Source organism: Mesorhizobium sp. M0159, assembly GCF_040322295.1.
Taxonomy (GTDB): domain Bacteria; phylum Pseudomonadota; class Alphaproteobacteria; order Rhizobiales; family Rhizobiaceae; genus Mesorhizobium.
Map to the genome: position 1 here is coordinate 1 of NZ_JAMYTF010000014.1, position 53,931 is coordinate 53,931.

Below are 53,931 nucleotides of genomic sequence, written 5' to 3' on the forward strand. Positions count from 1 at the left end.
GCGGGTTCCTTCCCTGGAGGCTTCCGGACGCCGGCCTCGAGCCACGCCATCTCAGTAGACGGCCGGCATCCGAAACCCATCACAACAGCGGACGTTGTTGGATTGCGATCCGCAGCACCAAGGTGACGAAGGCCGTCAATATTCTTCGCGTTGACAGCGGTTCTGTGGGAAGCGAAAGCTGCGTCCAATAGGAAGCTCGCGCTACCTCTTCTCCAGGCCTTTGAGATGTTCGATGAAGGCCCGCAGTTTGGGGTGAACTTGAGACCGCTGCGGGTAGTAGAGGTACACACCCGAGCTTGTCCCGGTGAAGTGGTCCAGAACGACTTCGAGCTTGCCGCTCGTCAACTTGTCGCTGATCGCTTCTTCAGGGCTGTAAACGACCCCTAAGCCGTCGACGGCCGCATCGATCGCCAGCAGAACATCATTGAGGATCAGCGGCCCCTTTACCTGAACCTCAAATTCCTTGCCGTCGCTCTCGAACTCCCACCGATCGTACACACGATTGCCAGCTCCCGCGCAGATGCAAGGATGGGCCAACAGGTCTTTTGGATGTTCAGGGTGCCCATGCTTGTCAAGGTAGGCCGGTGCAGCAGCCACAACCCATCGGACGGGACCGAAGAGTTTGAGCGCCACGACATCTTTGGCAAGGATGTCTGACACCCGTATTCCTGCATCAAACCCGCGCTCGAATATGTTGGTGGCCGCGTTCTCGAAGAAGATCTCAACCGTCACATCCGGGTACTTTTCGATAAAGGTCGCGATCAGCGGCCTAAGGAAGTTCGGATAGACTGTCTGCGGGACATTCAAGCGCAGACGACCGGCAGGCTTGTCCGCTGCGCTTCCCGCGTCCTTCATAGCGGAAAGGATCGCATCCAGCGCCGGTCCCGCCTGTTGCAGGAATTTCTCCCCGGCTTCGGTCAAGCTCGTAGCTCGTGTCGTTCTTGTAAGCAGGGTGACGCCCAGGCGAGTTTCGAGGTGTCTGATCATCTTGCTTATCGCAGGTGGCGAAACCCTGAGTGCTTCTGCCGCCGCCGTGAAGTTCCGCTTCTCGGCGACAAGCGCAAACGCCACAAGCCCATCAAGCTGATCCTTGTCCATTATGAACCTCTGGTTAATGTCGCATCAACTCGAATGCCATTTTTTGAAAGGAACGGCCATCGTATTCTGCGCTCACTCACGAAGACACAGCCGCAAACGCTGATGTGTTTCGGAGGTTGATCAAACCCAGTGGAGGTGCAGCACCATGAAGAACTATGCAGACGATTTCGAAACAGGCGCTCCCGAGATGCCAAGCCGCCGTAAATTGTTCGCCGCTGGGCTAGGCATCGCCGCAGCGTCGCTGCTGCCTCTTTCCGAGTCGAGAGCTCAAACGGCAACATCGGGTGCCGCAGCCACAGGTGCAAGGTCATCGAACCTTCAGCGTCGCATGCTCGGCTCGCTGGAAGTCTCTGCCATGGGGATGGGCTGCCAAAACTTTGCCGGGATGTACAGCCCGCCCACGAACAGGCAGGAGGCGGTGCGGATCATCCGGGCGGCGCATGACCGGGGCGTGACCTTTTTCGACGTCGCTGAAGTCTATGGACCCTTCCTGGGCGAGGATATTGTTGGCGAAGCGCTTTCGCCGATCCGCGACCAGGTGATCATCGCGACCAAGTTCGGCTTCGACATCACGCCCGAAGGCCGGGTCACAGGCGTCAACAGCCGCCCTGACAATATCAAGCGGGTGACCGAGCAACAGCTCCGCCGCTTGAAGACGGACTACATTGATCTTCAATACCAACACCGTGTCGATCCGACCGTGCCCGTCGAAGACGTGGCCGGAGCGGTGCAGGAATTGATCCGTGAAGGCAAGGTCCGCCACTTCGGCCTGTCCGCTGCAGGCGAAGCGACCATCCGCCGCGCCCACAAAGTGCAGCCAGTCACGGCGGTGCGGAATGAATACTCTGTCTGGACCCGCGATCCGGAGGTGGAGGTTCTGGCGACCTGCGAGGAGCTTGGCATCGGGTTCGTGCCATGGAGCCCGCTCGGCATGGGATACCTGACCGGTACAGTCACCCCCATGTTCGTGCATGGCCCTGCCGACCTACGGGCCAACCTGCCGCGCTTCACGCCTGAAGCCCGCCGCGCCAACTGGCCGGTGGTCGAACTGCTACAGCGTTACGCGCACGTCGTCAGGCTGCGCCCGGCCAGGTCGCCCTTGCCTGGTTGCTCGCCCGCAAGCCGTGGATCGTGCCCATTCCCGGCCCGATAACGGAGGACCAGATGGACCAGAACATGGACGCGCTGCAGGTCCAGTTGAGTGCGGCCGATGTCAAGGAGATCGATGACGGCTTTGCCCGGATCACGGTCCAGGGCGCGCGTCTGAGCCCACCAATGCTCGCGATGATCGATACCGGCGCAAAACTTGGAACGAGTTCCAAGGGCGGAACCGGCATGTCACCGGTCAGGTGACCAACCCACAAGAACCGACGGGCTGAAGTCTAGCCGGGTACCTGCGGCGCTTCTTGTCCGAGGCGCTGCCACCTCTGTGGTCCTCGCTCCGGTCTTTCCGGATCGGTAGGGCCAGCCAGAGAGCACAACGAAGGAGACTACCATGAATAACAACAATCGGGTCGCTGTAATCACTGGTGCATCCTCCGGAATCGGTGAGGCGCTGGCACGTGAGCTTCTTTCAGAAGGATATCGCGTAGCCCTTCTAGGGCGGCGCCTCGAGCGTGTCGCGGCACTCGCAGACGAACTCGGCGAAGGCGCTATCGCGATCCAGGCTGACGTGACCGACCGGGACTCCATCGCTGGAGCCGCCGCGCGCGTCCAGGAGTTCGGCGGCGCCGATGTTCTAGTCAATAACGCAGGCGTGATGCTCACAGCGCCGTTTGGATCGGACAAGCGATCCGAGCATCGGCAGATGGTCGAAACCAATCTCCTGGGTGCCATGACTGTGACTGAGGTTTTCCTTGACCAACTCCGCGCCAAGAAGGGAGATCTGGTGAACATCTCTTCTGTGGCAGGTCGCGTAGCTCCAGCCGGGTTCGCTGCCTATTCGGCAACCAAATGGGGGATCAACGGCTGGTCCGAGGCGCTTCGCGTCGAACTCCAGCCAGACATCCGCGTGATAGTCATCGAGCCTGGTGCGGTGGCGACAGAATTATCCGACCACATCACCCACGAGGAAAGCAAAAAGTCTGCTCAGGACTACCGCGACAACGTTGCAATTCCGGCTCAGGACATCGCCGAAATCATAGCCTTTGCTCTCAGCCGGCCGAAGCGGACGTCCCTCAACGAGATCCTGGTCCGCCCGACCGTGCAGGCGATGTGAACAACTGTCTTACAGCCCGCCGCAAGATCGGTGAAGGGCTGACAACATGAAAGGACACATGAGATGAGTAACAAAGTGTGGTTCATCACCGGGGCAGGACGTGGCCTCGGCCTGGACATTGCCAAGGCGGCCCTGGCAGCCGGCCACAAGGTGGTCGCGACTGGCCGTAATCCAGACAAGGTGGCGAACGCTCTAGGTGCTTCCGACGACCTTCTTGTCGTGAAACTCGATGTCACCAGGGCCGCTGACGCCGACGCCGCCGCGCAGGCGACCCTTGAGCGGTTCGGACGGATCGACGTGCTGGTCAACAACGCGGCCAGCTTCTACGCCGGGTATTTCGAGGAACTGTCTCCCAAGCAGATGCAGTTGCAGCTAAGCACGAGCCTTGACGGTCCGATGATCGTGACGCGGGCGTTCCTTCCGGTCATGCGCAAGCAGCGCTCCGGCCAGATCGTCTCGATCTCCTCGACGGCAGGTCTGATGGGCTTTGAATTCTGCACAGCCTACTCTGCTTCGAAGTTTGGCCTCGATGGCTGGATGGAAGCGCTGCAGACTGAAGTCGGTCCGTTCGGCATCGAGACGATGATCGTCAACCCAGGCTTTTTCCGCACGGAGCTTCTGACGGAGGAGTCCACCAGTTACGCGGAAATCGCGATCGAAGATTATCACGAGCGACGCACGGCACAGATTGCCTTCTGGAAGTCCCAGAACGGCAAGCAGGGCGGTGACCCCGCTAAGCTGGCACGCGCTCTAATCACGCTCGCTGAGCAGGACGAACTGCCACGGCGCTTCCTCGCTGGCTCTGACGCTATCCAGGTGGCGGAGCAGAAGATTGCTCTCTTGCAGCAGCAGATCGAAGCGTACCGAGAACTGTCGAGTTCTCTCGCCATAGACTGAGGACGCTGGAACGCCCTGAGTCCACACCCTGCGTGCGGGCTTTGGGGCATTCGCCGATCCTCTATCTGCGTACCTTCCGAAGTCCGCTTTGGGCCGACTGTAGTCTTCGGGGCCACATTACTTCCCTTGTAAGCCCAAGGCAGCAGCTCATCGATCCGGCTCTGCTTGTGACCGTTGACGATGGCGGTGAGCGTATTGGTCAGGTAGGCCTGCGGATCGACGGCGTTGAGTTTGCAGGTCTCGATGAGCGATGCGATGGTGGCCCAGTTCTCGGCTCCAGCGTCGTGCCCCGCAAAGAGTGCATTCTTGGGATGGTTCGCTCGACGCTGTTGTTGTCGATCTCGATGCGGCCGTCGGTCAGGAAGAGCTTCAAACCATCCCAATATTTGGCGATGTACGCCAAGGCCTCGCCGAGTGGAGACTTGGTCGCGACACGGGCGCGGTGATGGACGAGCCAGGTCTGCATGTCGGTGACCAGTGGCGTTGATCGTTCCTGTCGTCCGGCGAGGCGAGCCTCCGGATCAAGGCCACGCAGTTCGGCCTCGATCCGACCCAGTTCGCTGATCCGCTTGACGCCCTCTTCGGCGATAGGTGCTGCTCCGTTGCGGGTTATCTCCACCAGCTTGCGGCGAGCGTGTGCCCAACAATAGGCAAGCCGGATGTCCGAGCCGACACGGTCAGGTGCGATCAGTCTGTTGTATCCGGCATAGCCATCGACCTGCAGGATGCCGGAGAAGCCCTGCAATATCCGTTCGGCATGAATGCCCCGAGCGTAGGTGAAGGCCACACCAGGCGGAGCACCGCCGCAACTGGATGTTCTCAACCGAACAGGCGCGCCTCAAATTGGCCAAGGCCTATCCAAAGCCAACCGCCAAAGAGTGATAATCCCTGTGCAGAGGTAATAGTTGCCGGCGGGCATGGTCAGTGCAGCAGGTTTGCTCCGCGTGCCTTGACAATGTTTCGCATGATGCCGTTAAGCCAGTCCTCGGTGGAGGAACCGGATCGTCTCCTGTCGATCTCGCCGATCGCCTGCTCGAGCGTCCGCTCGACCAGCCGGTCGGAAGCGTCAACGTCTCCCAGCAGCAGACGCGCTGCGAGCCTGAGCTTAGGCAGCAGGGAAAATACGTCGTCTGACGGCTCGGTCGCCAGATTTCCGCTTGATGCTTTGGGCTCGGAGGGGAAGAGAGCATCGAAAACAGCCTGGCCGTCCGAGGATTTTCTGAGGCTGCTGGCATACCGAAGGCGCTCAGGAATAACGATGTCTTCGTCGCCGCTGAAAAACACGAACGGCACGCCGCGGCGCATCAGTTCGTCCGCGATCGGGAATACCCGTCTTCCGTTGAGATTGACGTCCAGGATTGCGGCTTCCGCCTCATCGGTATGCTTCGACGCCTGTTCGACTGTCGCCACGGGGCCAAGCACGACGGCGCCCATCTTGCTGAAATAACGTGCAAGATCGCCCGCCAGCATCCATTCGTCCTCGACGATCAGGATATGCAAGCCTTGCAGGTCGCGCACCTCATTGTTCCTTCTTTCTGCGGGAGTCACGGCTGTCGGCGCGGACTTGTACAAAATGACGGGACAAAGCCTCTTGCAACCGTTCCGCGCGCGCGAGCAGACGAGGCGGGATTTCTTCGGATACCGGGACCTTGGCCAGATCCGGCGAACGTAACGAGATTTGTTTTGCCGGCTTTATCTCAGGTGGTCGTTTTGCCATTGGAACCGCCTCGAAAACCGGATGTTAATGCCCACCGGCGGTGCTTTGTTCCGTTCGAGGACTATTTACTGGCCTGAGGCTCGGTCCGGTCCTAAAGCACGTCGCGTTTTGCCGGCCTCATGCGACGCGCTTTAGGCTGTTGTTTTTATTCATCTCGTTATCGCAAAACCGCTGCACACTTTTGCGCGACATGCATTAGTCTGAGGTCCGATTTGGCGGTTTCGCAGCCGCGGCTGTTACCGAGGCGTGGCATGGTATTCCAGAACGGAAGATTTCCCATTGTCGGCGTCGGCGCATCGGCCGGCGGCATTCCCGCGATGGAGGGCCTGTTCAAAGGACTGACCGGCGGCACCGGCATGGCGTTCGTCGTCGTCACTAATCTGAGCCCAGAACGCGAAAGCCTGCTGCATGACGTTATCGCACGTTACACCGGAATGCCGGTCATCGTCGCCGAGGAGGGCATGGCGGTCCAACCCGACCAGGTCTATGTGATGCCGCAAAACGTCGTCCTCACCATCCGTAAGGGCGCGCTTTCGCTACGCCGGCCGAACACGCTTAACCGCGAGCGCAAACCGATCGACATCTTCTTCCGTGCACTGGCCGAGGACCAAGGGGAGTACGCCGTAGGCATCATCTTGTCGGGGGGCGATTCGGACGGCACGCTGGGCGCCCGGGCGATCAAGGAACATGGCGGACTGACGATTGCCCAAGCCTCCAACGGTTCCGGCCCGCGCAACCCGGACATGCCGCAAAGCGCGATTTCGAGCGGCCTGATCGATATCGCAGCGCCCGCCGAGGAGATCGGCGCAAAGCTTCAGGCGTTTGGCCGCGGCTTCAATGTGCTGAACGGGCTGGCCGAGGGGGGTGGCGAGCACAAAGCTGACGTGGATCGGGCCGCCGATGAAATCGACCCCACTCTGCGCGGCCATTCCGGTCACGACTTTTCCAGCTATAAGACGAAGACGTTCTCCGCCAATGAAGAGGCGCAGTCGACTAATGAGGAGCTTGAGGCCTCGAAGGAGGAGAAGCAGTCGCTCAACGAAGAGCTCAGCACCATCAACGCAGAGCTGACCAGCAAGATTGAGGAGCTCGACCGCGCCAACAGCGATCTCAGAAACCTGTTCGAAAGCACAGAGATCGCAACCATATTCCTCGACCGCAACCTTGTGGTGCGGACCTTTACCCCCGCTGCATCGGCCTTCTTCAATCTGCGCCCATCCGATGTCGGACGGCCGCTGACCGACCTTTCAAGCCAGCTCGACTATCCCGAGCTGAGGCCTCACATCGAGGCAGTGCTCGAGACGGGAGAGATCCTGAACCATCACCTTGCGCGCGACGACAAGGGCCGGTTCTACCTGGTTCGCATCAACCCGTACCGGGACAAGAGCGGCAGCATCCAGGGCGTCGTCGTGACCCTGATCGACGTGACGACGCTGGCGCAGGCGGAAGAGCGTCAGCAGGTGCTCATCTCCGAGCTGAACCATCGCGTCAAGAACATGCTGGCGGTCGTGGCCAGCATCACCAACCGGACCCGTGAAAACTCGGCATCGAAAGAGGAGTTCGCCGAAGCCTTGATCGGGCGCCTGCATGCCATGTCACGAGCCTATAGTCTGCTCTCGCGCGAGAGCTGGACGGAAGCCTCCGTCGAGGAACTGCTGCGTCAGGAACTCGATCCCTTCGGCCCCGAACGGTTTGAGCTCGATGGCAAGAGGGTAAATCTCAAGCCGGCACAAGGGCTTTCCTTCGGCATGGCCATCCATGAACTGGCGACGAATGCCGCCAAGTATGGCGCACTGTCGAGGCCTGCCGGGCGGATAGTTGTCAAATGGTCGGTGGCCGACGGAACCTTCAAGCTCGTCTGGCGCGAGAAGGGCGGCCCCCGCATCAAGGAGCCAACCGACAGCGGCTTCGGCCTTACCCTTCTGCGCGGAGAAATCGGCTATAGGCTGGGCGGAAAAGTTGAAACAAGTTTCCGCTCAAATGGTTTGGAGGCGGAAATCGCATTTCCTCTGACCCGCGAGGGCTCGTCGTGACCGGAAAGGTGCGTGTGCTGATCGTCGAGGATGAATGGCTGATCGCCGACGATGCGGCGGCTTACCTGCGCAAAGCCGGCCATCAGGTGGTTGGACCTGTTTCGTCGGTGACGGCGGCACTCCGGCTCGTTGGCGAAGGCGGCGTCGACGCGGCGTTACTGGATATCCAGTTGAACGACGAAACCAGCTATCCGATTGCGGAAGCGTTGCGGACGCGTGGTGTTCCGTTCGCCTTCCTCTCAGGCTTTGGTGAACGCGAAATTCCGGCCGGGTTCCGCGCTTGCAGGATCGTGCAGAAGCCGGCGAGCCAGAGTGCGATCCTGAATGCCGTGGATGAACTCGCGCGAGCCGGCTGAGGTCGCGATTTGAAAGTCGCGCCAGGTCACATCGGCGTGGTGCGTGCCTGCCGCGAACGACGAACGCCTATGGCAATATCCGCACCGGTACCGATTTGACCGCCGGAACATGAGCCTTCTCGGCTCTGTGCCACAAAGGAACCAGCGGGTTGAGCTCGGGGTAGTAACCGGCGCAATTTCCCTCCGGCACCGAGTAAGGCGTGATGCGCAGTCCGTGCACGCGGCGCTCCACACCGTGCCGCGCGTTGGCTTCGAGATCGACCTCCTGTCCGGCGCTCAAACCGAGGCGCTGGATATCCTTTTCATTCATCAACAGCACCATGCGTGTGCCGCTGATGCCGCGCAGCCGGTCGTTGTAGCCGTAGACGGTCGTGTTGAACTGGTCGTTGGAGCGCACCGTGATCAGTGTCAGCACATCACGGCCGGCGACATCGATGTCAGGATCGGTTTCAAGGCCAGTTGGCAGCTTGAAATTGGCCTTCTTGTTCGGCGTCTCCCACACCCGCTTGCTCGCCTTGATGTCGCGATGGAAGCCACCGGGCGTCAGGAAACGCTTGTTGAAGTCGCGGAAATGTTGGGGGTAGCAGCGCTCGATTTCGTCGCGGATACGGGAATAGTCGCCAACCCACTCATCCCACGGGATCGAACTCCTGCCCGGCACCGTCGCCTTGGCGAGTTCGGCGACGATCCTGGGCTCTGAAAGCAGATGCGGCGAAGCCGGAGGTCGCGATCCGAACGAGCCGTGGATACAGGCGGTGGAATCCTCTACCGACACCCTTTGGTCGCCGCTTGCCTGATGATCTCTTTCCAGCCGTGACAGGCAAGGCAGCAAATAGGTTGTCCGCCCGGCGATCAGGTGGCTGCGGTTGAGCTTGGTCGCGATCTCGACATGCAGGTCGAGCCCACGCCAGGCTTTCTCGACCAGGCCGGTTTCCGGAACGGCCCGCACGAAATTGCCGCCCAGCCCGACGAAGCCCTTGACCGATCCGTCGATGACGCCTTCGCAGGTCTCGACCGTATCGCGACCTTTCTCGCGCGGCGGTTCAAAGGCGTAGAATTCGGCGAACTTGTCGAGCGGGACGAGCTCGGGCTTTTCCGATATGCCGACGGTGCGCTGCCCCTGGACATTGGAATGGCCGCGCAGCGGCGAAATGCCCGGCGCCGGCTTTTCCGATATTGCCGCGCATCATCAAAAGGTTGCACAGCATCTGGACGTTCTCGGTGCCGTGCCGATGCTGGGTCAGGCCCATGCCGTAATTGCCGATCACCGCGTTGGCATGGCTGTAGACTTCGGCGACATGTTCCAGGTCGGTCTGCGCAATGCCGGATCGCGCGACGATATCGCTCCACTGGGTTTTGCGCAGGAAGGCCTCGAATTCGGCGAAGCCATGCGTGTGTTCGGCGATGAAAGCCGTGTCGAGGACACGCCTCCTGCCGCTTTCGCGGGCGGCATCGTCGAGCGCCAGCAACGCTTTGGCGATACCCGTCATCGCGGCAATGTCGCCGCCGGAACGAACCTGGAAGTAGTCGCTGGACATTTTGGTGCCAGGCCCGGGCGACAGCATGTCGACAGGGTTTTGCGGGTTCTTGAAGCGCTTCAGTCCCCGCTCGGGCAAGGGATTGAAGGTGAAGACGGGCACGTTGCGTTGACGTGCCTCTTGCAGCGGATGCAGCAGGCGCGGCGCCGTCACCCCGGTGTTGTGCCCGAAGAAGAACATCATGTCGCATTTCGCAAAGTCTTCGAGCTGCACGGTCCCGACCGGCGAGCCGATCGATTCCGGCAAGCCGACCGAGGTCGATTCATGACACATGTTGGACGAATCGGGCAGGTTCGAAGACCCATAGATTCGCGCAAAAAGCTGGTACATGAACGAGGCCTCGAGCGAGGCCCGGCCGGACGTGTAGAACACCACCGATTTGGGATCGAGCCGCCCCAGTTCGGCAGCTATGTCGCGGAACGCATCGTCCCAGGAAACCGGCTCGTAACGGTCGGTGGCGGCACTGTAGCGCATGGGCTCTGTTAGCCTGCCCTGTTTCTCCAGATCGTGATCCGGCCAATCGAGCAGTTCCGTCACCGAATGCTCGGCGAAGAAAGCGGGTTCGCAGCGCAGCTTGGTCTGATCCCACATCGTCGCCTTGGCGCCGTTTTCACAGAATTCGAAAGGCCTCGGCTGGGCTGGCTTTGCCCATGAGCAAGACACGCACATATAGCCGTCGGCCTTGTTCTGCTTGAGCAGCGTGCTCCATATCCCGGACAACAGCAGGCCTTCGCCTCGCGCCTTGCGGACCAGTGATTTGAGCGATCCCCAGCCGCCTGTCGGGTGGTCGTATTTCTTGGTTTCGATGCGATCGGTTACGGCGGGTCTCATGCAAGCCACTCCCTGTAAGAAGAGCACTCATACGAACCCGCGGTGAGGCTGAATGTTCCGGGCTGGGTCCGTACCGTCACGCCGTCCGTCTAACCGGAACCATTTCCGCCATCGTTTGTTCGGCTCGAAGAAAGGAGCCGCGCAAAATGGAGCGACGTAATGCATTAATTGCGATGGTGATTTCGGCCATCATCATCGTCGGCCTTCTCATAGGCTTTTTGTACGGCGATATGGGCTGGCAGACTTCGCCGCTCAAAAGAGCCCCTGAACAGAACCAGGGTGGCAATGCTCCGGCCGATACCTCGCCTGCCGCCGGCATCAAGAAGAACCCCAAGGAAAATACCGAAATGCCAGGCCAGCAATGACGTAGGGCCAGCAATGAAATTCAGCAGCAAGGCAATGCCACGAACTGAAACGGGTTCCTGTTTTTGCGGCGCCATAACGGCGGAGATGCGCGGCGAGCCTTTCTGGATTTGCTCCGATCACGATGACGACTGCCGCAAGGCGATAGGAAGCCCTCTGTCGGTGTGGGTCGGTTATCGGCCTTCCGAATTCTCGTTGCTCACCGGCACACCGAAGACCTTTTCGAAAACCCCCGGCGTGCTTCGGTCCTTCTGTGCGGATTGCGGAACATCGATCGGCTATGTCGACCAGGGCCTGCCCGACGAACTCTATCTGGCGATCGGCTTCCTCGATCATCCCGAACGGTTTCCGCCGCAGGCCCACGCATATTGGGACATGAGGCTTCCCTGGGTCGACTTTCCAGACGAGCTGCCGCGGGTGGGAACGTATTCGAGGCGGCGCGATCCGGCCTTCGGAAATCCGGCGGAACGCTAGCCTGCTGCCCGCCTGCAGGTGGAAACGTACCGTTCGCAGCCTCGTACGAAAACGACAATTGGCGCGCGGCCGAAAACGCGCGATCATGTGCCCAATGGGCCGCCGTTTGGATGACAAGCTCGATTGCAAGGCGTGCGGGACGATCCTGATGGAGATTCCCGACAATCCGAAGGATTCGACGCCGATCCATTGCAGCAATTGCGGCGCCTATCTCGGCGAATGGGGCGATCTGCAGGAGGATTTCTTCAGGCAGGCGTTCGGTGCCCAGGCCTTCGATCTGAACAACGGAAACATCATCAAGAAATAATCCTGGATCCCGCCGGCCCCAAGCCACGGCCTGCGGGCCCGGCTGTTCGCGGCAATTGCTGTTCGGACCGGGCCATCGGGAACTTTTCTCCCGACCCGCTTGTTTGGATGGCGGAAGGAGAAACGCCATGAGCACAAAACCTCCGCCTGTGCCGCCGAAGAATCTGAGCCCAAAAGGCGCCGGTGACAAAAAATCGGTAGCAGCCGACCAGGCGCCGCAATCGACCGTGCCGGATCCCGACAAGCAGGGCCAGCAAGGCAATACGAAGGTCAACACCACCCATCAAGGCAACGTCCAGGATCGCTAGGTCATGTCCACGTCGAAGAAGACACCTGCCAGCATCCGCCAGGGCGGTCCCGGCGCCGCGCACGAAAACGCCAAGAAGCCGCTGAGCGTCGAAAAGCCGCCGGCCGACTCCGACCGTCGCAGCCACAGCAAGGTCTCTGGCGGCGGCGGCGAACGCGACAGCCACCATACCCACGACCCCGAAAAGAAAGGCGACACTCGGCCCGCGCATCAGGGCAAGTAAAATCGGGCGGCGACGTGACGATCGGTGGGGTTCGAGCGAAGTGTCAGCGGGGACGCCGCGCCGAGGCGAACGGCACGACATTGTCGACATTTGCCACCGGCAAATCGAACAACATCGGAAGCCCCCGCGTCGCGGCCATCTCAACGATCAGCTCTTCGATGGAGTGATTGGTCAGACGGGTCTCGACGCCCAGCCGGATCATCGCCGCCAGCTTGTGCACCGGCACTGGCACGGACTTCGCCCGGTCGTCGAGCAGCTTGCTGATTTCGATCACGACGTCGGCGTCGATATTCCTGGGCAAGTCTCGCATAAGCGCCTCCCCGCCAAACGAAACGAAAAGCCCGCCGCACCTTTCGATACGGCGGGCGATCCAGTAATGCGTACCGGCGAGGGGATCGGGGTGGGCGTGCCGGCGCGCGCAGATCGCAAGTAATTTTAGTTAAATCCGTCAACTTCGATGTGTCACGGAAAAACGTCTGTACGTTTTTTACTGAACGCGCGGATCGTTAGCTGTCCCCGCCGTCGCGCGACGCGGCAGCACGGATGGCGCGATCCATTGCCCTCCGGACAGTGAACTCAAACAGTATACATTATAAACTTAAAACATCTTGCCCGGTGATCCAGCCTATGCTCCACTTGAGCCGGGAACATGGCTGACAGGTCGATTTCTGCCAACACGTGGCTGAATTTCAAACGGCACGACCGCGAGAACACAGCCTCAAACGATATACGAAATCTTCGCATGGGAAGGCGTGGATGACGGAAACGATAGAGCTCAAACGGGTTGGCGATGGCAATCTGCGTGCCCAGGTCTATCAACAAATCCGGCTGACGATACAGCATGGCGAATTGGCGCCTGGCCAGAAGCTCGTCGACGTCGATATTGCCGCCCAGCTCGGTATTTCCAGAATGCCTGTTCGCGACGCCTTGATGCAGTTGGTGCATGAGGGCTATCTCGTCGGCACCACACGCGGCTTCACCCTGCCCACGCTTACCGCGACGGATGTCGCCGACATCTTCGAGGTCCGCCGCTTGCTCGAGCCGCGTGCCGCCGCGCACGCTGCTCGGACACTTGACGCCGCTGGCCTCAAGACCCTGGCAGCCGCGCTTCGGGAGGCCGAGGCTGCGGCCGCCGCCGGCGATGCCGACCGCTTTTTCCAGGCCAATTCGGCATTCAGAAATTGTTGGCTCGGCGCCGTCGAGAACGAGCGCCTTTCACAAACCATTGCAAGGTTCGCCGACCACGTGCTCGTCGTCCGCTTAAGGACGCTGTCGCACCAGCCGACGCAGGCCGTTATCGTTGCCGGCATGCGCGCAATCTATGAGGCATTCGTCAAGCGCGACGCCGTCGCCGCTTACGACCGCATGACCCACTTCATTCAGAACGCCGAGGAGCGTTTCATGAAGCTTAGCCCACCGTTTCAAAACTCCAACGGTGAAGGTGAGGGCATGTCGCGGCGGGGGAAAGCATGATCAGGAAGCAGCACCCGCTGAAAGGGCCGAACAGGTTCAAGCTCGGCGTCTTTTCAATGAATGCCGATGGCGGCCTGGCAATGACCACCGTTCCCGAGCGCTGGCGTGCCCGCTGGGAAGACAACCTCAACTCCGCCTGTATCGCCGATCGCGCCGGCCTCGAGTTTCTGCTGCCGATCGCCCGCTGGCGCGGCTTCGGCGGTCTGACGCATGTACGGGAATGGTCGTTCGAGACTTTCACCTGGGCGGCGGGCCTTGCTGTCGCCACCGAGAACATCGGCCTGTTCATGACGGTGCATGTGCCGCTGGTTCATCCGCTGCAGGCTGCAAAAGCGCTGGCGACGGTCGACCACATCTCCAACGGGCGGGCCGGCTTGAACATCGTCTGCGGCTGGAACCCGGACGAGTTCGCCATGTTCGGGCAGACGGTCGGCGAGCGGACCTACGATCAGGCCGAGGAATGGATCAACATCATCGTGCGTGCCTATCAATCGAGGGAGCCGTTCGACTTCAGCGGCGAGTTCTATGATCTGAAGGGTGTCGTCAGCCGGCCGCCTAGCCTGCAGGCGCCGCGACCGGTGACCATGAACGCCGCCTTCGGCGCGCCGGGGCGCAACTACGCAGCGCGCCACTGTGACTATTTGTTTTCGACTTTTTCCGAAATCGCCGACGGCCGTGCGCATGTGGTCGACATTACCAACCGCGCGGCCGAAGTCGGGCGCGAAGTCGGCGTCTATACGGTCTGTCACGTCGTCTGCCGGGAGACCCAGCAGGAAGCCGAGGACTACTACCGGCACTACGCGCTGGAATGCGCGGACGAGGGTGCGGTCGACGAGCACATGCGCAAGAAGAAGGAATTCGCGAACTCGCACGATGCGAAGGCTTTCACCGAATATCGACAAAGGTTCGCCGGCGGTGCCGGAACGTTCCCGCTCATCGGCACGCCGGAAAAGATCGTCGACGATCTCACTGAGATCATGGACCAGGGCTATTCCGGCGCCGCCCTTACATTCGTCAACTACACCTACGAATTGCCCTTCTTCTGCGACCGCGTGCTGCCGCTGATGCGCCAGGCCGGGCTTCGAGTCAATTGATGCCGGCGGCCGCCATTCCGACCCCGTGGGTGCATGGGCACGACGCCATCAATCCGCGCGCCTTCAAGCAGGCGATGCGGGCCGTGGCGGGCTCGGTCGCCATCCTCGCGTCGGAACATGACGAGATCGGTTTTTGCGGCATCACGGCGACGGCCCTCTGCTCGTTCAGCGCCGAGCCGCCGTCGCTGCTGGCCTGCGTCAACCGCGGCAGCACCTTTGCCTCGGCCATTCGCGAAGACTTGCCGTTTTCGGTCAATCTTCCCGCCGGCGACCAGGAGAACGTTGTGCGTGCCTTTGGCGGCATGACCAAAGCCAAGGGCGCCGCGCGGTTCTCGTCCGGATCATGGGTGCGTGGCGAAACCGGCGCGCCCTTGCTTGTCGGCGCGCGGGCAATGTTCGAATGCCGGGTGGCCGAAATCATTGTGCGGGCGTCGCACATGATCGTCATCGGCATCGTCTCGGGCGTTGCGCTGGATCGCGCTGACCGATCGCCGGTCTTCTACGCGCATGGGCGGTTCCTGACAGTAGGAGATGATGTCAACTAACCGCCGTTCGCGTGGCGGCGCAGCGATCGCAATTTCAGATCGGCCCGATCATGGGCCGGTTCATGGACGAACTATCAAAGGGAGTATGGCAATGCGCATTTGGAAATCCCTTGTTCTGGCTGCACTCATGTCGGGTGTGGCGGGTATCGCCGCGGCCGAAGAGGTCGTCCTCAACGCCGTGCATTTTACACCGACGCAGAACGGCTACGCCCAGAGCTTCCTGAAGTTCGTTCAGGAAGTGAACGAAAAGGGCAAGGGCGTGGTCCAGATCAACGTCCGTGGCGGGCCGGAGGTCATTCCGCCGATCCAGCAGGGCGCGGCGCTCAGGAGCGGCCTGATCGACGTGATCGACACACCGGCAGGGCAGTTCCTCGAACTCGTGCCCGAAGGCGAGGTTTTCTCCGCATCGACGAAGACGCCCTGGGAGGTTCGCGACAATGGCGGCTGGGATTTCATCAACGGAATTTTCGAGAAGAAGGCCAATGCCCATCTGCTGGCGCATGTCGACGCGGGCTCGGGCTTCAACGTCTTCACCGTCGACGAACCCAAGCTCAACAGCGAAGGCAGCATCGACTGGGGCGGCCTGAAAATCCGTTCCTCGCCGCTCTATCGCGATTTCCTCGAATCGCTAGGCGCGACGGTGATCGTGCAGGCGCCGGGGGATGTCTACACCTCGCTCGAGCGCGGCGTCGTCAATGCCAACGCGTATACCGTATTTGGCTATGCGTCGTTCGGCTGGGACAAATTCACCAAATACCGTGTCGACCCGCAATTCTTCAAAACCGATGTGCTGATCTCGATCAACAAGGCCAAATGGGACACGCTGTCGCCCGAGGCGCAGAAGCTGCTTGCCGACACGGCCGTCGAATACGAGCGCGTGAGCTATGACGCCAATCTCGCCGAGTCCGAAAAGCAGGCACAGGCAATGATCGGCGGCGGGCAGAAGGTGATCAGCTTGACCGGCGCCGGCCGCGACAAATTCCTGGCGGCTGCCACGCAGGCGAGCTGGGCGAGAATGACCAAACGCGATCCCACCAACATCGATCAGTTGAAGAAATTCTTCCAGTAGCCCGAGCCGAGGGCGCTGGTGCGCCCTTCATCAAGGTGGACATGAGGGTCGTCGGGAATGGACAGATTGTTTGCAGCGATCGGGAAGCTGAGCCTTGCGTTGGCCGCGGCGGCAAAAGCGGTGCTTGGCCTCATCATCGTCGCGGTGGTTGCTGATGTGTGCGTCCGCAATCTCGGCCTGAGGCCGCTTGCCTGGGCGGTGTCCGCGACGGAATACGGCCTGCTCTATGCGGCATTTCTGCCGATGCCCTGGCTGGTCCACAGCAAGGGCCATGTCTTCGTCGAGTTCCTGCGCCAGGCGCTGCCGGTGCGGGCACGGGCGGTGCTTGAAAAGCTGGTCTACCTCGCCTGCATTGCCGTCAGCCTCTACCTCGGCAGCGTCGCTCTGTCTTCGCTGACAAGTGCCGTTGCGGGCGGCGAATACGAAACGCGCAGTTTCGATATGCCGAAATGGCTGGTCTTTCTGCCCATCATGCTCGCCTTCTATCTCTCGGCGCTGGAATGGCTCAGATATCTGCTCGGCCGTGACACGCTGTACACGCTCGATCCGCTGGAAATGGAAGGGCTCTGAGTAGTGGCCTGGCTGTTTCCATTCGCTGTGCTCGTTGGCACCATCCTTGTCTTGATGGGCCTTGGGCTGCCGGTCGCCTTCGCATTCTTCGTCACCAATGTGATCGGGCTGTACATGTTCTTCGGCGGTTCGATCGGCGTGACGCAGATGGTCGCCAACTTCTCCGACGCTGTCTCGACCTATGCGCTTGCCCCGCTGCCGATGTTTCTCGTCATGGGCAGCCTGTTCTTCCGCTCCGGCCTCGGCGAGAAAGTCATCTATGCGCTCGACCTGTGCATCGGCAATCTGCGCGGACGCCTCGCCTATGTCGTCCTCGCCGCCGGCACGATCTTTTCCGCGCTGTCAGGTTCCAGCCTCGCCAATACCGGCATGATGGGCTCGCTGATGGTGCCCGAGATGCTGAAGCGAGGCTACAAGCCGCATATGGCCTACGGCCCGGTGCTTGGCGCCGGAAGCCTTGCCGTCATCATCCCGCCATCCTCGCTGGCCGTCTTGCTCGGCTCGCTTGCCCAGATCGACGTCGGCGCGCTGCTCATAGCGGGGGCTCTGCCTGGACTGCTGCTCGTTGTCATGTACGCGGCCCTGATCTTCGCGCAGACGAAGATCGATCCGGACGCCGCTCCGCACTATCCGGTACCCGCCGTTCCCGCGGCCGAGAAGGTGAGGGCGGTCGCCGTCAACATCATTCCGATGAGCGTCATCGTGTTCATGGTGGTCGGCACGATCATCCTTGGGATAGCGACGCCGACGGAATCGGCCGGACTCGGCTGTGCCGCCGTCTTCGCCTTGTTGTTTGTCTACCGACGGTTCAGCTGGTCGGTTGTCTGGAAGTCGCTGGACGATGCGATGAAGGTCACCGGCATGACCTTCCTGATCATCTCGGCTTCGACGACGTTCTCGCAGATATTCGCCTTCTCCGGCGCCTCCAACGGCTTTATCCAGTTCATCGTGGGCTACGATCTTGGACCGTATCCCATGCTGCTCATGATGGTGCTCGTCATCCTGCTGCTCGGCATGTTCATGGATCAGGTCTCGATGATGCTGATCACGCTGCCGATCTTCCTGCCGATCGCCCAGCAATTCGGCTACGAGCCGGTATGGTTCGGGCTGATCCTGCTGCTCGCCTACGAGGTCGGCTTCACCACGCCGCCGTTTGGTCTGCTGCTGTTCATCATGATCGGCGTTGCGCCGAAAGGCACATCGCTCAAGACGGTTGCCATGGCTGCGGCGCCGTACATCGCGCTGACGCTTCTGCTGATCCTGCTGATTGTCCTCTTTCCGCAGATCGCTCTCTTTCTTCCGAATTTGATCTAGTCGAACTCGATCCAGCAGGTGTCCACATGCGCTTTGCCTATCTTGCTTTCTTTCATGATGACCGCGAGGCAAATTTGGCCATCGCCGGCGAAGATGTTGACGCCGTGCGGCGTGTGATTGCTTCAACGCCGGGTCTTGCGCTTGCAAACATCTATCTACCCGAAGTGGCGACGGACATGTTCAACAACGATGGTCCACCGCCGGTCTTTGGCTTCCAGCTCTATTTCGACGAACTGGCGGACATGGAGGCGGCGCTGGCGCCGTCCGGCCATCTGCAGGCGCTTGCCGCACCTGGTATGCTGTCGAGCATCGCCGGTTCGAGGCCGACGCAACAGGCAATGTGCGTGCGTCCGTTTCCCGTCGACGACGCTGGCGTCAAGACGTCCGGGCTCCCCTGCAGCTATCTTGTCCACTATCCCGGGCCGGCCGAAGACATGAATGCCTGGCTCTACCACTATGTGACGCATCATCCGCAATTGATGCGGGGCTTTCCCGGCATTCGCCACATCGAGGTTCTGTCGCGACTGGATTGGTGCGGTTCGCTGCCCTGGCCGCGGGTCGACCATATGCAGCGCAATCGCGTCATGTTCGACAGCCCAGCGGCGTTGACGCACGCACTGCAATCGCCGGCGCGGCTGGAGATGCGCGCCGACTACAAGACCTTCCCGCCGTTTTCAGGCGGCAGCCGGCATTTCCCGATGTCGACGGAAGCCATGCCTCCTTTGTCGCGGACCACCGCAACCTAGCGCGAACAGTTTTCGCCGACGCCGAAAATTTCTGGAGATTTCATGTACGACTTTCGCAAGAAATGTGTCTCTCTCGATCGCCTCATCGGTACCTTCTGTGCCATCCCGCACCCTGTGGCGGTCGAAGTGGCCGCCGCCAGCGGGGTCGATTTCCTGTGCATCGACTGGGAGCATTCGCAGATCGGCCGCGAACGGCTCGAGGATCTGATCCGCGCCGCCGATGTCCACAGGATTCCCGCGATGGTGCGCGTTCCCGGCCACACGCCGGAGTGGATGGCGGCCGCGCTCGACGCCGGCGCGTCGGGTGTCCTGGTACCCCGCGTCTCCACGGCCGAGCAAGCGCGCATGGCGGTCATGGCCTGCCGGTACCCGCCGGTCGGCGCCCGCGGTGTCGGCCCGGGCCGCGCCGCCGGTTATGGCTACAGGATTCCGGACTACCTCAAATCGGCCAACGAGGTCCTGACGGTCGCCATCCAGGTCGAGACGGCCGAAGGGCTCGCCAACATCGACGACATCGTCCAGGTCGACGGCGTCGACGTGGTCTTCATTGGCCCCGGCGACCTGTCGGTCTCGATCGACGCGATGGGGCCGGCCGGCCAGGACAAGCTCAATGCCGCGATTATGAGGATCGCGGCCGCGGCGCGCACGGCGCGCAAGGCCGTCGGCATCTTTCGCCCTTCGGCGGATGATGTCGGCAAATGGTCGCGGCACGGCATCAGCTTCTACATGCTGGCCAGCGATACGATGTTTCTCGGGGCCGGCCTTGCCGCCGGCGTCGCCTCGGCGCGCAGCGCCTCATAGCAAGAGTTTGCCATGAAGATCATCAAGACCGACGGCGTGTTGTCAGTCGAGGAAGAGCAGCTGCGCTACCTCGACGGCTTGAGCGCCGAGTTTGTCGAAAAGACGCTGCTCACGGAAGATGCCCTGATCGAACACTGCCGCGACGCCGACGCATTGATGGTATTGCGGGAGCCGATCACGGCTCGCGTTTTGGCGGAACTGAAGAGGCTCAAGGTCATCGGGCGGTTCGGCGTAGGGCTCGATTCGATCGACGTCGAGGCCGCCAGCCGTGCCGGTGTTCAGGTAACCTACGTGCCGGACGCCAATCTGGTTGAAGTCAGCACCCACGCCATAGCCCTGATCCTGGCCTTGACGCGCAGGCTGAAACAGTTCGACAGCGCGGTGCGCGCCGGCCGCTGGGCTGCAATGACCGACGGCGCCGGCATCACGCGGCCCGACAGGCAGATCCTCGGCCTGATCGGCTTCGGCCAGATCGGGCGGCTGACTGCCGAGCGGGCGCGGGTCTTCGGCTACCACATCATCGCCTACGACCCGCATATGCCGGCCGAGCGCATCGCGGCCAGTGGTGCCGAACCGGTCGGCTTCGACGATCTGCTGGCCAGGGCCGATATCGTCTCGCTGCACGTTCCAGCGACACCGGAGACCAGAAACATCATGTCGGCGCAAGCCCTGTCGCGGATGAAGGAAGGGGCGATACTCATCAACGTGGCCCGCGGCGGCCTGGTCGACGAGGTCGCATTGGCGGACGCGATCCGGCGCAGCCATCTGGCAGGCGCCGGCATCGACACGTTCGAGCGGGAGCCGCCTTCGCCCGACAATCCGCTGCTGGCGCTGGACACCGTCCTGGTCAGTCCACACGCGGCGCACTACTCGACCCAGTCTTACGCGGAGGTTCGCAACAAGGTGTTTGCCGATGTCGCATCGGTCCTGCGCGGCGGCAAGCCGGTATATCCGGTCAACCGGATATGACCAATTCCCGATGTCTGCACCACCTCTATCCGCCTGCTCCGCGGAACCCAAGTCCTGCAAGTCGGCGTTCGCAGGGCGATAAGGGGCAGCGCAACCTGTCGCGGTTGTCCGGTTTGCCACATTTTGTTCTTGCTTTGTGCCGGCAGCTATGCTACTAATTTGCGTATGGTGCTGATTCGCACCGAGGACCCGCCGCAAGGCGGTTTTTTTGTCTTTAGGTTTCAGCGCCATCCGTCGAGGCTCTGCTCGGCTTGTCGCGACGCTCGACGATGTAGATGTGATCGGCGACCAGCACCACGTCGCCATGCTGGTTGATCACCTCGCAGCGCTCGACGACCCGGCCTGAATCGGGTCGCTTCGGGTCGTCTTCCCTAGCCGAGATGGTGGTGCGGGTCCTGATCGTATCGCCGATGAACACCGGCTTGATGAAGCGCAGCCGGTCGTAGCCATAGGAGAAGGCAACCGGGTTGACGACGCTGGCCGTCAGCCCGACGCCGACCGAAAACACCAGCGTGCCGTGGGCGATGCGCTGGCCGAACGGCGTCGTCTTCATGAACTCGGCGTCCATGTGGTGGGGAAAGAAATCGCCGGTATGGCCGGCATGGACGACGAAATCGGTCTCGGTGATGGTGCGCCCGCTGGTCATGCGCGACGAGCCGATCCGGTAGTCCTCGAAATAGACAGTCTGCTCCATGTCAGGGCCTCGCCGCGATCGGTGTTGCCGGCGCCGCGCTCGATCGGTAGGCGGCTTCGACCAGCGCCATCGTGTTCCAGCCGTCTTCGACGGAACTGACAAGCTCGGCGTCCTCGCCCGACGCGTAGCGCTGGACATTGGCCATGCGGCCGGCAAAGGCGTCCGGAAACCATGCGCCGACGAGTGGAACCGCAACCCAGTCCGTGCCGCCTTTGGGGTAGATTTCGAGAATGTCCGGCTCGCCGCGCGGATAGTCGAGGTTGACGCCCAGTTTGAGGTAAGCGGCGCCTTCGGTGCCGCAGATGCGGAATTCGCAGGCCTGATGTTTTCGACCGAATTTGTGATCGTGATTGATCGACAGTGCACAGCGCACGGTGTCGCCATAGTCGAGGATCGCGCTGGTGCGCGTTTGCGCAACCTTATGGCCGGGGTGGCCGAGTGTCTTGGCATGAACCCCCTTGGGGTCGCCGAGCAATTGCCGGATCAGGTCGAGATAATGGATGGAATGCATGGTGATCTCGACGCGCGGCGCCTGCAACAGGAATTCCCAGAGCTGCCAGGGTGTCGCCAGCGCCAGCCATGCGTCGAAATCGACCACGTCGCCGAGCCAGCCCTTGGCGATCGCATCCCTGAGCGCCAGCATCATCGGCGCGAAGCGCAGCTGGAAATTCACCGCCGCCTTCAGGCCTTTGGAGCGGCAGATTTCGAGGATGTCGGTCGCCTCGATGAGATTGCTGCCCATCGGCTTCTGGATCAGCGCCACCGCACCATCGGGCAGCGCCCTGAGCACCCCGGCATGATAGGCCGGCGGCGTCGCCAGATCGAAGACGGCGTCCTTGATTGACGCAGCTTCCTCGACCGACCGGTAAGCGGTGACGCCCCATTTCTGCGCCAGTCCTTCCGCCTTGGCCAGGTCGGGGTCGAAAAGCCCGGCAACCGGGAAACCGGCTTTCCCATAGGCCGGGAAATGCGCATCGCCGACGATCGAGCCGGCGCCGAAGATCACGATCGGCCTAGGCTTTGACGGCTGTGCCCAGGCCTGGGAGAGCGAGGCAGGATCGAAAATGTCATCAGTCATAATGGAAGACTTCGTCCATCGACGCCCACCACTCGCCCTCCTTGCGGGTCGGCAGCGGCTCCTGGCACGGCATGCAGAGCGCCCACCATTCCTGCGTCGTGGGATCGGCGGCCATCTTCGCCATGTCGGCGGCATAGTCGGTGCCGTGGTACTCGAAGGTGCTGAACAAAAGGTGCTCCGGCTCCCTCAGATAAATCGAATAATTCTTGATGTTGCAGGCGGAAATCATCTTGAGGACGTCCGGCCACACAGCAGCGTGAAGCCGCACATACTCGGCGACTTTCTCCGGCTTGAGGCCGAGCACCATTCCCATTCGCTGCATGTCCGCCTCCTATTTTTCTATCGCCATGGTGAATTCCGCGATGCTCTTCGCCTTGATCGCATCCCAGTCCCAGTCGATGCCGATGCCGGGTTCGTCCGGTGCCAATGCGTGCCCGTCCTCGATACGCATTTTCTTGCCGGTCAGCTGGTCGAGCTGGGGAATATACTCGACATATCTGCCGTTCTGAACGGCGCATGTCAGGCTGACATGCAGTTCCATCAGGAAATGCGGGCAGACCGGTATGTCGAACGCCTCGGCTGCATGCGCCACCTTCAGCCACGGCGTGATGCCGCCGATGCGGCCGACATCGACCTGCACGATCGAGCACGCGCCCTTCTGCATATATTCGCGGAAATGCCGGATCGAGTAGAGCGACTCGCCGACGGCGATCGGCGTCGACGTCGCATTCGACAGGCGGATATGGCCGTCTATGTCGTCGGCCGGCAACGGTTCCTCGATCCAGGCGAGATCGAGTTCACGCAAGCGCTCGGCCCGGCGGACTGCCTCGTCGACCGAGAAGCCCTGGTTGCAGTCGGTCATGATTTCGTAGGAGTCTCCAACCGCCCGGCGCACCGCCGTCAGCCGGACAAGATCCTCGGAGCCGTGCGGCTTGCCGATCTTGACCTTCGAGCCGCGAAAGCCCTTGCCCTTGGCGGCCAGCGCATCCGCGACCAGCGCCTCGGTTTCGATATGCAGCCAACCGCCTTCGGTCGTGTAGAGCGGGCAGCGGTCCTTGGCGCCGCCGGCCAGCTTCCACAGCGGCAGCCTCTGTTTCTTGGCCCGCAGGTCCCAAAGGGCAGTGTCGATGGCCGCCAGCGCGATTGCCGTGATCGCGCCGATCGTCGTGGCATGGGTGGCGAACTCCAGCTCGTGCCAGATCGCCTCGATCATGTCGGCATCGCGGCCGATCAGCCGCGGCGCAAGGTGGTCGGCCAGCAGCCGCATCACCGAAGAGCCGCCCGTGCCGATCGTATAGCTGTAGCCGGTGCCGACCGCGCCGTCGGCGTCGGTGATGGTGACGATCGGTGTTTCCTGGCTGACAAAACTCTGGATGGCATCGGTGCGCTTGACCTTCGGCACCAGGTCGACCATCCGCAGTTCGATTTTCTCGATCTTTGCCATGATTTTAACCTCGCAATGTCCTGCCTGTTTCGGCGGAAAACAGATGGGCCTGCGACAGGTCCAGGCTCATCTTGACCCGGTCGCCGGCTTTCAGCGGCTTTGGATTGAGCATCCGCGATACCCAGTCGCTGCCGTTGAATTCGGCGAACACCAGCGTCTCGTTGCCGAGCGGCTCGGTGACGGTCACCGGCAACTCCACCTGGTGGACGTCGACGTCTTCGCCGGAGCTGATGCCATGCCCGGTCGGATAGATGTCGTCGGGCCTGAGGCCGAACACGACTTTGTCGCCGGTTCCGACATTGGCCTTGAACTGGCTGGGCAGAGGCAATCTCTCGCCGCTGGCGAACAGCAACTGTCCGTCGTCGACAACCGCCTCATGCAGGTTCATCGGCGGCGAGCCGATGAAGCCGGCGACGAAGCGTGTCTGCGGCCGGCGGAAGACCTCGTCGGGTGTGCCGACCTGCTCGATGAAACCGTCACGCATGATGACGATACGGTCCGCCAATGTCATCGCTTCGACCTGGTCATGGGTGACGTAGATCACCGTCGACCGGACCTTGGCATGCAGTTTCTTGATCTCGGTGCGCATCTGCGTCCGAAGCTTGGCGTCGAGATTGGAAAGCGGCTCGTCGAACAGGAAGACGTCGGGATCGCGCACGATGGCGCGGCCCATGGCGACGCGCTGGCGCTGTCCGCCGGACAGCTGCGACGGCCGGCGGTCGAGCAATTGGTCGAGGCCGAGAATGCCGGACGCTTCGGCGACGCGACGGTCCATTTCTTCCTTCGCGGCGCCGGCTATCTTGAGCGAGAAGCCGAGGTTTTCGCGCACGGTCATATGCGGATAGAGCGCATAGGACTGGAACACCATCGAGATGTTGCGCGAGCGCGGCGGCAGGTCGTTGACCATGCGGCCGCCGATCTCGATGATCCCGTCGCTGATCGCCTCGAGGCCGGCGATCATGCGCAGGGTTGTCGACTTGCCGCAACCGGACGGCCCGACCAGCGCGATGAACTCGCGGTCGGCGACCTCGAGGTCGATGCCGTGCACCACCGCCACCGGGCCGTAGCTTTTGGTGAGGTTCTTGAGCGATACGGTTGCCATGTCAGCCTTTCACCGCGCCGGAAGTGAGGCCGCCGACGAGGTGTTTCTGGACGATGAAGGTAAGCGTGAGCGCCGGTATGACCATGACCACGGCGAGCGCGCACATGCCGCGCCAGTCGATGGTGAATTCGGCCGTATAGTCGAGCAGGCCGACCGGCAGGGTCTTGGAGTTGATCGAGCGCGTCAGCTGCGAGGCGAGCGCGAACTCGTTCCAGGAGGTGAGGAAGGCAAAGATGCCGGCCGAGGCGATGCCGGGCCCGGCGAGTGGAAACTCGACCTGCCAGAAGGCCTGCCAGCGCGTGCAGCCGTCGATCTGCGCGGCTTCGGCGAGATCTTTCGGCACCTGGCGGAAAAAGCCGTCGATCAGCCAGACGGTGAACGGCACGTTGAGCGCGACATAGACCAGGATCAGCCCGAAATGCGTGTCGATGATGCCGAGCCGCGCAAAGACAAAGAACAGCGGCAGCGACAGCGCGATGCCGGGCACCGTGCGCGTCAGCATCAGGCCGAGGAACATCGCCGACTTGGCGCGAAAGCGGTAGCGCGCAAAGGCGTAGCCGCCGGCCATGCCGATGACGATGGCGATCACCGTCGAGGTCACCGAGATGATCAGCGAATTGCGGAAGTAATCGAGCACCGGAATGCCGCCCTGGCCGACGCCGCTGAACATGGCGACGTAGGCGTCGAGCGAGAGTTGCTGCGGGATCCACACCGGCGGCTTGGCCATGATTTCGACGGTCGGCCGCAGCGAAGACAGCACGATCCAGATGCCGGGCAGGCAGATGACCAGCATGGCCAGGAACAGTCCGATGCCGTGAACGATTCCGAGCGCTTTGTTGCCGACGCGATGCAGGCTGTTCTGGTCCATCCTCACCACTCCGCCGCGATCTGCGTGCGCGCTGCGGCGAGCTTGCGGTAGAAATAGACGGTGAACAGGATCGACAGCAGGATCGAGAAATAGGCCATGGCATTGGCCATTCCCATCCTGGCGTCGCTGTAGGCGGTGCGGGCGACCAGCGTCCAGACCAGTTCGGTGCGGCCGGCGGGGCCGCCGTCGGTCATGATCTTTACGATGTCATAGGCGCGCGCGACGTCGAGTGAGCGGATGGTCATGGCGATAAAGGCAAACGGCATGATGAACGGCCAGGTGACATAGCGGAATGTCTGCCACGGCGTGCAGCCGTCGACGCGGGCCGCCTCGACCGGTTCGCGCGGCATCGCCAGCAGCCCGGCCAGGATCAGGATCGCGAACACCGAGGTCGACGACCAGATCTCGGCGATCAGGATGGCGATGAAGGCGAGATTGCCGTCGATCAGCCACGGGATGGCGCGATCGGTCAGGCCGAGCCCCTGCAGGGCATTGTTCACCAGGCCGATATTGTCATTGAACATGAATTTGAACTGGAAGCCGACGAGGATCGGCGAAAACATCATCGGAAACATCATGATGGTGCGCAGGATCCGCTGGCCGCGCGATGCCTTCTCCACCAGCAGGGCCAGCCCGAGCCCGATCAGCATTTCCAGGTTGAGCGCCACCGTCAGCAGCACCACGGTGCGGGCAAAGGCGACCCAGAAAGCGCGGCTGGTCAGGATGGTGACGTAGTTGCGCGCGCCGATGAAGACCCAGAACGTCTCCGGCCTGGTCAGCCGGAACGGCGTGAAGCTGGAATAGAGCGAAAGCAGCAGCGGCACCACCACCACCGCCGCCAGAACGATCACCGCCGGCAGCAGGAGCAGCAATGGCGGCGAAGGTCTCCAGCCTTTCATGGCGATCCGGTTCTGGTTGGTGCCCGGACACCGAAGGCCGCCATCGGCGAGCTGGGATCAAGACAAAGCGTGTTGCGCATGGTTCGTAAAAAGTTCGGGGACGCCGCTCTTCGATGAGCGCGGCGCCCCCTTGGGAGAATGGTCAAAGCTTGCCGGCGTCCTCGAGGATTTGCGTGGCCTTGGCGGCAGCGTCGTCCAGCGCCTGCTTGGAGGTCTTGTCGCCAAGGATGGCGGCCTGCAATTCGGGATAGACGGCGTTGGAGATTTCGATCCATTCAGGTATCTGCGGCACGGCAAAAGCGTGCTTTGCCTCTTCCTGGAAAGCCGCCAGCACTTCCTTCTTGTAAGGATCGTTGGCCGCCTGCTGGATGTCCCAGTCCCACACCGCCGTGCGGGTCGGCAGTGGGCCGCTTGCCGCCTCGAGCTTCTGGCTGTCCTCATTGGTCAGGAACCAGACCAGCGATGCCGCGGCTTCCTTGCTGGCGCAGTTTTCGGTGACCGAAAATCCGTGGTGCCCCGACCAGCCGGTGCGAATGCCGGCCGATCCCTTCGGCGCCACCTTCACGCCGACATTGCCGGCGACCTTCGACGACTTCGGATCGTTGAAGAAGCCTGCCCAGCCCGGCCAGTCGAGGTTGATTGCGACGGTGCCCGAGGCAAAGCCTTGGCCGAGATCGTCCCACAGATAGTTGGTGGTGCCGGCCGGCACCGCCTTGGCCTTGTAGAGATTGGCGAACCAGTCGAGCGCGTGCACGCCGGCTTCCGAGTTGAAGGCCGGCTTGTCATCCTTGTCGAGGTATTCGCCGCCGTCGGCGATGAGCATCTCGTAAAAGCGGCCGTTGATCGCCTCTTCCTTGCCGGCGAACTGGGTACCATAGAAATCGGGCGGGCTGGCGAAGAATTCCGCCTGCTGGGCGACCTCGTCCCAGGTGTCGGGCGGTGTCAGTTCCTTGCCGTACTTGGCCTTGTAGGCGGCCTTCTTGGCTTCATCCTGGTAGAGGCTCTTCTGGTAGTAGAGCGCCGAGACGTCGAACTGCGCGCGCGGCAGCATGACCAGCTTGCCCTCGAGCGTCGAGGCCTTGATCGTCGACGGCACGAAGGCGTCGATCTCCTCCTTCGGCAGCAGCTTGTTGAGATCGGTGTAGATATCAGGATATTGCGGCGCGAAGGACGAGTGGTTCGACCCGACGCACCAGTTGATGCTGCCGGAGGCGATGTCCGACTTGATCTCCTTGTCGAGCTCGAAGTGGTTTTTCTTCGAGATCACGTTGACCTTGGCGCCGGTCAGTTTTTCCCATTCGCCGATGCGCGCGTACAGCCCTTCATATTGCTGGCCGCCGATCAGCTTGGCGTCGATGGTGACGCCGTCGAATTTACCGGGCAGGTCGGCAGCAAGGGCAGCACTCGCACCAAGTGCGAGCAGCGTTACGCCGGCCGACAGGCCGCAAAACAGTTTCGTCATTGGTATCCTCCCAAGAGTCTGCGTCGATCGCGTAGTGAGGTCGATCGGCAGGTTCATTCATATACAAACAAAATATTTATAAGATCGTCAAGCCGAAAGTTCTTCCGGAAGCAACCGTTATGCGTATATGAAATATGAAATTCACTGGAGAAGCCCAATGGCAGAGGACGAGGAAGACGAGCGCTATCGAGCCCCGGCGTTGGACAAGGGGCTCGACATTCTCGAGCTGCTGGCCGGCGTCGACGGCGGCCTGACGCAGGCGGAAATCGCCAAGAAACTCGACCGCAGCCCGAACGAGTTCTATCGCATGCTGGATCGGCTGGTGCGGCGCGGCTATGTCACGCGGCCGGATGGCGACCGTTACTCGCTGACGCTCAAGCTGTTTGGCCTGGCGCAGCTGCACGCGCCGGTGCGCCGGCTGGCTTCCTACGCGACGCCGCTGATGCGCGAACTGGCCGAAACCACACAGCAGGCAAATCAGCTGGTCGTCTTCGACCGCGGTTCCGCGGTGGTGATCGCACAGCAGGAGGCGCCGGATTACTGGGGCATCTCCATCCGCGTCGGCTCGCATATCAGCCTGTTCGACACCGGGTCCGGCCATGTATTGCTGGCGTTCCGCCCGCCGGAAGAGCGGCAGATGATGATCTCAGAACATCTGCGCAGTACCGACAAGCCGCCGCAATCGCCGGAATTCTTCGCCCGCCTCGACCAGATCAGGGAACGCGGCTACGAGATGATGGCGTCGATGCAGACGGCCGGCGTGTTCAATCTGTCGACGCCCGTTCTCGGCTCGGATGGCAAGGCCATCGCCGCACTGTCGATCCCCTACATAACCCTGGTCAACGCACCCAAGGCGCCCGACATCACCAGGACGATAGAGCTGCTGCTGGCAGCGACCGAAAAGCTGTCGCAACTGGCGGGATCGACCGTCAAGCAATCGCGATGAATTCTTATTTGAATGAAGAATTTCTCCGTGAGATGATCTCGAAGTCGCCAGGGAGGAGCGCCGCCATGATCTTCGACACCCATCTGCACCTGATCGACCAGTCCGCGCTGCGCTATCCCTGGCTGGCCGGCGTGCCGGCGCTCAACCGCGATTTCTCCTACGTCGAATATGCAGTCCAGGCCCGCCGTGCCGGCATCGAGGGCGCATTGCATATGGAGGTCGATGTCGATCCTGCCGACATCGAGGCTGAAACCAGCCGTGTCAAAGCGCTGTCGCGGGAAAAGGCCAGCTTGCTGCGGGGGGCAATTGCCTCCTGCCGTCCGGAAGAGCCCGGCTTTGCCGCCTATCTCGAGCGCCAGCGCGCCGATCCTTTCGTCAAAGGCTTTCGCCGCGTGCTGCACGTCATGCCGGACGAGCTTTCGGAGGGCGCGCTGTTTCGCGAAAACATCAAGCGGCTTGCCGGCAGCGGCCTGACCTTCGACCTTGTCGTTCTGCCGCACCAGATCCCCAAGGCGATTGCACTCGCCGACGTCGCGCCGGATGTGCAGTTCGTGCTCGACCATTGTGGCGTGCCCGACATCAAGGGTGGTGCCGAGCACCCCTGGCGCGAGCACATGGCGGAGATCGCGCGGCGCCCGAACGTCGTCGGCAAAATTTCCGGTGTGGTCGCCTATGCGGATGCCGGATCCTGGACTGTCGAAACGCTGCGTTCCTATGTCGAGCACACCATCGAATGCTTCGGCTGGGACCGCGTTGTGTGGGGCAGCGACTGGCCGGTCTGCACGCTTGGCGGCGGGCTTGCGACCTGGGTGGCGGCAACGCACGCGCTGCTCGCCGGCACCAGCGCCGATGAAAGGCAGCAACTGCTGTCCGGCAACGCCAAGCGGCTGTGGAGTTTGTAGAGCATTTTGCAGCCAAGTGATGGAATCACATGGCGTCGCACAAATGCGGCTAAAACGAATAGGTGGCCTCAGATCGTCGCCGACACGTGCCGCTCGCGACCGTAGAGCGAAACCAGGAGCACGATGACCAGGCCAAGTGCCGCCTGCACGGTCGAGGGCCGGAAGCCGAGGCCGATCAGCAGCGTGTTGATCTCCGTCAGCACCAGCACGCCGGCAATGGTGCCGAAATAGCTGCCGCGGCCGCCGACAAGGGCGGCGCCGCCGACCACCACTGCCGCGATCGTCTGGAACAGATAGGGCTGGCCGACATCGCCATAGGCAGAGCCGGTGAAGCCGAGCAGCAGCACGCCGGCCGCGGCGGCGAAGAAGGCGCTCGCGGCATAGGTCACGGTCCACATGCGGACCGGATCGATCAGCGCCAGCGGCGCAGCACCTGGATTGCTGCCTAGGGCGTAGAGACGGCGGCCGTATGGCGTGCGCGCCAGCACCAGCGCCACCAGCAAGGTCAGCACCGCGACGCATGGCACCAGCCCCGGCACCGGCAGCGGTCCGACCGAACCGCCGATCGAAACGAAGGCGGAAACCGCGGCAGGCGCCGATCCGGATGGAAAGCCACCGGTCCACAACAGGACGGCACCTTGCACGATCATGCCAGTGCCGAGCGTGACGATCAGCGGGTGGATATCGAGCCCACGTGAGATCAGGCCGTTCAGCGCCCCGATCAGTATGGCGAGCGCGACGACGACTGCGCAGACAAGGGCAAAATTCCAGCCGACGCCGTAGAGCTGTGCGGCAACGACATTGGCAAAGCCGATGATGAAGGGGATCGACAGATCGATACCGCCCAGGATTACGACGAGGGTCTGGCCGATCGATGCCACCGCCAGCAGCGAGGCGATCACCAGCAGCGCCCGGATGGCGAACGGCTGGGAGTAGCCCGGGATGAGCAAGGTGCCAAGGAGATGCAAGGCGACAGCGACGGCAAAGGCACCGGCGACACGCGCATTGGTGGATTGGAACCAGGTCTGGCGCATGCTTCTCAGCCTTTCCCTCCCGAGAGCCGCTCCTGCAGCGCCGTCATGATGACGGCCACAACCAGGATCGCGCCATAGGCGATCTGCAGCACATAGGTGGAGACGTTGAAGGCGGTCAGCACGCTCTGCAGCAGGAAGATGTCGACAGCGCCGATGGCGGCGCCGGCGAGCCCGCCGCGCCCGCCGGCAAGGCTGACGCCGCCGAGCGCCACCGCGGCAATCGCGATCAGCGTGTAGGTTGGCCCGATATTAGGGTCGGCCGAACCGATCAGCGCGGTCAGCATCAGGCCGGCACAGGCGGCAAGTATGCCGGTCATGACATAGGCGATGAAACGCACTTTCGTCACCGGAATGCCGGCCGTGTAGGCGGCGCGGTCATCGCTGCCCACCGCCATCAGCTGGTCGTAATAAGGCGTCTGTCGCACCAGCCACCAGAACAGCAAGATCAGCGCCAGCGGCAGCGCCGACCAGGGTCCGGCCATTGCCTTCAGCCAGCCCGGCGCCGGCCCGACCGGCGCCGGCAGGACGGTCAGCGTCATGCCGGTGAGGATCAGATAGGTGCCGAGCGTCGCAACGATCGGCTGGATGCGGACGATGGTCGCCAGAAAGCCGTTGGCAGCGCCGACGATCGCGCCGATCAGAAGCGCCGCCGGCACGATGACCAGCGGCGAAGATATGCCAAGCCTGAGGAACAGCAGCTGGATCACCATCGCATTGACGAAGCCCATCAATGGCCCGACGGAAATGTCGATGCCGCCGCGCCCGGCGAGGATCACTGGAGCCGAGGCGAGCGCTGCGCCGATCAGCGGCGCGGCGAGCCCGATCAGCGCGCCCCAGGCGGCAGGATGGAAGCGCGCCGGATTGAGCAGCAGATTGACCGCGATCAGGATCACCAACAGCACTGCCGCAAAGCCGGCGCCGCGCCATCGCGCCGCCATGCGCCGCAACCCGCTCATGCCGCGCGCCCGAACATGGCGGCGATCACCGTATCGCTTTTCATCTCGTCTCCGGTGATTTCAGCCGCCACCTGCCGTTCGCGGAACACCAGCACGCGATGGCAAAGCAGCAGGATCTCCTCGATCTCGCTCGATAGGATGACCAGCGCCATGCCGTCCGCCGCAAGCCTGCGGAACACGTCATAAAGGACGTGGCGCGTTGCCACGTCGACGCCGCGGGTAGGGTCGTTGAGGAGCAGGATCGCCGGTTCCAGCGCCAATGCGCGGGCCAGCAGCACCTTCTGCTGATTGCCGCCGGAAAGCGTGGTGATCGGGGCGTCCGGCCGTGGCGCGATGATCGACAGTCTGTCCCGGTAGCTCTCATAGCGCTGCCGCCGCGCGGCGAAGCTGAGCAGGCCGAAACGCATATCGCGCGACAGCGTCGAGACGGCAAAATTGTCGAGCACCGATTGGGTCGGAAAAATGCCGGTGGTGCGCCGGTCGCGCGGCAAATAGGCGATGCCGCCGGCGACCGCCTTGCGGAAATTGGTGATCGCGCGCGCTCCGGTTGGCGCCTCGACGGTCACCTCGCCGCCGGCCGGGCGTTCCAGGCCGGCCAGCACTTTCAGGAACCGCTCCTGTCCGTGGCCGTCGAGGCCGGCAAGGCCGACGATCTCGCCCGGCGCAATGGTTTGCGTCATGGGGCTTGCGCCCGGCGCGATCACCAGGCCACGCACCGAAAGGCTGGCGCGATCAGCCATGCGCCAGCTCCGCCGCCGTGCGTGGCGCCATCGCTCTGAGAAGTTCGGATGCGGTGGACGTGCCGCGTTCCTCAGTCGTCACCACGCTGCCGCCGCGCAGCACGGAAATCCGGTCCGAAAGCGACATCACCTCGTCCATGCGATGGGTGATGAACAGGATCAGGCAGCCTTCGGAGGCAAGCTTGCGCATCATGGCAAAGACCGCCTCGCGATCGGCAAAGTCGAGCGCCGCTGTAACCTCGTCAAGGATGAGAATGCGCGGGTTGCGCACCACGGCGCGGGCGAGCACTACCAATTGCTGAACCGCAAGCGGCAATTGCCCCGCCAACTGGTCGAGCGGGATCTCGGTCACCGCGAAGCGCTTCAGCACCGCTTGTGCGCGCTGCCGCCGCTCGGCGCGCGGCACGGTGCGCGTCAGCAAGCCGTCGAGGCCGAGCAGGATGTTGTCGGTCACCGAACGGTCAGGCGCGATCAGCACTTCCTGGAACACGGTGGCCAACCCGGCGGTCTGGAACGCCGCCGGCGAGAGGCCGGTAAAGGGCGCTCCGTCGAGCAGGATCGCGCCGCTGTCCGGCTGGACGATCCCCGACAGCAGCTTGACCAGGGTGCTCTTGCCCGAACCGTTCTCGCCCAGGATGGTGTGGATCGTGCCGGCGCGGAATGCGATGGAGGCATTGGCCAGCGCAATCGTTTCGCCGTAGCGTTTCGAGATGGCCTGGACTTCCAGCATGAGCAATCCTGATCGAGAAAGCCGGCACCGCTGGTGCGGAGCCGGCCCGCATAAATGCTACTTGGCGCAGGCGTCCGGCACCTTCGAATAATCCCAGCCCTTGGTCGGTGCCGGATTGGCGAAGTAGGCATCGAGCCATTCCTCCGGCATCGGATCCTTCGGCGGGACCGGGAAGATCGAGACGGCGTCCGGCGTCATGCAGTCCTTGTACCAGGCGCCGAGGTCGGCATTGTGCACCGGCGGAATCGGGATCAGCAGCGTGTTGAGCTTCGGCTTCTGCCCATCCAGCATGCGCGCCCCGACACGAAACAGCGTCTCGGCCGTCCAGTGCGGCAGAACCGCATGGCCTTCGAACCGGTATTTGTCGGGATTGGCCTTCCAGTAGCCGAGCGCATCGCCGGTGATCGAGCCGGTGATCAGCGGGGCAGGGCGGCCGGCCTCGGCAAAGGCCTCGGCGACGACGCGGCTTTCGCTGCCCGTCGTCCACACTGCATCGATCGGCGCCGGATTGGTGGCGATTGCCTGCAGCACCGCTGTCTTGGTGACGTTGGCCGTCCAGTTGCCGTTGACGCTGCGCGAGACCTTGAGCTTTGAATTTTCGGCCAGCGCCTTGTCGCCGCCCTGGCGCTCCTGCACGACGATCGGGTGACCGGCAATGCCTTCGACCAGAAGCACGCTGCCGCCGTCCGGCATTGCTTTGCCGATCGCGGTCATCATGTCGTAGCCCCAGCGCGCATAATTGGAATCGACGTTGATCGCATTCGGGCTGGTCACCGACCCAGCTGCCGTGATGAAGGGGATGCCGGCTTTGGCTGCGGCATCGATGGCATCGTCCAGCGCCGTCGCCGAGCCGGGGATCGAGGTGATGATCGAGCATTTCTTGTCGATGAAGGCGCGGATCTGGTTGATCTGCTGACTGGCGTCGTTGTTGGAATCCGATACCTCGAAGCTCGCCACGGTGCCGTCGGCGATCAGGCCGTCGACCAGCCGCTTCAACTCCTTGGTGACGGTGACGCGCCACGGATTGCCCTGGTAGGACTCGGAGTGGCACCATTTCCACGGCTTTGGCGCCGGCGTGAAATTATCCCAGGCCGACGGCAGCACCTTTTGCGGCGCGCCGTCATATTGTGCCTTCAGTTCGGTCGGCAATCCAGCAATCACGCCCGAAACGTCTTGAGCGCAGGCTATGGTCGTGACCGATGCAAGTGCGGTTGCGGCCATAAGGCCGCGGATCAGGCTGTTCATGTTCTCCTCCGTTCGGTTGTTCAGGCTCCTCCGCCGGCAACGCCGGACACCTGCGTCGAAAGGCTCTCCCGAAACAGGCGATTGAGATCGGCAACGACGCGAGCGGCATTGTGCCTTTCGCTCAGGCCGAGATTTATGCGATCGGACGCCGCCTGCTGGAACGCCATGTAGCCGTCGTGCCGCGGCCTCACCCAGGCACCTTCGAGCGTAGCCCGCGTGTCCTTGTAGAAATTGCCGGCGGCGGCGTTGACGGCGGCATCCGCCCAGGCTGCCGCATGGCCGGGCTGGCCGCCGGCCGAGGCGTAAGGGCCGCGCTGCACGTCACCGCTGGCGATCCAGTAGGCGAAGTCGATTGCTTCCTGTCCGGCCTTCGAGAAGGCCGACACGGCGATGCCGGTCCCGCCGAGCGCCGAGCCTTTGGGGCCGGCATCGCCAGCGGCCGGGATATCCGCGAAAGCCAGGCGGTTGGGTCGAAACCCGGCGATGGCATAGGAGACATAGCCATAGATCAGCGGCGCGCAGGCGATCCGCGAGCCGGATCCGGCCATTTGCTCCAGAACCGCGATCGGATCCATGCCAAGACAGGCCGGGTCGACGAGGGCTGCGATCTCGCGCATCATCTCGAAGACCTGCTTGCCCGCTGTCGGATCCACATGGCCGCCAGGGCCTTCACCGGCGGGCCGGCCGAGATTGCCGGCAAGCGTGTAGAACACCATCAGCGCATGCGGCGGCCTGAGCGGCAACAGCACGTGGCCTTGCCGGGCCAGATCGAGGGCATCGGCCCAGCTCGCCGGCGCTGCCGAAAGCATGTCGGGCCGCCATGCCTGCACCTGGCTGGCCGCGTCGATCGGAAACGCCCACTGCCGGCCTTGCCAGTTGTAGCTCGGAAAGGACCGGCCGACACTGCCCGCCGCAAGTGCTGCACGTTCGGCTTCCCGGCCGGCGACATCGAGCGGCGCCAGGCAATTCTCGGCGGTGATCTGGCCGACATGCGGATGGTCGACGACGATCAGGTCGTAGGCACGGGCCAGTTCTTCGACCGGGAAGGATTCGAAATCCTGCAGCGAGCGCTTGTCCCATTCAACGGCGATGCCAGTTTGTTGCTTCCACAGTCTCGAACAGGCGACCATCGGGTCATAGCCGCGCGGATGGCTCCAGGTCATGCCTTTGAGCGTGACGTCGCTCACAGCCCGAACTCCGCGCGGATTTTTGCGCTGTGCTCGCCGATGCGTGGCGCGGCCCGCTCGACCTTCGCGCGGATGCCGTCTACCCTGAGCGGCGAGCGCGTGGTGAGGATCGAAACGTCATCCTCGCGCGTCACCGTCTGCAGCATGTCGAGGACCTGGAAGCCTTCGCTGGCCATCATTTCCGGCCAGCTCAAAACCTTGGCGCACCAGATGTCGGCAGGCTCGAGAATGGCAAGCCATTCGTCGACCGTCTTCGTTGCGATCTTTTGCGCGATGATCGCCTTGATCTCGTCGCGGGCGGTGAACCAGGTCGACGGCTGGTCGCGATAGGGCGCAAGCTCCTCGAGCCCGAGGAGATCGGCGAGTTTCGAGATCGGCGTCATAGCGATCGCCAGATAGCCGTCCTTGGCCGGATAGACGCCGTAGGGCGCCGAGAGATAGGCGTGCGCGCTGCGGAAGCTCGACCGCCGCGGCAGCCGGCGCCCGTCATTGAGATGCGTGGTCAGCACCTCGAACTGGAAGTCGACCAGCGCTTCGAGCAGGCTGGTCTCGACATGGCTGCCCTTGCCGGTCACGCCGCGCCGCACCAGTGCGGCGAGGATGCCTTGCGCGGCGGCGGAACCCGCCAGCATGTCGGCGATCGCCAGGCCGAAGGGCACCGGCCCTTGGTCCTCGTCGCCGTTCAGCCACATCACGCCGGAGCGGGCCTGCGCCAGCAGATCCTGCCCGGGCCGCTTGACCCACGGGCCTTCCTCGCCATAGCCGCTGATCGAGGCATAGACCAGGCGCGGATTGATCTTGCGCACCGCCTCGTAATCGAAGCCCAGGCGTTCGATGACGCCGGGCCTGAAATTCTGGATCAGCACGTCGGCCTTGGCCAGCAGGCCGCGCAGCGCCGCAAGGTCGGCCTCGTCCTTCAAGTCGATGGCAAGGCTTTCCTTGGCGCGGTTGATCGCATGGAAAATGGTGGAATCGCCGCCGATCTCGGTGTCGCTGAGATAGAGCCGGCGCGACAGGTCGCCGCCGTCCGGCCGTTCGATCTTGATGACGCGAGCGCCGAGGTCGAGCAGTCTGAGCGAGCAGTAGGGCCCGGACAAGAATTGGCTCATATCGACAACGATGAGCCCGGTCAGCGGCAGTTCGGCAATGGCAGCCATTGCCTATTTCTCCGTCTTGCCGGCGAAATCGGCCGGATTGCGGTACTTCACCGTCTGCAGGTGCTCGCAATAAAGCACGAGCTCGCCTTCACCCTTGAAGACTTCATAGCTGGCGCGGATCAGCCCCATTTCCTTGTATTTTGGCTTCTTGTCGAGGTTGGAGCGGATCGAATAGATCGTGTCGCCTATGAACACCGGCTTGATGAAGCGCAATTTGTCGTAGCCATACGAAAAGGCGTTAATGCAATTGGTGGCGACGAGACCGAGCCCGGCAGAGAACACGAAGGCCCCTGCCACCAGCCGCTTGCCGAAAATGCCTTGCGTTTCGGCGAACATCTGGTCCTGCACGTATGGATGGATGTCGAGCACCAGCGTGTTGAAGAGATGGCTGTCGCCCTCGGCAATGGTCCGGCGCAGCGAGCGGATCTTCTGGCCGACCGGCCAGTCTTCGTAGAACCAGTTCTCCGCGTTCCAGACGGGAAGGTCGGCGTGATCCCTAGGCATGTTGGCGGGGTGTGTCGATGCCACGCCCACGGTTGGCGCGAAACCGCTCATGACGACTTCCTCTGGGAGCGGGAATCGTCCATCAGGGCGCGCCGCAGACCAGCGAAATGCATGATCGATCCTCCCGTCAATCTTCTTTTGTGAATAGTATTTTCACATATGGGGTTGTGTTGCAAGCGTGAACAGGCGAAATTTTGCCGCTCCGTCGGGGCCAATGCCGGCGGAACAAGGGAGGAAGTGATGCAGAATGCCTGTCTGGTTTTCGTCGGCAGCCTCAATCGCGACGCCCCGTATTTTCAGGGCGCGCGCGGCATCGGGCTGGGTGTCTACAGTTTCGACGAAGGGACGCTGCAGACGAAGAAACTGGCCGAGACGGGAGACATCGACAATCCCACCTTCCTGTCGGTGACGCCGGCCGGCTCCCACGTCTATGCCAACTCAGAAGTGTTCACCTGGCGCGAAGGGGTGGTCTCGGCCTACCGTTTCGACAGGCAGACCGCCACGCTGTCCTACATCAACAAGCAGCCGACGCTGGGCAGCATCACGGCGCACAACACCATCACGCGCGACCGGACCAAGCTGCTGGTCGCCAATTACGGCATGGGCGAGGGCGGCCCCGATCGCTCGGTCGTGGTCTATGGGTTGGGTGAGAATGGCGGCCTGACAGCGCCGTTGTCGAGCGTTGCCCATAGCGGGACCGGACCAGATCCTGCCCGCCAGGAGCGGCCGCATGCCCATAGCGTAACCGAGACGGTTGCCGGCGGCATGGCGATCGTCGCTGACCTCGGCATCGACCGGCTGGTGTCCTATCGCATCGGCTCAGACGGCAGCCTGACGAAGCTCGCCGAGTCGGCGCTTGCGCCAGGCGCGGGTCCGCGCCATCTCGCACTGCATCCGGGCGGTCGCTTCGTGTTCGTCATGAACGAGCTGGATTCGACGGTTGTCTCGCTGGCGCTGGACGAAGCATCAGGCAAGCTTACGGTGATCGACAGCAAGCCGGCCGTGCCGCCCGAGGCGCGCGACGGCAATCACTGCGCCGACATCCAGATCTCGCCTGACGGCCGCTTTCTCTACGGCTCCAACCGCGGCCATGACAGCATCGCCGTGTTTTCGATCGACCAGCAAACCGGCAGGCTTGCCCTTGTGGGCTATACGCCTTGCGGCGGCGCCACGCCGCGCAATCTGGCACTGACGCCCTCGGGCGGCCATCTGTTCTCGGCCAACCAGAATGCCGACCGCATCTCGATTTTCGCCCGTGATGCCGCAACCGGCCGGCTGACCGACACCGGCCGATCCATCGAAATTGGCACGCCGATGTGTGTGAGGATCGTGCGTTGACGCGATCTCAGAACTCGAGCGCCTGCCTGAGTGCCGGGCCGCTCCTGACGCGCAGATCGAGGTCGGCCTCGATATGGTCGATGTGGTGCAGCATCAGCGCGCTGGCGCGTTCGGCATTGCCATTTTCCAGCGCCTCGAGGATCTGCGTGTGTTCGTTGTGGCCGCAGCTCGAGATGCCCGAGCGGCCATAGAGTGCGATCACCAGCGATGAACGAGCGACCAATTCCTCCATGAAGCGCTGCAGGATGACGTTTCCCGCGACCGACGCCAGAAGCAGGCGAAAATCCCCCGACGCCTTGATCTCCGATCGCCTTGCGTTGGGTCCGCGTTCGGCGATGAAACGGCCTTCTTCGTCGAGCTGGGCCTTGAACGCGGCGACATGCGCCGGCGTCATCCGTCCGGCGGCGGCAATCGCGATGCCTGGTTCGATGAGCCGGCGCGAAGCAAAAACCTGCCGCGCTTCCTCCGGCGACGGATTGGCGACGAAGGCGCCGCGATTGCGCTCGGTGCGCACCAATCCTTCGAAGGAAAGCATCTGCAGTGCCGCACGCGCCACGGTGCGGCTGACATCGAACAGCGTGCCGACTTCGCCTTCGGAAAGCTTTGTTCCCGGCGCCAGCCGGCGATCGACGATCGCGTCGCGCAACTGGTCGCGGATCGCCTGCGCGCGATCCTCGTTGGCGGCCTCGATAGCAGGGAAGGTCTGGTCGGCAATGTTCATGGCAGTGGTCCTGCGTTCTTCTACCCTGAATCGCATCGCTTGGACGAGAGACAAAGTGAATACAGAAATGAAAAAGATTGCATACGATCTTTGCGAAGATCGGCGGCAATCGCCTATAATTTGTGCATTGCACAAGGGCGACGTATCGGCAGCTATATAGAGGCGGCCCTGATTTCTTCGAGGATTCAGTCGGTTGGTGTGGCGGCGCGCAACTGGCACGCATGATGCTTTGGCTAATCCGACCAAAGGGGAAGCTGGATGTCCAAAGCCGCCGAAATCGACATTGTGTCCGTTTCGAAAGTCTATGGCGCGACGACTGCCGTCGAAGGCATCAGCCTGAAAATCCCTGCGGGAACCTATTGCTGCCTGCTCGGTCCGTCCGGCTGTGGCAAGACCTCGACACTGCGCATGATCGCCGGGCACGAGAGCATATCGCGTGGCGACGTGCGTCTCGGCAACACAGTGGTCACCGACCTGCCGCCGGCCAGGCGCGGCACTGCCATGATGTTCCAGTCCTACGCACTGTTTCCGCATCTCGACCTGATCGACAATGTCGCCTTCAGCCTGAAGATGAAAGGCGTCGGCAAGGAGGAGCGCCGCGCCAAGGCACTCGACATGCTGAAGCTGATGCAGATGGAGGCCTATGCCAGCCGCCGCCCGGCGCAGCTTTCCGGCGGGCAGCAGCAGCGCGTTGCTCTTGCGCGCGCATTGATCACCGATCCCGAGGCGCTGTTGCTCGACGAACCGCTTTCGGCGCTCGATCCTTTCCTGAAGATCCGCATGCGAGCCGAACTGAAGAAGCTGCAGACGTCGCTCGGCATCACTTTCGTCCACGTCACCCACAGCCAGGAAGAGGCGATGGCGCTGGCCGACCTGATCGTGGTCATGAACGACGGCCGTATCGAGCAGGCGGCGCACCCTCGCATGGTGTTCGAGCGGCCGGCCACGGCCTTCGTCGCTCGTTTCATGGGCGACCACAATGTCATCTCCGGGCGCGTCGCCGGCAGTCGCGACGGCATGGTCGTTTTCGATGTGCCCGGCGGCGTCACGCTCGCCGCCAGCGGGCAGGGCAGGGAGACCGGGGAACCCATCGACATCGCCATTCGCACCGACCACGTGCGCATCGGCGAGCCGCCGGCAGCCGGGCTCGGCTTCACCGGCATTATTGCAAACGTCGAGTACCGCGGTTCGACCGTGAAGCTCTCGGTCAATGGCGCCGGCATCGAGGATTTCACGGTGATCGTCGACGACACCAGCTTCTTCGCCAGGCCGGTTGCCGTCGGCGACGCAGTGCCGATCGCCTGGGACGCCGAGGACGCGATCGTCCTTGGCCGTCTCGATTCCTGAAATCCAGCATAACCAACCAAAACAGGGGAACTGAACATGACCAACACCACCGACAAGAAGACTGGAATATCGCGACGTTCGCTGCTCAAGACAGGTGCCGCCGCCGTCGGTTTCGCCGCCGGTTCCGGCGCCATATCAGGCTTTCCGACCATCTGGGCGCAATCGAACATCACGCTGCGCCAGTTCGGCACCGGCGTATCCAATCTCAATGCCATCGCCGACAAGTGCAAGGCCGACCTCGGCATCACGCTGGAGATGACAGCAACCGATTCCGACGCGGCCGCGCAGCGCGCCGTGACGCAGCCCGACAGCTACGACATCGCCGACATCGAATACTGGATCTGCAAGAAGGTGTTCCCGACAGGCGTCCTGCAGCCGATGGATGTCACCAAGCTGAAATATTACGACGAGCTGGTGCCGCTGTTCAAAACCGGCAAGCTGACGCCCGACAGCGTCATTGCCCAGGGCACCGCACCGCATACGGTCGGTTACGTCGAGGCCCAGGACAGCAAGGTTTTCGCCAAGGCGCCGACCAACTGGTTCACCATGGTGCCGACGATCTACAATGCCGATACACTCGGTATCCGCCCCGACCTCGTCGGCCGTGACATCACCACCTGGGCCGACATCATGGATCCGGCCTTCAAGGGCAAGACCGCCATCCTCAACATCCCATCGATCGGCATCATGGATGCGGCGATGATCATGGAAGCCACCGGCAATATCAAATATGCCGACAAGGGCAACATGACCAAGGAGGAGATCGACAAGACGATCGACTTCCTGATCAAGGCCAAGCAAGCCGGCCAGTTTCGCGCCTTCTGGAAATCCTTCGACGAGAGCGTCAACCTGATGGCTTCAGGCGAAGTGGTGATCCAGTCAATGTGGTCGCCGGCCGTGGCCGCGGTCCGCTCCAAGGGCATCGCGTGCCGGTTCCAGCCGCTCAAGGAAGGCTACCGGTCCTGGGGTGGCGGGCTTGGCCTGGCAGCCCATCTCTCCGGCGCCGAACTCGATGCCGCCTATGAATACATCAACTGGTACACGTCCGGCTGGGTTGGCGGCTATCTCAACCGCCAGGGCTATTACTCGGCCAACATGGTGTCGGCCAAGAAGTTCATGTCCGAGGACGAGTGGGGCTACTGGATCGAAGGCAAGCCGGCAAAGGGCGATATCCTGTCGCCGGACGGCAAGGTCATGGAAAAGGCTGGCGCCGTGCGTGACGGCGGCTCTTTCGAAGAGCGCATGGGCAAGGTCGCCTGCTGGAACTCGGTCATGGACGAGGACCGCTACATGGTGAAGCGCTGGAACGAGTTCATCGCTGCGTAGGTACAACGTCTTCCCCTTCTCCCCTTGTGGGAGAAGGTGGATTGGCGCGCGGCGCCAAGACGGTTGAGGGTTGCTGGCCGGAGCGCTGTTGGTGCCAAGCTGGAACACCCCTCATCCGACCGAGCTTCGCTCGGCCACCTTCTCCCACAGGGGGAGAAGGGAACACCCCTCAGTCGCATCGCCGACTTCGACCGAGATATAGATGGCAGTAGCGCTCGAACAATCCACGCACGTTACGTCTGCAAAGCCTGCCAGACGTAGGCGCTCCTTTGCGGGCTTCGCACCCTATCTCCAGGCAACACCACTTGCCCTGATCCTCGGCGCGTTCCTCCTGCTGCCAATTCTGATGATCGCCGTGGTCTCATTCTGGGATTACGATTTCGCGGCGATGTATCCGGATTTCCTGACCACCAATTATTCCGACACGCTCGGCTCCTGGGTCACCTGGAAAACCTACCTGAATACGCTGAAATACGCCGCCATCGTCTGGGCGCTGACGCTGTTCATCGGTTTCTGGGTCGCCTATTTCCTTGCCTTCCATATCAGGACCACGGCCATGCAGATGGTGCTGTTCCTTGTCTGCACGGTGCCGTTCCTGACCTCCAACATCATCCGCATGATCTCGTGGATTCCGGTGCTTGGCCGCAATGGCCTGGTCAACTCGACGCTGGTGCAAATGGGGCTGATCCCGAAGCCGATCGAATGGCTGCTCTATTCCGAATTCGCCGTGGTGCTGGCCATGGTGCATCTCTATACGCTGTTCATGGTGACGCCGATCTTCAACACGCTGATGCGCATCGACAAGTCGTTGATAGAAGCCGCGCGCGACGCCGGCGCTTCCGGCTGGCAGGTTCTGTGGAACGTCGTCATTCCGCTCGCCAAGCCCGGCATGGCGATCGGCACCATTTTCGTCGTCACCCTGGTGATGGCCGACTTCTCGACGGTGCAGGTGATGTCCGGCGGGCAGAGCGCCTCCGTCGCGCTGATGATGAAGAACCAGATGTCGCTGCTGCAATATCCGGCAGCCGCCGCCAACGCCGTCGTGCTCTTGGTGCTGGTGCTGCTGATGGTCGCGGGCATCCTGCGCATCGTCGACATCCGCAAGGAGCTGTGAGGCGATGAGCCAGGACAAGCGCACCCTCGAATTCTATGTGTTGGCGGCGTTCTTCGGTCTTTTCGTGTTGTTCCTCTACGGCCCGCTTTCGGCGATCCTGATCCTCTCTTTCCAGGGCGAGAACGGCGGTCTGACATTTCCGCTGAACGGCGTGTCGCTGCACTGGTTCGCCAATTTGTTCGAGCGCCAGGCGGTCGGCGACTTCGGCGGCAGCTTCAAACGCTCGCTCGTCCTTGGCCTGATGGTGATGGTCGTCACTGTCGCCGTGTCGCTGCTCGCCGGCCTGGCCTTCCGGCAGAAATTTCGCGGCGCAACCGCACTGTTCTATCTGGCCGTCGCCAGCCTGGTCGTGCCGTCGATCATCATCAGTCTCGGCATCGGCGTCGTCTTCCAGCAGATCGGCTTCCGCCCCGCCTGGTACACCTCCGCTTTCGGCGCCCATCTGACCTGGACCTTGCCTTTCGGCGTGCTGATCATGTTTGCCGTCTTCAACCGGTTCTCGCCGGCCTACGAGGAAGCCGCGCGCGATCTCGGAGCATCGTCGTGGCAGACCTTTGCCCATGTCGTGCTGCCGATGATCGCGCCCAGCCTGATCGGCGTCGGCCTGTTCGGCTTCACTCTGTCATATGACGAGTTCGCCCGCACGCTGATGACCTCGGGCACGTTCAACACGTTGCCGCTCGAAATCTACGGCATGACGACGAATGTCACGACGCCGGTGCTCTATGCGCTGGGCACCGTGACGACCGTGTTTTCCTTCCTGGTGATCCTGCTGACGCTCGGCGCAATCGTCTATGTCGGCCGCCGCCGCGAGCGTGCCTGACAGTGCAGATCCTCGTCGTCAATCCAAACACCACCGCCAGCATGACCGACACTATCGCGGCGGCGGCCCGATCGGTCGCTGCTCAATCGACGAAGATCGTTGCCGTCACCTCGTCGATGGGACCTGTATCGATCGAAGGCTATTACGATGAAGCACTTGCCGTGCCCGGCCTGCTGGTCGAGATCGCCGCCGGCGAACGCTCGGGCGCGCAAGCCGCGATCATTGCCTGTTTCGACGACACCGGCCTCGATGCCGCGCGCGCCATGGCCAACATTCCGGTCATCGGCATTTGCGAGGCATCGCTCAGCACGGCCTCGTTCATCGCCCAGCGCTTCACCGTCGTCACCACCACCGGACGTTCGCGCGTGCCGGTCGAAGGCCTGGTGCAGCGCTATGGCATGGCAGGGCGCGCGCGTGTGCGCGCCGCCGACATCCCGGTTCTTGCCCTCGAAGATCCGGCGTCCGACGCACTGCTCAGGCTGCGCAACGAGATTGCGCGCGCCATCGACGAGGATCGCGCCGAGGCGATCGTGCTCGGCTGTGCCGGCATGGCCGATCTGGCGGCGGCGCTGCAGCGGGAATTCGGGCTTCCGGTCATCGACGGCGTGGGCGCTGCCGTGAAACAGGCCGAGGCATTGATCGCCCTTGGCCTGACGACATCCAAGCGCGGCGCCTATGCAAGCCCGTTGGCAAAGTCTTATCATGGCGCGTTGAAATCCTTCGCGCCTGGCGCCGCCGAGTGATCGCAATGCCCCGAACGATCCGAACGCTCGCACGTGAAGAAGTGCAAACCCTTGTCGATTGGGCGGCGGCGGAAGGCTGGAATCCCGGCCTTAACGACGCCGCGCTGTTTCAGGCAGCCGACCCGCAGGGCTTCATCGGCGCCTTTATCGATGGCGAGATGGCGGCCGGCATTTCGGCCGTTGCCTATGGCGACGGTTTCGGCTTCATCGGCCTCTACATCTGCCGGCCGGACAAGCGTGGCCAAGGCCATGGCAAGGTCGTTTGGGATGCCGGCATAGCGCGGCTCGGCAAGCGCACGATCGGCCTCGACGGTGTCGTCGAACAGCAGGCCAACTACCGCAGCATGGGTTTTGCACCGGCCTACCGGACGATCCGGTTCATGGGGTCACCGAATGTCCCGGCAGCCGTCGGCAACGACATTCGCGCCATAGGGCCGGAACTCGTGCCGGACATACTGGACTATGACCGCCGCTTCTTTCCCGGTCCGAGGCGATCCTTCCTGGAACACTGGCTGCGCCCGCCGCATATGGCGCTTGCGATCCTCAAGCACGGCGCCATTGCGGGATACGGCGTCGCGCGCCAATGCCGGGACGGCTGCAAGATCGGCCCGCTCTTTGCCGACAGCCTGGACGCGGCAAGCCATCTCTTCGCCGCGCTCGCGCACATGTCCGGTCCCGGAAACGTCCATCTCGACGTTCCCGAAACCAGCCGGCAATTTGCAGACTTGCTGTCGTCCGCAGGCCTTCAGCCGGGCTTCGAGACGGCTCGGATGTACAAGGGAAAGGCGCCGCAGCTCGTGCAGTCCGGAGTTTTTGCGATAACGACGTTGGAGTTGGGGTGAGGCGGTACAAGCCGACTTCCAGTGCAAAGTCGGGCAACAGGACTACGCGGTCTATTTCTCCTGAACTGAAATGCCGGAATCGTCGATGCGAAGTTCCACGCCTTTCGGCCTAGTCTCCTCGCGATAAACGTAAATCCCCAACGCAATAACGGCGACGGCCAAAGCGCCGATGATGAGATAAAGATAGTTCTGCTTCATCCGCTGTCGTTAACAACATGATGTGGGCGAGTCTAGCAGTTCGGGTATCAGGACGGCGGCCGGAGACGCACGTCGATCAGCCATCCAGCCGGTCGCGCAGCATGCTCCAGGGGAGCACCATGTTTGGTGCATGCCGCATCAGGCTATGGAACGGGATCGGCGACGGCGGCGCAAACGGCAGCGGCAAATCCTGAGGTTTTGTTCCATCAGCCCAATCCGCAAGCACCTTGCCCATCGCAGTGGTCATGGCGATGCCGCGTCCGTTGCACGCCAAGCCGGCGATCAGCCCGGGGCCGAGATCGACGAGGTGCGGCAGGAAGTCGGGCGCGACGGCAGCCATCCCCGACCAGCTGTATTCAAGCGGCGGGATGTCCGGGAGATCGAGATGCCCGGCAAGCCGCCGCCAGATCGCCCGCGGCACCCGCGTGTCGGCACCGGGGCCAAAAACATGCATGCCGCCGGTGATCAGCCTGTTTTCGCCGTCGAAGCGGAAGGTGAAGAGATTGCGTCGTGTGTCGCCGACGCCTTGCCCGCCAGGAAGCAGGCGAGTGCGTATTTCGCGCGGCAGCGGCGCTGTCGCGATCTGGAAGATTTTCAGCGGGAAATAGGTTCGCTGCAACGCCCGATCCAGCGCTCCGCCATAGGCGTTGGTGGCGACCAGCACCTTTCCTGCGCGTACCGAACCGGAGGCCGTCTTCAAAGCCCAACCATCGCCTATGTGATCGATCGACGCGACACGCGTATGCTCGAAGATGCGCGCTCCGGCCTTTTCCGCCGCGTCGGCCAATCCGCGCGCATATTCGACCGGATTGAGGACGCCACCCGATCTGTCGATCCAGCCGCCGAGATAACCGCGAACGCCGGTCAGCTCTTCGACCGCCTGTCTATCCAGCGCAACAGCCGGCCTTCCGCGTGGTGCCCATTGTTCGGCGCGCGATCTGGTCTTTTGCAAAGCGGCCGGTGAATGGGCTGGTTGTATCCAGCCGCTCTGGACGGCATCGCATTCGATGGCATGCCGCCTGATCAGGTCGAAGACGAGGTCGGCGCTGCCGGCGGCGAAATCGACAAGGCGTTCGCCGCGTTCGGGCCCGAGCTGGGCAATGATATCGTCGGGGTCTCTTTTCGCGAAATTCGGCACGACGAAGCCGGCATTCCTGCCGGTTGCCCCCCAGGCGATGATTTCCGCCTCGAGGACGGCAACCGAGATGCCTTTCTCGGCACTGTGCAGCGCGGTGGAAAGGCCTGAAAACCCGCCGCCGACAATTGCCAGATCGACATCGAGTGCGCCTTCGAGGGTGGGCCGGTCGCGGCGACTGCGGCTGACGGCATGCCAAAGGGAAACGCCGTGCGGCCGGGTCACAGCGTTCATGAGCCGCTCTCGCTCGAGGCCACGCGTGCACGCTTGCCGAACCTTGGACGCCGCGGCCTGTCGCCAAACAGGCCGTTCGGCCTGACCAGAAGGATGACGCACAGCATCACGCCGATGGCGACGATCTGCAGCGAAGCGGCGCGGGCCTGTTGTTCGGGCGAGAACAACATACTGGTCAAGGCTCCCGATCCGGCCCATATCGCCCAGACCAGGATGCTGCCGATGACGGCGCCGATGTTGCTGCCCGAGCCACCGACGATCAGCATCACCCAGACCTGGAAAGTCAGCGCCGGCAAATAATTGTCCGGCGCGATGAAGCCGGTGAAATGCGCCTGCAGCGCACCGGCAAGCGCCATGATGGCGCCACCGACGGCAAAGGCCTGGACGCGGTAGAACCGTGCGCTTTTGCCTAGGGATATCGCGGCCCGCTCATCCTCGCGAAGCGCCTTCAACACGCGCCCCCACGGGCTGCGCGACAGATGCTCCAGCGCGAGATAGACGATCAGCGTCACCACCGAGACGATCGCAAGGTTCGAAAGGTTGAACAGCAACGGCGTTTCGGCAAGACCGCCGAACGGACGCGGAATGAAGCCGATGCCGAACGGCCCGCCGGTCAGCTTCTGGGCATTGAGCGCTACCAGTTGCACGACGACGGCGACGCCGAAAGTAGTGATCGCCAGATAGTCCGATCTCAGACGTAGCGTGGCAATGCCGGTGATGGCGGCGGCGACGCCGCCCAACAGCATGGCGCCAAGCCAGCCGATAAGGATCGGCAGGTCGAAGCCGCCCAGGCGCGCGGCATCGTCGGGCGTGGTCAGCAGCGCCGAGGTGTAGGCGCCGATGGCAACGAAGCCGGCGACCCCGACATTGAAAAGCCCGGTCAGCCCCCATTGCAGATTGAGCCCGAGCGTGATGAGCGAAAAAATCAGCGCGGTGGTCAGGAAGAAGGCGCCGTAGCCGAGCAGATCCATCAGCGTTCCCTCACTCCGAAAAGGCCGATGGGCCGCACGAACAGCACCGCCATCAGGATGATGAACGAGACGGCTGCCCGCCATTCGGCGCCGATCAGCTGCACCGCGCCGGCTTCGGCCATGCCGATGATCAGGCCGCCGAGAACGGCGCCGGGCACGCTGCCGATGCCGCCGAGGATGGCGGCCGCGAACATCGGCAGCAGCATCTCGAAACCCATGAACGGGCGGATCTGGATGAGAATGCCGATCATGACGCCGGCGACGCAGGCCAGCGCGCCACCGATGATCCAGGTGACGCGCACCACCCTGGCGACGTCGATGCCGACGATGCGGGCAAGTGCCGCGTTCTGGCTCAATGCCTGCATCGAGCGGCCGGTCTGGGTCCGCGTCATCAGGAGATGCACGCCGAGCACCAGCACGGCGGTCAGCAACAGCAGCGCGATCTGGTCCGGGGTGATGCGGATGCCGAAACCTATCGGCATGGCGATCTGGATCGCCCGGCTGAAATAGGTCGGACGCGAGGTGAAGATGAATTCGAGCAGGCTTCTCAGCGCCATCGAGGCGCCGAAGCTCGCCATCACCACGATGATCGCCTGACCCTTGGCCCGTAGCCGCGCGAACAGCACGATGTCGAGCGCCAGCGCCAGCAGGCCGGTGGCCGCCATGCCGATGATGAGCGCGACGATCAGCGGCCAACCGAAGGAGAGGGGCGCGATCGGCGCGATCTTGCCGAAAATCGCGCCAATGGCGCCAACCACGGCGAGCGTCGCATAGGCGCCCCAGGCCATGAAGTCGCCATGGGCGAAGTTCGAGAAGCGCAGGATCGAATAGGTGAGTGTCACGCCGATGGCGCCGAGGCCGATCATCGACCCTGCCAGCAGTCCGTCGACGACGAATTGCAGGTTCATGCCGCGCTTCCTTGTCCAAGGTCGAGGCGGCGCTGGCCAAGATAGAGTTCAGCGACGACCGGGTCGTTCCAGAGCTCGGAGGCGACGCCCTGGTGCCGCTCCTTGCCCTCGACCAGCACGTAGGCGCGGTCTCCAATGGCAAGCGCTGCCTTGGCGTTCTGTTCGACCAGCAGAATGGTGACGCCGGACTTTCGGATGCCGGCCAGCATCTCGAACACCATCGCCACGAATTTCGGCGACAGGCCGGCCGACGGCTCGTCGAGCACCAGCACCTTGGGATGGACGATCAACGCCCGGGCGACGGCCAGCATCTGCCGCTGTCCACCCGACAGATTGCCCGCGGCCGTTCTGCGCTGACGGGCGAGATCGGGAAAGGCCGCATACATTTCCTCGATGCGGGCTGGGACCTCGCGCGGCCTCAGGATGCCGCAGGCGACCCTGAGATTGTCCTCGACCGACATCAGCGGGAAGATGTTCTCTGTCTGTGGCACGAAGGCAAGGCCAAGGCGGACCATGATGTGAGCGGGCGACGCCGTGATATCCTTGCCGTCCAGCAGCACCGTGCCGCCGGTGATCGGGACAAGGCCGGCTATGGCCTTGATAAGGCTCGACTTGCCGGCGCCGTTGGGACCGAGAACGACGACGATCTCGCCCTGGTCGACGGTGATCGAAGCGCCGCGCACGATCGGAACGCCAGGCTCGTAGCCGGCTTCGAGATCGCGGACATCGAGTACCTTTTGGCTCATGCCGTGCCTCCGAGGTAGGCCTCGATGACGCGCGGATCGCGCGCCACCTCCTCCGGGGTGCCTTCGCACAGAAGCTGGCCGCTCGCCATGACCAGCACGCGGTGGCAAAGCCGCGTCACCATGTCGATATTGTGCTCGATCAGCAGGAAGGTGATGCCGCGCGCATTGATGTCGCGGATGCGGTCTATAATGATCTCGAGCAGGGTTGCGTTGACCCCGGCCGCCGGCTCGTCGAGCAGGATGATCGCCGGGTCGGCCATCATCACGCGGGCCAACTCGAGCAGCTTGCGCTGGCCGCCTGAAAGCACGCGCGCAGGTTCGTACGCGAGGTGAGCGATCGTGACGAGCTCGAGCAGTTCGACGGCTCTTGTCTCGGCAGCCCTTTCTTCGGCAGCGACCCGCCGGGGCGTCAGGAAATTGGCGAGCAGTTTTTCTCCGACCTGCCCTTGCGCGGCCAGCATGACGTTTTCGATCAGCGTCAGGTTAGGCAAGGGCCGGGGGATCTGGAACGTGCGGCCAAGGCCGCGGCCAATGCGGCGATGGGCAGCTTCCCCCGACACCGATACGCCGTTGAGGAGGATTTCGCCGCTGGTCGGCAGAATGCTGCCGGCGAGCAGGTCGAACATCGTGGTCTTGCCGGCGCCGTTCGGGCCGATAAGGCCAAGTATTTCGCCCGGCCGGATGTCGAAGGAGACATTGTTGACCGCGACCAGGCCGCCGAAGCGTCTGAGGACGTTCCTGGCCGTGAGGACCGGCGTACGGATCTCCTCCTGCCGTTCCGTCGTGTCGCTCATCAATTCCTCTGGCCGAAAGCGATCTTCGTCGCCTATGATTTGATTTGTGATCACGCTTGCTTTGATCACGCTATTCGGCTTTAATTTCTTCCGCAAGCCGAAAATGGCCAAGACCGGGATTGCCTATGCAGAAGGCCGCCATCGAAAAGAACAATGAGATGATCGCAGCCCAGCTTACGCCGGTCGGCCGCGAGACCGTGCAGGATCGCGTCTATTCGGAGCTGCGCCGCGCCTTGATCGGCGGCCTTTTCGAGCCGAGCCAGGTTCTGACCATCCGCGGCCTCGCCGACGCGCTGGTCACCAGCACCATGCCGGTGCGCGAGGCGCTCGGACGGCTGATCACCGAGAAGGCACTGGAGGCGCTTCCCAACCGTTCGGTGCGCGTGCCGCCGATCACGCTGGAGCGCATCGACGACCTCTTGCGCGCCCGTTCTCTGATCGAGGGCGAAGCGATCGCGCTGGCCGCCACGCGCATGAACCCGCGCCAGATCGCTTCGGTCGAAGCCATGCTCGGCGAGTGGGACGAGATGCGGGCGCTGAAGCACAAGAAGGATATCGACCGCGAGGCCACGCTCAACCAGAGCTTCCATTTCGAGATCTACCGTTGCTGCGGTTCCGCCGTGCTGATCCCGATGATCGAGAGCCTGTGGTTGCAATCCGGGCCTTGCATCCGCGTTGCCATTTACGCCTTCTCCGACGCCGGCGAGGTCGATACGGCCCACTACCACCGCAGCATCGTCGCAGCGCTTTCCAGGCAGGATGCGCAAGCGGCGCGCGAGGCGCTGGTGGCCGACATCAGCCGGCCCTTCGCCTTTCTGCGCGACAAGCTCCAATCCACAAGCAAGGAAGGATTGAGGGCATGACGGTGCCTGGCATCAACATCACCGAGCCACACTCGATGCTTTCCGTGACCGCGCTGCTGTTGCCTGAAAAGGCGCCCGACAACGCTGCCTTCCTGCTGGCGTATCTCGAGCAGCCGCGCGTCGTTGCCGGCATCCATGCTATGTGGACGGGGCCGGAAATCTCCTGCCCGGTTCCATCAGCCGAACTTGAGGGCCAAACCTATGCCAGGCCCTTGCCGGCGGAGAACGCAACGCTGACGCCGCAGCCGGGCGACATCGTGTTGTCCTACGTGCCGCCGCGCAGGTGGGGCGGCAACCCGAATGCCATCTTTGACGTCGGCCTGTTCTACGGAGCGGGTGCACGCCTGCTGTTCCCGATCGGCTGGCTTGCCGGAAGCGTCGTCGCGCAGGTGGTGCCTGAGGATCGCGATAAATTCGCAGCCGCTTGTGGCGTGATCCGCCGCAACGGTGCCTGCGACATCACCTTCACCCGGGTGGAGATCTGAATGGCTGAGACCGACGACAGTTTCGAACTCTTCGACCTTCGCGTCGAGGCGGTTATCCCCGAGGGCAAGCCGATCTATTGCGGCGCCAAGCCCGGCGACTATTTCGAGTTGAAGGGCGAGATGCTGTCGATGCCGGCGGGGCAAGGTTTCTCGATCTATTCCATTGCGGCAGTGTTGCCGCTTCTGGCCGCAAAGCAGCGCCCGACCCACAGGAACGATTGGATGACGTCGGACGCCGAGATCGCTTGTCCGGATCCCAATTGTGCCAGCCGGCTCCGGATCGTCAGGACCGGCAAGCGGCGGTTCAGCCATGCCGAAACGACGGCGGTGCCGCTGCCGAAGGAGAATGACCGGAGATGACCGCCAAGGCTTTCGAGCTCAGCCCCGGCTATACGATCTCGCGCGTTATTCGCGGCGGCTGGCAGCTTGCCGGTGGGCACGGCGCGATCGACCGCCAACAGGCGGTAACTGACCTGATCGCCACCTTCGACGCCGGCATCAGGACCTATGATTGCGCCGATATCTATACCGGTGTCGAAGAGCTGATCGGCGCGGCGCGCCTGCGCCTTGCCAATGAGCGTGGCCTCGACGCTGCCACCAAAATGAAGGTGCACACCAAGCTGGTGCCTGACCTGGAAAGGCTTTCCAATATCAGCCGCGACTACATCAGAGGCATCGTCGAGCAGTCGCTGCGGCGGCTGAAGACCGAGCGGCTCGATCTCGTGCAGTTCCACTGGTGGGACTATGCGCTGCCCGGCTACGTCGAAGCGATGGGCTGGCTCAACGAAATCCGCAGGGAAGGCAAGGTGCGCAACATCGGCACCACGAACTTCGACACGCCGCGGTTGGCCGAGATCCTGGCCGCCGGTGTGCCGCTGGTCAGCCAGCAATTGCAATACTCGGTGCTCGACCAGCGGCCAGCCAACAGCCTTGCAGCGCTCGCCAGCCGGCATGGCGTCAGTTTCCTCTGCTACGGTTCGGTGGCGGGCGGCTTCCTCAGCGAAAAATGGCTTAGCGCTGCCGAGCCGCAGACGCCGCTCGAAAACCGATCGCTGGTCAAATACAAGCTGATCATTGACGACTTTGGTGGCTGGGAGCTTTTCCAGGAGTTGCTTCGCACACTGAAGGCCGTCGCCGACCGCCACGGCGTCGATATCGCCACCATCGCCAGCGCCTGGGTGCTGGAGCAGCCGCAAGTGGCGGCCGTCATCGTCGGCGCCCGCAACCAGGCGCACGCCCTTGCCAATGCCAGAATCATGGACGTCGCGCTCGATGCCGACGACCGGGCGAGGATCGCTGCCGTGATCGCGCAAAGCCGTGGGCCGCTGGGCGACGTCTACACATTGGAACGCGACCGTCACGGCCGCCACGGCTCGATCATGCATTACAATTTGAATGCAGGCAGGAAATGAACGCGGCCATGGACGAAAAGCCCTCCTTGCTTTCCCGCGCC

At 62.7% G+C, this 53,931-nt stretch carries 59 protein-coding genes and 3 pseudogenes (1 of these 62 only partly in view); 33 read left to right on the forward strand and 29 right to left on the reverse strand.

From position 1 onward, the window contains the following. Positions 1-201: 201 nt before the first annotated feature. Positions 202-1,098 (reverse strand): LysR substrate-binding domain-containing protein, encoded by an 897-nt coding sequence (locus tag NKJ32_RS15900; RefSeq protein ID WP_023676118.1) that lies wholly within the window; start codon positions 1,096-1,098, stop codon positions 202-204. Positions 1,099-1,426: 328 nt separating this feature from the next. Between NKJ32_RS15900 and NKJ32_RS15905 the strand changes: the two are divergent. The 3 genes and pseudogenes from NKJ32_RS15905 to NKJ32_RS15915 all read left to right on the forward strand — a co-directional run bounded on the left by NKJ32_RS15905 (position 1,427) and on the right by NKJ32_RS15915 (position 4,213). Next, a pseudogene (locus NKJ32_RS15905) lies at positions 1,427-2,451 on the forward strand (aldo/keto reductase). A 142-nt stretch (positions 2,452-2,593) separates the two neighbouring features. Further along, the gene (locus NKJ32_RS15910) at positions 2,594-3,316 is read left to right on the forward strand and encodes an SDR family oxidoreductase (RefSeq protein WP_023676116.1); all 723 of its coding nucleotides are present in this window, start codon (positions 2,594-2,596) and stop codon (positions 3,314-3,316) included. Positions 3,317-3,379: 63 nt separating this feature from the next. Next, complete coding sequence (locus NKJ32_RS15915) at positions 3,380-4,213, forward strand: SDR family NAD(P)-dependent oxidoreductase (protein ID WP_023676115.1); 834 nt, start codon at positions 3,380-3,382, stop codon at positions 4,211-4,213. Positions 4,214-4,347: 134 nt separating this feature from the next. Here the strand turns inward: NKJ32_RS15915 and tnpC are convergent. The 3 genes and pseudogenes from tnpC to NKJ32_RS15930 form a co-directional block, all read right to left on the reverse strand. After that, positions 4,348-5,018 (reverse strand): annotated as a pseudogene (gene tnpC / locus NKJ32_RS15920) (IS66 family transposase); the annotation flags it as partial. Positions 5,019-5,134: 116 nt separating this feature from the next. Then, positions 5,135-5,731 carry a response regulator gene (locus NKJ32_RS15925; protein WP_036238319.1) on the reverse strand — a complete coding sequence of 199 codons (597 nt, stop codon included), beginning with the start codon at positions 5,729-5,731 and terminating at the stop codon, positions 5,135-5,137. Position 5,732: 1 nt separating this feature from the next. Beyond that, positions 5,733-5,930, reverse strand: coding sequence for a hypothetical protein (locus NKJ32_RS15930; protein WP_156937318.1), 198 nt, complete (start codon positions 5,928-5,930; stop codon positions 5,733-5,735). A gap of 251 nt (positions 5,931-6,181) precedes the next feature. Here NKJ32_RS15930 and NKJ32_RS15935 point away from each other — a divergent pair, with 251 nt between their 5' ends. Both NKJ32_RS15935 and NKJ32_RS15940 read left to right on the forward strand, forming a co-directional pair. Then, the gene (locus tag NKJ32_RS15935) at positions 6,182-7,963 is read left to right on the forward strand and encodes a chemotaxis protein CheB (RefSeq protein WP_352634514.1); all 1,782 of its coding nucleotides are present in this window, start codon (positions 6,182-6,184) and stop codon (positions 7,961-7,963) included. 14 nt (positions 7,964-7,977) lie between these two features. Then, positions 7,978-8,319: a response regulator gene (locus NKJ32_RS15940; protein WP_245274673.1), complete on the forward strand. Its 342-nt coding sequence runs from the start codon at positions 7,978-7,980 to the stop codon at positions 8,317-8,319. A gap of 67 nt (positions 8,320-8,386) precedes the next feature. Here the strand turns inward: NKJ32_RS15940 and NKJ32_RS15945 are convergent. Further along, positions 8,387-10,688 (reverse strand): annotated as a pseudogene (locus NKJ32_RS15945) (FdhF/YdeP family oxidoreductase). A 146-nt stretch (positions 10,689-10,834) separates the two neighbouring features. On the opposite strand from NKJ32_RS15945, the gene NKJ32_RS15950 reads away from it, so the two are divergent. The 5 genes from NKJ32_RS15950 (at position 10,835) to NKJ32_RS15970 (ending at position 12,361) form a co-directional block, all read left to right on the forward strand. After that, positions 10,835-11,053, forward strand: coding sequence for a hypothetical protein (locus NKJ32_RS15950; RefSeq protein ID WP_023676110.1), 219 nt, complete (start codon positions 10,835-10,837; stop codon positions 11,051-11,053). Between the two features lie 34 nt (positions 11,054-11,087). Further along, the gene (locus NKJ32_RS15955) at positions 11,088-11,525 is read left to right on the forward strand and encodes a GFA family protein (protein WP_352828017.1); all 438 of its coding nucleotides are present in this window, start codon (positions 11,088-11,090) and stop codon (positions 11,523-11,525) included. A 148-nt stretch (positions 11,526-11,673) separates the two neighbouring features. Next, the gene (locus tag NKJ32_RS15960; RefSeq protein WP_023676108.1) at positions 11,674-11,832 is read left to right on the forward strand and encodes a hypothetical protein; all 159 of its coding nucleotides are present in this window, start codon (positions 11,674-11,676) and stop codon (positions 11,830-11,832) included. A gap of 127 nt (positions 11,833-11,959) precedes the next feature. Next, positions 11,960-12,139 carry a hypothetical protein gene (locus tag NKJ32_RS15965; protein ID WP_031193315.1) on the forward strand — a complete coding sequence of 60 codons (180 nt, stop codon included), beginning with the start codon at positions 11,960-11,962 and terminating at the stop codon, positions 12,137-12,139. A 3-nt stretch (positions 12,140-12,142) separates the two neighbouring features. Beyond that, positions 12,143-12,361: a hypothetical protein gene (locus tag NKJ32_RS15970; RefSeq protein ID WP_352590409.1), complete on the forward strand. Its 219-nt coding sequence runs from the start codon at positions 12,143-12,145 to the stop codon at positions 12,359-12,361. Between the two features lie 43 nt (positions 12,362-12,404). On the opposite strand, the gene NKJ32_RS15975 is transcribed toward NKJ32_RS15970, so the two are convergent. Continuing rightward, positions 12,405-12,671: a hypothetical protein gene (locus NKJ32_RS15975; protein ID WP_352743931.1), complete on the reverse strand. Its 267-nt coding sequence runs from the start codon at positions 12,669-12,671 to the stop codon at positions 12,405-12,407. A gap of 446 nt (positions 12,672-13,117) precedes the next feature. Here NKJ32_RS15975 and NKJ32_RS15980 point away from each other — a divergent pair, with 446 nt between their 5' ends. The 9 genes from NKJ32_RS15980 (at position 13,118) to NKJ32_RS16020 (ending at position 20,942) form a co-directional block, all read left to right on the forward strand. Continuing rightward, positions 13,118-13,834 (forward strand): GntR family transcriptional regulator, encoded by a 717-nt coding sequence (locus NKJ32_RS15980; protein WP_352614955.1) that lies wholly within the window; start codon positions 13,118-13,120, stop codon positions 13,832-13,834. Next, on the forward strand, positions 13,834-14,928 hold the full coding sequence (locus tag NKJ32_RS15985) for an LLM class flavin-dependent oxidoreductase (protein ID WP_352455311.1): 1,095 nt from the start codon (positions 13,834-13,836) through the stop codon (positions 14,926-14,928). The genes NKJ32_RS15980 and NKJ32_RS15985 overlap by 1 nt, the downstream gene beginning before the upstream one ends. Further along, entirely contained in the window at positions 14,928-15,473 is a 546-nt protein-coding gene (locus NKJ32_RS15990) for a flavin reductase family protein (RefSeq protein ID WP_352782138.1), read from the forward strand. Before NKJ32_RS15985 ends, NKJ32_RS15990 begins: the two co-directional genes overlap by 1 nt. Positions 15,474-15,564: 91 nt before the next feature. After that, on the forward strand, positions 15,565-16,542 hold the full coding sequence (gene dctP, locus NKJ32_RS15995; RefSeq protein ID WP_352575487.1) for a TRAP transporter substrate-binding protein DctP: 978 nt from the start codon (positions 15,565-15,567) through the stop codon (positions 16,540-16,542). 57 nt (positions 16,543-16,599) lie between these two features. Then, complete coding sequence (locus NKJ32_RS16000) at positions 16,600-17,112, forward strand: TRAP transporter small permease (RefSeq protein ID WP_352786778.1); 513 nt, start codon at positions 16,600-16,602, stop codon at positions 17,110-17,112. A gap of 3 nt (positions 17,113-17,115) precedes the next feature. After that, a complete protein-coding gene (locus NKJ32_RS16005) occupies positions 17,116-18,426 on the forward strand; it encodes a TRAP transporter large permease (protein WP_352782135.1) in 1,311 nt (436 codons plus the stop codon). 26 nt (positions 18,427-18,452) lie between these two features. Further along, positions 18,453-19,172: a hypothetical protein gene (locus tag NKJ32_RS16010; protein WP_352782133.1), complete on the forward strand. Its 720-nt coding sequence runs from the start codon at positions 18,453-18,455 to the stop codon at positions 19,170-19,172. A 42-nt stretch (positions 19,173-19,214) separates the two neighbouring features. Then, complete coding sequence (locus tag NKJ32_RS16015) at positions 19,215-19,973, forward strand: HpcH/HpaI aldolase family protein (protein WP_023676097.1); 759 nt, start codon at positions 19,215-19,217, stop codon at positions 19,971-19,973. Between the two features lie 12 nt (positions 19,974-19,985). After that, complete coding sequence (locus NKJ32_RS16020) at positions 19,986-20,942, forward strand: C-terminal binding protein (RefSeq protein ID WP_023676096.1); 957 nt, start codon at positions 19,986-19,988, stop codon at positions 20,940-20,942. A gap of 214 nt (positions 20,943-21,156) precedes the next feature. Here the strand turns inward: NKJ32_RS16020 and NKJ32_RS16025 are convergent, their stop codons facing one another. The 8 genes from NKJ32_RS16025 to NKJ32_RS16060 all read right to left on the reverse strand — a co-directional run bounded on the left by NKJ32_RS16025 (position 21,157) and on the right by NKJ32_RS16060 (position 28,489). Beyond that, a complete protein-coding gene (locus NKJ32_RS16025; protein ID WP_023676095.1) occupies positions 21,157-21,636 on the reverse strand; it encodes a MaoC/PaaZ C-terminal domain-containing protein in 480 nt (159 codons plus the stop codon). A 1-nt stretch (position 21,637) separates the two neighbouring features. After that, positions 21,638-22,714 (reverse strand): Gfo/Idh/MocA family protein, encoded by a 1,077-nt coding sequence (locus NKJ32_RS16030; RefSeq protein WP_352782130.1) that lies wholly within the window; start codon positions 22,712-22,714, stop codon positions 21,638-21,640. Then, on the reverse strand, positions 22,707-23,036 hold the full coding sequence (locus NKJ32_RS16035) for an L-rhamnose mutarotase (protein ID WP_023676093.1): 330 nt from the start codon (positions 23,034-23,036) through the stop codon (positions 22,707-22,709). The genes NKJ32_RS16030 and NKJ32_RS16035 overlap by 8 nt, the downstream gene beginning before the upstream one ends. Before the next feature lie 9 nt (positions 23,037-23,045). Then, positions 23,046-24,158 carry a mandelate racemase/muconate lactonizing enzyme family protein gene (locus NKJ32_RS16040; protein WP_023676092.1) on the reverse strand — a complete coding sequence of 371 codons (1,113 nt, stop codon included), beginning with the start codon at positions 24,156-24,158 and terminating at the stop codon, positions 23,046-23,048. 4 nt (positions 24,159-24,162) lie between these two features. Beyond that, positions 24,163-25,260: an ABC transporter ATP-binding protein gene (locus NKJ32_RS16045; protein WP_023676091.1), complete on the reverse strand. Its 1,098-nt coding sequence runs from the start codon at positions 25,258-25,260 to the stop codon at positions 24,163-24,165. 1 nt (position 25,261) lies between these two features. Then, positions 25,262-26,128, reverse strand: coding sequence for a carbohydrate ABC transporter permease (locus NKJ32_RS16050; RefSeq protein WP_023676090.1), 867 nt, complete (start codon positions 26,126-26,128; stop codon positions 25,262-25,264). 2 nt (positions 26,129-26,130) lie between these two features. Beyond that, positions 26,131-27,027, reverse strand: a complete 897-nt coding sequence (locus NKJ32_RS16055) for a carbohydrate ABC transporter permease (RefSeq protein WP_023676089.1) — start codon at positions 27,025-27,027, stop codon at positions 26,131-26,133. Positions 27,028-27,169: 142 nt separating this feature from the next. Next, a complete protein-coding gene (locus tag NKJ32_RS16060) occupies positions 27,170-28,489 on the reverse strand; it encodes an ABC transporter substrate-binding protein (protein ID WP_352782128.1) in 1,320 nt (439 codons plus the stop codon). Positions 28,490-28,646: 157 nt separating this feature from the next. Between NKJ32_RS16060 and NKJ32_RS16065 the strand changes: the two genes are divergently transcribed. Both NKJ32_RS16065 and NKJ32_RS16070 read left to right on the forward strand, forming a co-directional pair. Then, positions 28,647-29,435 carry an IclR family transcriptional regulator gene (locus NKJ32_RS16065; RefSeq protein WP_352488516.1) on the forward strand — a complete coding sequence of 263 codons (789 nt, stop codon included), beginning with the start codon at positions 28,647-28,649 and terminating at the stop codon, positions 29,433-29,435. 65 nt (positions 29,436-29,500) lie between these two features. Next, positions 29,501-30,337: an amidohydrolase family protein gene (locus NKJ32_RS16070; RefSeq protein ID WP_352743911.1), complete on the forward strand. Its 837-nt coding sequence runs from the start codon at positions 29,501-29,503 to the stop codon at positions 30,335-30,337. A 68-nt stretch (positions 30,338-30,405) separates the two neighbouring features. Here NKJ32_RS16070 and NKJ32_RS16075 read toward each other — a convergent pair whose 3' ends face one another. The 8 genes from NKJ32_RS16075 to NKJ32_RS16110 are packed head-to-tail and all read right to left on the reverse strand — an operon-like array spanning position 30,406 to position 37,941. Continuing rightward, a complete protein-coding gene (locus NKJ32_RS16075; RefSeq protein ID WP_352743909.1) occupies positions 30,406-31,371 on the reverse strand; it encodes an ABC transporter permease in 966 nt (321 codons plus the stop codon). Between the two features lie 5 nt (positions 31,372-31,376). Further along, a complete protein-coding gene (locus NKJ32_RS16080) occupies positions 31,377-32,327 on the reverse strand; it encodes an ABC transporter permease (protein WP_352786780.1) in 951 nt (316 codons plus the stop codon). Further along, the gene (locus NKJ32_RS16085) at positions 32,324-33,067 is read right to left on the reverse strand and encodes an ATP-binding cassette domain-containing protein (protein ID WP_352786781.1); all 744 of its coding nucleotides are present in this window, start codon (positions 33,065-33,067) and stop codon (positions 32,324-32,326) included. The genes NKJ32_RS16080 and NKJ32_RS16085 overlap by 4 nt, the downstream gene beginning before the upstream one ends. Further along, positions 33,060-33,797: an ATP-binding cassette domain-containing protein gene (locus NKJ32_RS16090; RefSeq protein WP_352786782.1), complete on the reverse strand. Its 738-nt coding sequence runs from the start codon at positions 33,795-33,797 to the stop codon at positions 33,060-33,062. Before NKJ32_RS16090 ends, NKJ32_RS16085 begins: the two co-directional genes overlap by 8 nt. Before the next feature lie 57 nt (positions 33,798-33,854). After that, on the reverse strand, positions 33,855-35,042 hold the full coding sequence (locus NKJ32_RS16095) for an ABC transporter substrate-binding protein (RefSeq protein WP_352786783.1): 1,188 nt from the start codon (positions 35,040-35,042) through the stop codon (positions 33,855-33,857). Between the two features lie 20 nt (positions 35,043-35,062). Next, positions 35,063-36,205, reverse strand: coding sequence for an extracellular solute-binding protein (locus tag NKJ32_RS16100; protein ID WP_352755525.1), 1,143 nt, complete (start codon positions 36,203-36,205; stop codon positions 35,063-35,065). A gap of 20 nt (positions 36,206-36,225) precedes the next feature. Further along, positions 36,226-37,386 (reverse strand): CaiB/BaiF CoA transferase family protein, encoded by a 1,161-nt coding sequence (locus NKJ32_RS16105; protein ID WP_352755397.1) that lies wholly within the window; start codon positions 37,384-37,386, stop codon positions 36,226-36,228. A 3-nt stretch (positions 37,387-37,389) separates the two neighbouring features. Beyond that, positions 37,390-37,941 (reverse strand): MaoC family dehydratase, encoded by a 552-nt coding sequence (locus NKJ32_RS16110; protein WP_352455282.1) that lies wholly within the window; start codon positions 37,939-37,941, stop codon positions 37,390-37,392. A 189-nt stretch (positions 37,942-38,130) separates the two neighbouring features. Here NKJ32_RS16110 and NKJ32_RS16115 point away from each other — a divergent pair, with 189 nt between their 5' ends. Then, the gene (locus NKJ32_RS16115; protein ID WP_352755399.1) at positions 38,131-39,228 is read left to right on the forward strand and encodes a lactonase family protein; all 1,098 of its coding nucleotides are present in this window, start codon (positions 38,131-38,133) and stop codon (positions 39,226-39,228) included. A 7-nt stretch (positions 39,229-39,235) separates the two neighbouring features. On the opposite strand, the gene NKJ32_RS16120 is transcribed toward NKJ32_RS16115, so the two are convergent. After that, positions 39,236-39,949 (reverse strand): GntR family transcriptional regulator, encoded by a 714-nt coding sequence (locus NKJ32_RS16120; protein WP_352828022.1) that lies wholly within the window; start codon positions 39,947-39,949, stop codon positions 39,236-39,238. Between the two features lie 258 nt (positions 39,950-40,207). Here NKJ32_RS16120 and NKJ32_RS16125 point away from each other — a divergent pair, with 258 nt between their 5' ends. From NKJ32_RS16125 to NKJ32_RS16150, 6 genes are all read left to right on the forward strand, one after another. Beyond that, the gene (locus NKJ32_RS16125) at positions 40,208-41,296 is read left to right on the forward strand and encodes an ABC transporter ATP-binding protein (protein WP_352782120.1); all 1,089 of its coding nucleotides are present in this window, start codon (positions 40,208-40,210) and stop codon (positions 41,294-41,296) included. 36 nt (positions 41,297-41,332) lie between these two features. Then, complete coding sequence (locus tag NKJ32_RS16130) at positions 41,333-42,622, forward strand: ABC transporter substrate-binding protein (protein ID WP_352451581.1); 1,290 nt, start codon at positions 41,333-41,335, stop codon at positions 42,620-42,622. A 202-nt stretch (positions 42,623-42,824) separates the two neighbouring features. Continuing rightward, positions 42,825-43,736: an ABC transporter permease gene (locus NKJ32_RS16135; protein ID WP_352782118.1), complete on the forward strand. Its 912-nt coding sequence runs from the start codon at positions 42,825-42,827 to the stop codon at positions 43,734-43,736. 4 nt (positions 43,737-43,740) lie between these two features. After that, the gene (locus NKJ32_RS16140) at positions 43,741-44,559 is read left to right on the forward strand and encodes an ABC transporter permease (RefSeq protein ID WP_352451583.1); all 819 of its coding nucleotides are present in this window, start codon (positions 43,741-43,743) and stop codon (positions 44,557-44,559) included. Between the two features lie 2 nt (positions 44,560-44,561). Then, positions 44,562-45,302 carry an aspartate/glutamate racemase family protein gene (locus NKJ32_RS16145; RefSeq protein ID WP_352688645.1) on the forward strand — a complete coding sequence of 247 codons (741 nt, stop codon included), beginning with the start codon at positions 44,562-44,564 and terminating at the stop codon, positions 45,300-45,302. 5 nt (positions 45,303-45,307) lie between these two features. After that, positions 45,308-46,144 carry a GNAT family N-acetyltransferase gene (locus NKJ32_RS16150; protein ID WP_352569307.1) on the forward strand — a complete coding sequence of 279 codons (837 nt, stop codon included), beginning with the start codon at positions 45,308-45,310 and terminating at the stop codon, positions 46,142-46,144. Positions 46,145-46,195: 51 nt separating this feature from the next. On the opposite strand, the gene NKJ32_RS16155 is transcribed toward NKJ32_RS16150, so the two are convergent. The 6 genes from NKJ32_RS16155 to NKJ32_RS16180 all read right to left on the reverse strand — a co-directional run bounded on the left by NKJ32_RS16155 (position 46,196) and on the right by NKJ32_RS16180 (position 51,130). Further along, on the reverse strand, positions 46,196-46,342 hold the full coding sequence (locus tag NKJ32_RS16155; protein ID WP_352452379.1) for a hypothetical protein: 147 nt from the start codon (positions 46,340-46,342) through the stop codon (positions 46,196-46,198). Between the two features lie 76 nt (positions 46,343-46,418). Next, entirely contained in the window at positions 46,419-47,711 is a 1,293-nt protein-coding gene (locus NKJ32_RS16160) for an NAD(P)/FAD-dependent oxidoreductase (protein ID WP_352828027.1), read from the reverse strand. Beyond that, the gene (locus NKJ32_RS16165; protein WP_352569443.1) at positions 47,708-48,685 is read right to left on the reverse strand and encodes a branched-chain amino acid ABC transporter permease; all 978 of its coding nucleotides are present in this window, start codon (positions 48,683-48,685) and stop codon (positions 47,708-47,710) included. The genes NKJ32_RS16160 and NKJ32_RS16165 overlap by 4 nt, the downstream gene beginning before the upstream one ends. Next, a complete protein-coding gene (locus tag NKJ32_RS16170) occupies positions 48,682-49,590 on the reverse strand; it encodes a branched-chain amino acid ABC transporter permease (protein WP_352569309.1) in 909 nt (302 codons plus the stop codon). Before NKJ32_RS16170 ends, NKJ32_RS16165 begins: the two co-directional genes overlap by 4 nt. Further along, on the reverse strand, positions 49,587-50,336 hold the full coding sequence (locus NKJ32_RS16175; RefSeq protein ID WP_352452381.1) for an ABC transporter ATP-binding protein: 750 nt from the start codon (positions 50,334-50,336) through the stop codon (positions 49,587-49,589). Before NKJ32_RS16175 ends, NKJ32_RS16170 begins: the two co-directional genes overlap by 4 nt. Further along, complete coding sequence (locus tag NKJ32_RS16180) at positions 50,333-51,130, reverse strand: ABC transporter ATP-binding protein (protein WP_352704629.1); 798 nt, start codon at positions 51,128-51,130, stop codon at positions 50,333-50,335. Before NKJ32_RS16180 ends, NKJ32_RS16175 begins: the two co-directional genes overlap by 4 nt. A 125-nt stretch (positions 51,131-51,255) precedes the next feature. Between NKJ32_RS16180 and NKJ32_RS16185 the strand changes: the two genes are divergently transcribed. The 5 genes in view from NKJ32_RS16185 to NKJ32_RS16205 are tightly spaced (at most 8 nt apart) and all read left to right on the forward strand, a layout consistent with a single transcriptional unit that may run on beyond the window. Continuing rightward, entirely contained in the window at positions 51,256-51,993 is a 738-nt protein-coding gene (locus NKJ32_RS16185; protein ID WP_352505374.1) for a GntR family transcriptional regulator, read from the forward strand. Continuing rightward, positions 51,990-52,478 (forward strand): DUF3830 family protein, encoded by a 489-nt coding sequence (locus NKJ32_RS16190; RefSeq protein ID WP_352828031.1) that lies wholly within the window; start codon positions 51,990-51,992, stop codon positions 52,476-52,478. The genes NKJ32_RS16185 and NKJ32_RS16190 overlap by 4 nt, the downstream gene beginning before the upstream one ends. Next, positions 52,479-52,838 carry a TIGR04076 family protein gene (locus NKJ32_RS16195; protein ID WP_352472221.1) on the forward strand — a complete coding sequence of 120 codons (360 nt, stop codon included), beginning with the start codon at positions 52,479-52,481 and terminating at the stop codon, positions 52,836-52,838. Continuing rightward, positions 52,835-53,890 (forward strand): aldo/keto reductase, encoded by a 1,056-nt coding sequence (locus NKJ32_RS16200; protein ID WP_352704631.1) that lies wholly within the window; start codon positions 52,835-52,837, stop codon positions 53,888-53,890. Before NKJ32_RS16195 ends, NKJ32_RS16200 begins: the two co-directional genes overlap by 4 nt. Positions 53,891-53,898: 8 nt before the next feature. Beyond that, positions 53,899-53,931 carry the 5' end (the start) of a DUF4440 domain-containing protein gene (locus NKJ32_RS16205; protein ID WP_023676059.1) on the forward strand. 396 nt of this gene lie beyond the right edge of the window, so the window shows 33 of its 429 coding nt (coding positions 1-33); the start codon lies at positions 53,899-53,901; its stop codon lies off the right edge, out of view.

Excerpts from the sequence above, each read along its gene's own strand:
- NKJ32_RS16100 (WP_352755525.1), bottom strand. The coding sequence starts at position 36,205 with ATGACCTGGAGCCATCCGCGCGGCTATGACCCGATGGTCGCCTGTTCG.
- NKJ32_RS16070 (WP_352743911.1), top strand. The coding sequence starts at position 29,501 with ATGATCTTCGACACCCATCTGCACCTGATCGACCAGTCCGCGCTGCGC.
- NKJ32_RS16130 (WP_352451581.1), top strand. The coding sequence starts at position 41,333 with ATGACCAACACCACCGACAAGAAGACTGGAATATCGCGACGTTCGCTG.
- NKJ32_RS15980 (WP_352614955.1), top strand. The coding sequence starts at position 13,118 with ATGACGGAAACGATAGAGCTCAAACGGGTTGGCGATGGCAATCTGCGT.
- NKJ32_RS16010 (WP_352782133.1), top strand. The coding sequence starts at position 18,453 with ATGCGCTTTGCCTATCTTGCTTTCTTTCATGATGACCGCGAGGCAAAT.
- NKJ32_RS16065 (WP_352488516.1), top strand. The coding sequence starts at position 28,647 with ATGGCAGAGGACGAGGAAGACGAGCGCTATCGAGCCCCGGCGTTGGAC.
- NKJ32_RS15970 (WP_352590409.1), top strand. The coding sequence starts at position 12,143 with ATGTCCACGTCGAAGAAGACACCTGCCAGCATCCGCCAGGGCGGTCCC.
- NKJ32_RS16170 (WP_352569309.1), bottom strand. The coding sequence starts at position 49,590 with ATGAACCTGCAATTCGTCGTCGACGGACTGCTGGCAGGGTCGATGATC.
- NKJ32_RS16120 (WP_352828022.1), bottom strand. The coding sequence starts at position 39,949 with ATGAACATTGCCGACCAGACCTTCCCTGCTATCGAGGCCGCCAACGAG.
- NKJ32_RS15950 (WP_023676110.1), top strand. The coding sequence starts at position 10,835 with ATGGAGCGACGTAATGCATTAATTGCGATGGTGATTTCGGCCATCATC.
- NKJ32_RS15965 (WP_031193315.1), top strand. The coding sequence starts at position 11,960 with ATGAGCACAAAACCTCCGCCTGTGCCGCCGAAGAATCTGAGCCCAAAA.
- NKJ32_RS15975 (WP_352743931.1), bottom strand. The coding sequence starts at position 12,671 with ATGCGAGACTTGCCCAGGAATATCGACGCCGACGTCGTGATCGAAATC.
- NKJ32_RS16200 (WP_352704631.1), top strand. The coding sequence starts at position 52,835 with ATGACCGCCAAGGCTTTCGAGCTCAGCCCCGGCTATACGATCTCGCGC.
- NKJ32_RS15915 (WP_023676115.1), top strand. The coding sequence starts at position 3,380 with ATGAGTAACAAAGTGTGGTTCATCACCGGGGCAGGACGTGGCCTCGGC.
- NKJ32_RS16180 (WP_352704629.1), bottom strand. The coding sequence starts at position 51,130 with ATGAGCGACACGACGGAACGGCAGGAGGAGATCCGTACGCCGGTCCTC.
- NKJ32_RS16155 (WP_352452379.1), bottom strand. The coding sequence starts at position 46,342 with ATGAAGCAGAACTATCTTTATCTCATCATCGGCGCTTTGGCCGTCGCC.
- NKJ32_RS16030 (WP_352782130.1), bottom strand. The coding sequence starts at position 22,714 with ATGACTGATGACATTTTCGATCCTGCCTCGCTCTCCCAGGCCTGGGCA.
- NKJ32_RS16085 (WP_352786781.1), bottom strand. The coding sequence starts at position 33,067 with ATGGCTGATCGCGCCAGCCTTTCGGTGCGTGGCCTGGTGATCGCGCCG.
- NKJ32_RS16090 (WP_352786782.1), bottom strand. The coding sequence starts at position 33,797 with ATGCTGGAAGTCCAGGCCATCTCGAAACGCTACGGCGAAACGATTGCG.
- NKJ32_RS16135 (WP_352782118.1), top strand. The coding sequence starts at position 42,825 with ATGGCAGTAGCGCTCGAACAATCCACGCACGTTACGTCTGCAAAGCCT.
- NKJ32_RS15935 (WP_352634514.1), top strand. The coding sequence starts at position 6,182 with ATGGTATTCCAGAACGGAAGATTTCCCATTGTCGGCGTCGGCGCATCG.
- NKJ32_RS16185 (WP_352505374.1), top strand. The coding sequence starts at position 51,256 with ATGCAGAAGGCCGCCATCGAAAAGAACAATGAGATGATCGCAGCCCAG.
- NKJ32_RS16000 (WP_352786778.1), top strand. The coding sequence starts at position 16,600 with ATGGACAGATTGTTTGCAGCGATCGGGAAGCTGAGCCTTGCGTTGGCC.
- NKJ32_RS16060 (WP_352782128.1), bottom strand. The coding sequence starts at position 28,489 with ATGACGAAACTGTTTTGCGGCCTGTCGGCCGGCGTAACGCTGCTCGCA.
- NKJ32_RS16050 (WP_023676090.1), bottom strand. The coding sequence starts at position 26,128 with ATGGACCAGAACAGCCTGCATCGCGTCGGCAACAAAGCGCTCGGAATC.
- NKJ32_RS16140 (WP_352451583.1), top strand. The coding sequence starts at position 43,741 with ATGAGCCAGGACAAGCGCACCCTCGAATTCTATGTGTTGGCGGCGTTC.
- NKJ32_RS16195 (WP_352472221.1), top strand. The coding sequence starts at position 52,479 with ATGGCTGAGACCGACGACAGTTTCGAACTCTTCGACCTTCGCGTCGAG.
- NKJ32_RS15955 (WP_352828017.1), top strand. The coding sequence starts at position 11,088 with ATGCCACGAACTGAAACGGGTTCCTGTTTTTGCGGCGCCATAACGGCG.
- NKJ32_RS16020 (WP_023676096.1), top strand. The coding sequence starts at position 19,986 with ATGAAGATCATCAAGACCGACGGCGTGTTGTCAGTCGAGGAAGAGCAG.
- NKJ32_RS15990 (WP_352782138.1), top strand. The coding sequence starts at position 14,928 with ATGCCGGCGGCCGCCATTCCGACCCCGTGGGTGCATGGGCACGACGCC.
- NKJ32_RS16045 (WP_023676091.1), bottom strand. The coding sequence starts at position 25,260 with ATGGCAACCGTATCGCTCAAGAACCTCACCAAAAGCTACGGCCCGGTG.
- NKJ32_RS16115 (WP_352755399.1), top strand. The coding sequence starts at position 38,131 with ATGCAGAATGCCTGTCTGGTTTTCGTCGGCAGCCTCAATCGCGACGCC.
- NKJ32_RS16125 (WP_352782120.1), top strand. The coding sequence starts at position 40,208 with ATGTCCAAAGCCGCCGAAATCGACATTGTGTCCGTTTCGAAAGTCTAT.
- NKJ32_RS16055 (WP_023676089.1), bottom strand. The coding sequence starts at position 27,027 with ATGAAAGGCTGGAGACCTTCGCCGCCATTGCTGCTCCTGCTGCCGGCG.
- NKJ32_RS15910 (WP_023676116.1), top strand. The coding sequence starts at position 2,594 with ATGAATAACAACAATCGGGTCGCTGTAATCACTGGTGCATCCTCCGGA.
- NKJ32_RS16080 (WP_352786780.1), bottom strand. The coding sequence starts at position 32,327 with ATGAGCGGGTTGCGGCGCATGGCGGCGCGATGGCGCGGCGCCGGCTTT.
- dctP (WP_352575487.1), top strand. The coding sequence starts at position 15,565 with ATGCGCATTTGGAAATCCCTTGTTCTGGCTGCACTCATGTCGGGTGTG.
- NKJ32_RS16110 (WP_352455282.1), bottom strand. The coding sequence starts at position 37,941 with ATGAGCGGTTTCGCGCCAACCGTGGGCGTGGCATCGACACACCCCGCC.
- NKJ32_RS16095 (WP_352786783.1), bottom strand. The coding sequence starts at position 35,042 with ATGAACAGCCTGATCCGCGGCCTTATGGCCGCAACCGCACTTGCATCG.
- NKJ32_RS16150 (WP_352569307.1), top strand. The coding sequence starts at position 45,308 with ATGCCCCGAACGATCCGAACGCTCGCACGTGAAGAAGTGCAAACCCTT.
- NKJ32_RS15960 (WP_023676108.1), top strand. The coding sequence starts at position 11,674 with ATGGAGATTCCCGACAATCCGAAGGATTCGACGCCGATCCATTGCAGC.
- NKJ32_RS16075 (WP_352743909.1), bottom strand. The coding sequence starts at position 31,371 with ATGCGCCAGACCTGGTTCCAATCCACCAATGCGCGTGTCGCCGGTGCC.
- NKJ32_RS16035 (WP_023676093.1), bottom strand. The coding sequence starts at position 23,036 with ATGCAGCGAATGGGAATGGTGCTCGGCCTCAAGCCGGAGAAAGTCGCC.
- NKJ32_RS16025 (WP_023676095.1), bottom strand. The coding sequence starts at position 21,636 with ATGGAGCAGACTGTCTATTTCGAGGACTACCGGATCGGCTCGTCGCGC.
- NKJ32_RS16015 (WP_023676097.1), top strand. The coding sequence starts at position 19,215 with ATGTACGACTTTCGCAAGAAATGTGTCTCTCTCGATCGCCTCATCGGT.
- NKJ32_RS16040 (WP_023676092.1), bottom strand. The coding sequence starts at position 24,158 with ATGGCAAAGATCGAGAAAATCGAACTGCGGATGGTCGACCTGGTGCCG.
- NKJ32_RS16175 (WP_352452381.1), bottom strand. The coding sequence starts at position 50,336 with ATGAGCCAAAAGGTACTCGATGTCCGCGATCTCGAAGCCGGCTACGAG.
- NKJ32_RS15930 (WP_156937318.1), bottom strand. The coding sequence starts at position 5,930 with ATGGCAAAACGACCACCTGAGATAAAGCCGGCAAAACAAATCTCGTTA.
- NKJ32_RS15900 (WP_023676118.1), bottom strand. The coding sequence starts at position 1,098 with ATGGACAAGGATCAGCTTGATGGGCTTGTGGCGTTTGCGCTTGTCGCC.
- NKJ32_RS16105 (WP_352755397.1), bottom strand. The coding sequence starts at position 37,386 with ATGGCTGCCATTGCCGAACTGCCGCTGACCGGGCTCATCGTTGTCGAT.
- NKJ32_RS16190 (WP_352828031.1), top strand. The coding sequence starts at position 51,990 with ATGACGGTGCCTGGCATCAACATCACCGAGCCACACTCGATGCTTTCC.
- NKJ32_RS16160 (WP_352828027.1), bottom strand. The coding sequence starts at position 47,711 with ATGAACGCTGTGACCCGGCCGCACGGCGTTTCCCTTTGGCATGCCGTC.